43 protein-coding genes and 1 pseudogene are annotated in these 52,127 nt (G+C 60.8%); 34 read left to right on the top strand and 10 right to left on the bottom strand.

Translation table 11 applies throughout. The annotated features are described in order from the left end of the window. Positions 1–478 precede the first annotated feature (478 nt). From PG888_RS15260 to PG888_RS15270, 3 genes are all read left to right on the top strand, one after another. Positions 479–790, top strand: a complete 312-nt coding sequence (locus PG888_RS15260; RefSeq protein WP_201933783.1) for a putative quinol monooxygenase — start codon at positions 479–481, stop codon at positions 788–790. Positions 791–927: 137 nt separating this feature from the next. Then, positions 928–1,356, top strand: a complete 429-nt coding sequence (locus PG888_RS15265; protein ID WP_201933786.1) for an N-acetyltransferase — start codon at positions 928–930, stop codon at positions 1,354–1,356. 112 nt (positions 1,357–1,468) lie between these two features. Continuing rightward, entirely contained in the window at positions 1,469–1,717 is a 249-nt protein-coding gene (locus PG888_RS15270) for a DUF3297 family protein (protein WP_005338226.1), read from the top strand. A 127-nt stretch (positions 1,718–1,844) separates the two neighbouring features. On the opposite strand, the gene PG888_RS15275 is transcribed toward PG888_RS15270, so the two are convergent. Continuing rightward, positions 1,845–3,122, bottom strand: coding sequence for an NAD(P)/FAD-dependent oxidoreductase (locus PG888_RS15275; RefSeq protein WP_201933789.1), 1,278 nt, complete (start codon positions 3,120–3,122; stop codon positions 1,845–1,847). 45 nt (positions 3,123–3,167) lie between these two features. Beyond that, positions 3,168–3,770: an HTH-type transcriptional regulator PuuR gene (gene puuR, locus PG888_RS15280; RefSeq protein WP_201933790.1), complete on the bottom strand. Its 603-nt coding sequence runs from the start codon at positions 3,768–3,770 to the stop codon at positions 3,168–3,170. A gap of 416 nt (positions 3,771–4,186) precedes the next feature. Here puuR and PG888_RS15285 point away from each other — a divergent pair, with 416 nt between their 5' ends. The 5 genes from PG888_RS15285 (at position 4,187) to PG888_RS15305 (ending at position 11,037) form a co-directional block, all read left to right on the top strand. Further along, positions 4,187–5,650: an NAD-dependent succinate-semialdehyde dehydrogenase gene (locus PG888_RS15285; protein WP_201933791.1), complete on the top strand. Its 1,464-nt coding sequence runs from the start codon at positions 4,187–4,189 to the stop codon at positions 5,648–5,650. 245 nt (positions 5,651–5,895) lie between these two features. Then, positions 5,896–7,185: a 4-aminobutyrate--2-oxoglutarate transaminase gene (gene gabT, locus PG888_RS15290; RefSeq protein WP_201933792.1), complete on the top strand. Its 1,290-nt coding sequence runs from the start codon at positions 5,896–5,898 to the stop codon at positions 7,183–7,185. Positions 7,186–7,551: 366 nt separating this feature from the next. Beyond that, complete coding sequence (locus tag PG888_RS15295) at positions 7,552–8,901, top strand: APC family permease (protein ID WP_182970647.1); 1,350 nt, start codon at positions 7,552–7,554, stop codon at positions 8,899–8,901. A 649-nt stretch (positions 8,902–9,550) separates the two neighbouring features. After that, entirely contained in the window at positions 9,551–9,691 is a 141-nt protein-coding gene (locus PG888_RS15300; RefSeq protein WP_005338239.1) for a hypothetical protein, read from the top strand. Next, positions 9,691–11,037 carry an APC family permease gene (locus PG888_RS15305; protein WP_042063535.1) on the top strand — a complete coding sequence of 449 codons (1,347 nt, stop codon included), beginning with the start codon at positions 9,691–9,693 and terminating at the stop codon, positions 11,035–11,037. Before PG888_RS15300 ends, PG888_RS15305 begins: the two co-directional genes overlap by 1 nt. 140 nt (positions 11,038–11,177) lie before the next feature. Here PG888_RS15305 and PG888_RS15310 read toward each other — a convergent pair whose 3' ends face one another. Then, positions 11,178–11,561, bottom strand: coding sequence for a hypothetical protein (locus tag PG888_RS15310; protein WP_182970646.1), 384 nt, complete (start codon positions 11,559–11,561; stop codon positions 11,178–11,180). Positions 11,562–11,820: 259 nt separating this feature from the next. Between PG888_RS15310 and PG888_RS15315 the strand changes: the two genes are divergently transcribed. Both PG888_RS15315 and PG888_RS15320 read left to right on the top strand, forming a co-directional pair. Further along, positions 11,821–12,969 carry a Na/Pi cotransporter family protein gene (locus PG888_RS15315; protein ID WP_111805550.1) on the top strand — a complete coding sequence of 383 codons (1,149 nt, stop codon included), beginning with the start codon at positions 11,821–11,823 and terminating at the stop codon, positions 12,967–12,969. A 174-nt stretch (positions 12,970–13,143) separates the two neighbouring features. Further along, positions 13,144–13,614, top strand: a complete 471-nt coding sequence (locus tag PG888_RS15320; protein ID WP_182970645.1) for an FKBP-type peptidyl-prolyl cis-trans isomerase — start codon at positions 13,144–13,146, stop codon at positions 13,612–13,614. Positions 13,615–13,894: 280 nt separating this feature from the next. On the opposite strand, the gene rdgC is transcribed toward PG888_RS15320, so the two are convergent. After that, a complete protein-coding gene (gene rdgC / locus PG888_RS15325) occupies positions 13,895–14,806 on the bottom strand; it encodes a recombination-associated protein RdgC (RefSeq protein ID WP_058054337.1) in 912 nt (303 codons plus the stop codon). Positions 14,807–14,985: 179 nt separating this feature from the next. On the opposite strand from rdgC, the gene PG888_RS15330 reads away from it, so the two are divergent. From PG888_RS15330 to PG888_RS15340, 3 genes are all read left to right on the top strand, one after another. Beyond that, positions 14,986–15,414 carry a GNAT family N-acetyltransferase gene (locus PG888_RS15330; RefSeq protein WP_042061919.1) on the top strand — a complete coding sequence of 143 codons (429 nt, stop codon included), beginning with the start codon at positions 14,986–14,988 and terminating at the stop codon, positions 15,412–15,414. A 103-nt stretch (positions 15,415–15,517) separates the two neighbouring features. Next, positions 15,518–16,744, top strand: coding sequence for an exonuclease SbcCD subunit D C-terminal domain-containing protein (locus PG888_RS15335; protein WP_182939169.1), 1,227 nt, complete (start codon positions 15,518–15,520; stop codon positions 16,742–16,744). After that, entirely contained in the window at positions 16,741–20,493 is a 3,753-nt protein-coding gene (locus PG888_RS15340) for an AAA family ATPase (protein WP_270693735.1), read from the top strand. The genes PG888_RS15335 and PG888_RS15340 overlap by 4 nt, the downstream gene beginning before the upstream one ends. Positions 20,494–20,586: 93 nt before the next feature. Here the strand turns inward: PG888_RS15340 and PG888_RS15345 are convergent, their stop codons facing one another. Both PG888_RS15345 and PG888_RS15350 read right to left on the bottom strand, forming a co-directional pair. Continuing rightward, a complete protein-coding gene (locus PG888_RS15345) occupies positions 20,587–21,351 on the bottom strand; it encodes a DODA-type extradiol aromatic ring-opening family dioxygenase (RefSeq protein WP_182939167.1) in 765 nt (254 codons plus the stop codon). 186 nt (positions 21,352–21,537) lie between these two features. Then, entirely contained in the window at positions 21,538–21,780 is a 243-nt protein-coding gene (locus PG888_RS15350) for a hypothetical protein (protein ID WP_270693733.1), read from the bottom strand. Positions 21,781–22,088: 308 nt separating this feature from the next. Between PG888_RS15350 and pykF the strand changes: the two genes are divergently transcribed. The 3 genes from pykF to PG888_RS15365 all read left to right on the top strand — a co-directional run bounded on the left by pykF (position 22,089) and on the right by PG888_RS15365 (position 28,175). Continuing rightward, entirely contained in the window at positions 22,089–23,501 is a 1,413-nt protein-coding gene (gene pykF, locus PG888_RS15355) for a pyruvate kinase PykF (protein ID WP_182939165.1), read from the top strand. 150 nt (positions 23,502–23,651) lie between these two features. Then, positions 23,652–26,981 (top strand): mechanosensitive channel MscK, encoded by a 3,330-nt coding sequence (mscK, locus tag PG888_RS15360; RefSeq protein ID WP_182970643.1) that lies wholly within the window; start codon positions 23,652–23,654, stop codon positions 26,979–26,981. Between the two features lie 261 nt (positions 26,982–27,242). Next, on the top strand, positions 27,243–28,175 hold the full coding sequence (locus PG888_RS15365) for a GGDEF domain-containing protein (protein ID WP_182939163.1): 933 nt from the start codon (positions 27,243–27,245) through the stop codon (positions 28,173–28,175). A 99-nt stretch (positions 28,176–28,274) separates the two neighbouring features. Here PG888_RS15365 and crr read toward each other — a convergent pair whose 3' ends face one another. From crr to cysK, 4 genes are all read right to left on the bottom strand, one after another. Beyond that, complete coding sequence (gene crr, locus PG888_RS15370; RefSeq protein WP_042061931.1) at positions 28,275–28,784, bottom strand: PTS glucose transporter subunit IIA; 510 nt, start codon at positions 28,782–28,784, stop codon at positions 28,275–28,277. A gap of 42 nt (positions 28,785–28,826) precedes the next feature. After that, positions 28,827–30,554 (bottom strand): phosphoenolpyruvate-protein phosphotransferase PtsI, encoded by a 1,728-nt coding sequence (gene ptsI / locus PG888_RS15375; RefSeq protein WP_182939162.1) that lies wholly within the window; start codon positions 30,552–30,554, stop codon positions 28,827–28,829. Between the two features lie 44 nt (positions 30,555–30,598). Further along, a complete protein-coding gene (locus PG888_RS15380) occupies positions 30,599–30,856 on the bottom strand; it encodes an HPr family phosphocarrier protein (protein ID WP_005338266.1) in 258 nt (85 codons plus the stop codon). Positions 30,857–31,296: 440 nt separating this feature from the next. Continuing rightward, complete coding sequence (cysK, locus tag PG888_RS15385) at positions 31,297–32,265, bottom strand: cysteine synthase A (protein WP_182970642.1); 969 nt, start codon at positions 32,263–32,265, stop codon at positions 31,297–31,299. Positions 32,266–32,424: 159 nt separating this feature from the next. On the opposite strand from cysK, the gene PG888_RS15390 reads away from it, so the two are divergent. The 18 genes and pseudogenes from PG888_RS15390 to exeN all read left to right on the top strand — a co-directional run bounded on the left by PG888_RS15390 (position 32,425) and on the right by exeN (position 51,496). Then, on the top strand, positions 32,425–33,267 hold the full coding sequence (locus PG888_RS15390) for an AAA family ATPase (RefSeq protein WP_270693728.1): 843 nt from the start codon (positions 32,425–32,427) through the stop codon (positions 33,265–33,267). A gap of 3 nt (positions 33,268–33,270) precedes the next feature. After that, entirely contained in the window at positions 33,271–34,434 is a 1,164-nt protein-coding gene (locus PG888_RS15395) for a vWA domain-containing protein (protein WP_213393616.1), read from the top strand. A 54-nt stretch (positions 34,435–34,488) separates the two neighbouring features. Beyond that, entirely contained in the window at positions 34,489–35,610 is a 1,122-nt protein-coding gene (locus PG888_RS15400) for a beta-ketoacyl-ACP synthase III (RefSeq protein WP_213393615.1), read from the top strand. A 49-nt stretch (positions 35,611–35,659) separates the two neighbouring features. Continuing rightward, positions 35,660–37,105 carry an HD domain-containing phosphohydrolase gene (locus PG888_RS15405; RefSeq protein WP_270693727.1) on the top strand — a complete coding sequence of 482 codons (1,446 nt, stop codon included), beginning with the start codon at positions 35,660–35,662 and terminating at the stop codon, positions 37,103–37,105. Positions 37,106–37,395: 290 nt separating this feature from the next. Then, positions 37,396–38,964, top strand: coding sequence for an ExeA family protein (locus PG888_RS15410; RefSeq protein ID WP_234604768.1), 1,569 nt, complete (start codon positions 37,396–37,398; stop codon positions 38,962–38,964). Further along, positions 38,964–39,656: a GspB family T2SS assembly factor variant ExeB gene (exeB, locus tag PG888_RS15415; RefSeq protein WP_201944647.1), complete on the top strand. Its 693-nt coding sequence runs from the start codon at positions 38,964–38,966 to the stop codon at positions 39,654–39,656. Before PG888_RS15410 ends, exeB begins: the two co-directional genes overlap by 1 nt. Before the next feature lie 227 nt (positions 39,657–39,883). Next, on the top strand, positions 39,884–40,717 hold the full coding sequence (gene exeC / locus PG888_RS15420; protein WP_279487300.1) for a GspC family type II secretion system variant ExeC: 834 nt from the start codon (positions 39,884–39,886) through the stop codon (positions 40,715–40,717). Between the two features lie 21 nt (positions 40,718–40,738). Next, entirely contained in the window at positions 40,739–42,778 is a 2,040-nt protein-coding gene (exeD, locus tag PG888_RS15425) for a GspD family T2SS secretin variant ExeD (protein WP_064338465.1), read from the top strand. Further along, complete coding sequence (gene exeE, locus PG888_RS15430; RefSeq protein ID WP_270693724.1) at positions 42,778–44,283, top strand: GspE family T2SS ATPase variant ExeE; 1,506 nt, start codon at positions 42,778–42,780, stop codon at positions 44,281–44,283. The genes exeD and exeE overlap by 1 nt, the downstream gene beginning before the upstream one ends. A gap of 1 nt (position 44,284) precedes the next feature. Then, complete coding sequence (exeF, locus tag PG888_RS15435; protein WP_005338296.1) at positions 44,285–45,505, top strand: GspF family T2SS innner membrane protein variant ExeF; 1,221 nt, start codon at positions 44,285–44,287, stop codon at positions 45,503–45,505. Positions 45,506–45,602: 97 nt separating this feature from the next. Further along, the gene (gene exeG, locus PG888_RS15440; RefSeq protein WP_005338297.1) at positions 45,603–46,034 is read left to right on the top strand and encodes a GspG family T2SS major pseudopilin variant ExeG; all 432 of its coding nucleotides are present in this window, start codon (positions 45,603–45,605) and stop codon (positions 46,032–46,034) included. Between the two features lie 38 nt (positions 46,035–46,072). Then, positions 46,073–46,645: a GspH family T2SS minor pseudopilin variant ExeH gene (gene exeH, locus PG888_RS15445; RefSeq protein WP_139462869.1), complete on the top strand. Its 573-nt coding sequence runs from the start codon at positions 46,073–46,075 to the stop codon at positions 46,643–46,645. A gap of 82 nt (positions 46,646–46,727) precedes the next feature. After that, positions 46,728–47,087 carry a GspI family T2SS minor pseudopilin variant ExeI gene (gene exeI / locus PG888_RS15450; protein ID WP_139462868.1) on the top strand — a complete coding sequence of 120 codons (360 nt, stop codon included), beginning with the start codon at positions 46,728–46,730 and terminating at the stop codon, positions 47,085–47,087. Next, positions 47,084–47,722: pseudogene (gene gspJ / locus PG888_RS15455) on the top strand (type II secretion system minor pseudopilin GspJ); the annotation flags it as partial. The gene exeI and the pseudogene gspJ, both read left to right, overlap by 4 nt. A gap of 112 nt (positions 47,723–47,834) precedes the next feature. After that, positions 47,835–48,836 carry a GspK family T2SS minor pseudopilin variant ExeK gene (gene exeK / locus PG888_RS15460; protein ID WP_213393613.1) on the top strand — a complete coding sequence of 334 codons (1,002 nt, stop codon included), beginning with the start codon at positions 47,835–47,837 and terminating at the stop codon, positions 48,834–48,836. Positions 48,837–48,958: 122 nt separating this feature from the next. After that, positions 48,959–50,143 carry a GspL family type II secretion system protein ExeL gene (gene exeL / locus PG888_RS15465; protein ID WP_213393612.1) on the top strand — a complete coding sequence of 395 codons (1,185 nt, stop codon included), beginning with the start codon at positions 48,959–48,961 and terminating at the stop codon, positions 50,141–50,143. Then, positions 50,140–50,631 (top strand): GspM family type II secretion system protein ExeM, encoded by a 492-nt coding sequence (exeM, locus tag PG888_RS15470; protein WP_213393611.1) that lies wholly within the window; start codon positions 50,140–50,142, stop codon positions 50,629–50,631. Before exeL ends, exeM begins: the two co-directional genes overlap by 4 nt. 97 nt (positions 50,632–50,728) lie before the next feature. Continuing rightward, the gene (gene exeN / locus PG888_RS15475; RefSeq protein WP_213393610.1) at positions 50,729–51,496 is read left to right on the top strand and encodes a GspN family type II secretion system protein ExeN; all 768 of its coding nucleotides are present in this window, start codon (positions 50,729–50,731) and stop codon (positions 51,494–51,496) included. Positions 51,497–52,127: the final 631 nt, after the last annotated feature.

A 52,127-nucleotide genomic window follows, 5' to 3' on the forward strand; every position in this document is an offset into this window, starting at 1 on the left:
ATGTTATTCACGCTGGCCAACCTGTTTCGGGCGGACCAAATGATACGTCAGTGGGAGAGATCTCACTAAAAACTGGGAATAACGCCTTAAATGGCGAAGAAACGGTCTAAATAGGCTGATTCAAGGCATTTACGGGAGAAAAAATCGGCTCAAACATGAAGAAATGAAATGACTGAGTCAGCCGAGAAGAATTTCCCCGCTTATTCGCACCTTCCCTAGTAAAGTTTGTGGGGAAAAAACATTACTCTGTCCCTCGTAGAATTGAAGACTATCCAAGAGTAATGGTGGATTTAATAAATGACATTCAAACGCTGAAAAATACAATTATAAAAGACAAGCAAACATCAACAAGACTAGAGAGAAAAGAACTTACTTTAACAAAGTTTGGCGCAGACTTTATCAGGACAGTTTGCCGAAATGAATGCTAATAAAATATTCAACATGAAATAATGGCGCCTCTCAACCTTCAAGGTGAATAATGAGCAGAGTAATATTAAAAGGATTTATTATCGTCCCCCCCAACGATTTGGCTGCGGTCAAGGATGAACTTGATAACCATATCCAGTTAACCCGATCTGAAACCGGCTGTCTGATCTTTAAGGTGAACCAAGATCCTCTCAATCCCTGCCGCTTCGATGTCTACGAAGATTTTGTTGATGAGGCGGCTTTTCAAGCGCATCAGGCCAGAGTCAAATCTTCCCGCTGGGGAGATATAACCGTCAATGTCGAGCGCTTTTATACAGTGACAGAAAGTACGGTAACCGGCATGACGGCGACACAGATTACATAAATCACAGCCTTGCCGTTTTGGCCAAGGTGGCGAACCGGGTGGCGCGCAGCACTCTTCCTCCTCTCGCTACCGCGAATGCCGATTACGCTGCGCTCATCGAGCCTACGTTACTTCCACTCTTTGTTATTAAGGCCACTATGATCCGCCCATTATTAACAGCCGATCTGGATGCCGCCGTCGAGCTCTGGTATCAGGCATCGGCGCAAGCCCACGACTTTATTCCCGCCGCTTTTTGGCTCGAGCAACGGGCGGCGATGAGGGATATTTACCTGCCCGCCAGCAAGAGCTGGGTCTATGAGGAGGATGGTCAGCTGCTGGGCTTTATCTCCTGGTATCAGGGGTCTGTCGCCGCACTGTTTATCTCCCCTGGCTATCAGTCACACGGGCTGGGTCGCCGACTGCTCGATCACCTCAAGGCACACTATGACCGGCTCGAGTTGACGGTCTACGCCGAGAATAAGCAGGCGCGGCGCTTCTATTGCCGCAACGGTTTCAAAGAGGGTGAGCAGCAGTTGTGCGCGCATAGCGGCCGCCCCGAGCTGGTGATGCATTGGCAACGGGGATAAGCGGAGCGCCCATAGCGATGGCGAGCGCTCTTTACCTGTTTTTTGGCTGCCTTGAATGCCATGGCGGCATTCTCTACAATGACCCACTTTTTATTCATTTCGGGTTATATCGATGAGCGATACCAGCACCAAACCGGCTCTGCCGGATCACCTCTCCTGCAATCCCCGCAGCCCTCACTATGTGGCTGCCTGCTTCGAGCACCCGATCGGTATTCGCCTGAACGGCAAAGAGCGCACCGATGTCGAGGAGTACTGCATCAGCGAAGGTTGGGTGAAGATCCCCTCCCCCAAGGCGCTGGATCGCCGTGGTCAGCCCATCCTGATCAAGCTCAAGGGCACCGTTGAAGCTTTCTACAGCTAAACCGCGCACTGCAGTTTGATAAACAACAAGGCCACCCTCGCGGTGGCCTCGTTGTTTCCGGCATTGCTGCTGGCATCTGCGCTCGCAGAGCGGCAAGCACCAGCACGCATCTCTCGCCGGGCGGCCCTTATACCCCCAACCGGTCGCGCAGGGTATACCAGGCGGCGCCCGCGGCGGTGAAGGGGATACGGAACAGCCGACCACCCGGGAAAGGGTAGTGCGGCAGTTTGGCAAAGGCATCGAAGCGCTCCGCCTGACCGCTCAGCACCTCGGAGAGCAGCTTGCCCGCCAGATGGGTGCAGGTGACGCCGTGGCCGCTGTAGCCCTGCATGTAGTAGATGTTGGGGCCGATGCGACCAAATTGCGGCAGCCGCGACAGGGTGAGCAGGAAGTTGCCGGTCCAGGTGTACTCCACCTTGACCCCCGCCAGTTGCGGGAAAGTTTTCAGCATCTTGGGGATGATCAGCCGCTCGATATCCGCCGGATCCCGCGCGCCATAGACCACGCCGCCGCCATAGAGCAGCCGGTGATCGCCGGAGGTGCGGTAGTAGTCGAGCAGGTAGTTGCAATCCTCCAGACAGTAGTTTTGCGGCAACAGTGAACGGGCCCGCTCCTCCCCCAGCACTTCGGTGGCGATCACTTGCGTGCCGCAGGGCATGCTCTTGCCCGCCAGCTCGGGTACCAAATTGCCGAGGTAGGCGTTGCCCGCCACCACCACAAAGCGCGCCTTCACCGCCCCCTTGGCGGTCTTGATCAGTGCCGGCTGCCCCGGGGTGATGCTGGTGACGGCGGACTGCTCGAAGATCTGCCCCCCCTGCATGCGGATCGCTTCGGCCTCCCCCAACGCCAGATTGAGGGGATGAATGTGGCCGCCGCTCTTGTCGAGCAGGGCGCCGACGTAGCGATCGCTCGCGACCACCTCGCGCACCCCCTTGGCATCGAGCAGCTCCAGCTGGTCGTTGCCCCACTTCTGCCAGCGGGCGTATTGGGATTTGAGCTCGTGCAGCTGCTTCTCGGTCTCGGCGGCAAAGACGCCCCCCTCCTGCAGATCGCACTGGATGTTGTAGCGCTTGATCCGCTCGCGGATAATCTGGCCCCCCTCAAACAACATGGAACCGAGCAGCCTGGCCTGATCCGGCGGGCAGTTCGCTTCTATGGTGTCGATGTCGCGGCTGTAGGAGTTGACGATCTGGCCGCCGTTGCGGCCGCTGGCGCCAAAGCCGACCCGGGCCGCCTCCAGCACCACCACCTTGTAGCCCTTCTCCACCAGATGCAGGGCGCTGGAGAGGCCGGTATAACCTGCCCCGATGACGCAGACGTCACACTCCAGCTGCTCGGTCAATGTCGGGTAGGGCGCGTGTTTATTGGCGCTGGCTGCGTAGTAACTGTTTACATGTTCGGTCATGATCCCTGTTTCCTTACCGGTTCGGTTGCCAAACTACTGCCTGGATTAAAAACTGGCCGGGGTGTGGGCGCTGACGATGCGACAGGTCTCCCCCGACGGATTGCTGAAGCTGTGGGGCTCGCCGGTGTCGATCACATAGCTGTCGCCCGCCTCCAGCTGATAACTCTGGCCCGCCACCGTCAGGATCACCGACCCCTCCAGCACAGTGCCGACCTCTTCCCCCTGATGGGTCACCTGACCTCCGGTGTCGGTGCCGGGGGGATAGGTCTCCAGCATAAAGCCGAGCTGGCGACGGTTGTTGCCGTTGTGCACCAGCTTGAGGGAGACCCCCTGACTGCCCAGCTCGATCAGCTGATCAGCCTTGATCACCACCTCCGGAGTGCGGCTCTCCTCCTCGGCGAAGAAGCGCGACAGCGGCAGGCCGTAGATGGTGAGCAGCTTTTGCAGGGAAGCGACCGAGGGGCTCACCTTGTCCTGCTCGATCATGCAGATGGCGCCGTGGGTCAGGCCGCTCAGCTCGGCCGCTCGCCGCTGGGAGAGCCCCAGCTGATGGCGCACCGCCGCCAATCGTTCCCCCATGGTGTGCGCCCCAGCGTCTGCCGCACCCAGCCCACGGGCCACGCTCTCCCTGCTCTGTGGCCCGCTCATGGCAAGCCCCCTCTTGCTGCGCTATCTCTGCATCCTTGCATCATCAGCCTCCCCTGCTCGCGCGTGATCGCCTCGGATCACGCGTGGCCTGTTTACCCTACTGGTTAAAATAGCCGACCAGCTTTCCCTTGCCGTTCACTATGTTACACAGCGCAACCGTTCATTATTTTGCACACCTGATTTACCGTCTCCCGGTCGCTTGCCCACTTGCAGCCAGCAAGCGAACGGGGAAAAACGCGCTACACAGCCCATTTTCTAGCATGACGCCCCCCGGCAATTCAAATATATTTAACACTTGAAAAACATTTCAGCTCAAATTATGGTCTTCCTGTGCTTATTATTTTATACGGCAGCGGCGCAGGAAGGGTCGGCTCACTCCGGCAACCAGCTGCTCTGACCCACACTCGAGGCTTCTCATGTCAGGAACAACATCTCACTCCAGCTTGATCACATCCCGCGCCTATATAGATGGACAGTGGTGCCATGCCGCCAGCGGCCGCACCTTCGAGGTCACCAACCCCGCCAGCGGCGCCGTCATTACCCAGGTGCCCGACATGGATGCCGAGGATACCCGCCGCGCCATCGCGGCGGCCCACGCGGCGCAACCCGCCTGGGCCGCGCTGACCGCCAAAGAGCGCAGCAACAAGCTCTACGCCTGGTTTGCCGCCATCACCGCCCACAGCGACGAGCTGGCCCGCATCATGACCTGCGAGCAGGGCAAGCCGCTGGCGGAAGCCAAGGGCGAGGTGGCCTACGGCGCCAGCTTTATCCAGTGGTTCGCCGAGGAGGGCAAACGCGCCTATGGCCGCACCATCCCGGGCTTTAGCGGTGATCGCCGGCTGGCCACCATCAAGCAGCCGGTCGGGGTCGTCGCCGCCATCACCCCGTGGAACTTCCCGATTGCCATGATCACCCGCAAGGCGGGCCCGGCGCTGGCCGCCGGTTGCACCATCGTCATCAAGCCCGCCGCCGAGACCCCGCTCTGCGCGCTGGCACTGGCGCTGCTTGCCGAGCAGGCAGGGATCCCCGCCGGGGTCATCAACATCGTCACCAGCCATCAGGCGAGCGCGGTGGGCAACGAGCTGTGCAACAACCCGACTGTGCGCAAGCTCTCCTTCACCGGCTCCACCCGCATCGGCAAGCTGCTGATGCGCCAGTGCGCCGACACAATGAAAAAGCTGTCGCTGGAGCTGGGTGGCAACGCCCCCTTTATCGTCTTTGACGACGCCGACCTCGATGCCGCGGTGGCCGGGGCGCTCGCCTCCAAATACCGCAACGCCGGGCAGACCTGCGTCTGCGCCAACCGCATTCTGGTGCAGGCCAGCGTCTACGACGCCTTTGCCGAGAAACTGACCGCTGCCGTCAGTGCCTTCAAGGTGGGGGATGGCATGGCAGAGGGCACCCAGATTGGCCCGCTGATCAACCCCGCCGCCGCCAGCAAGGTGGCCGAACTGGTGCAGCAATCGGTCGCCGCCGGTGCCGAGCTGCTGCTGGGGGGCGAAGCCCATCCCGCCGGCCCCCTCTTCTACCAACCCACCATTTTGGGCAAGGTGGCTAAAACCAACCCCATCCTGCAGGAGGAGATCTTCGGCCCGGTCGCGCCGCTGGTGCGCTTCGAGACCGAAGCCGAGGCCATCGCCATTGCCAACGACACCCCCTACGGGCTCGCCGCCTACTTCTATGGCCGCGACATCGCCCGGGTGTGGCGGGTGGCCGAGCAGCTGGAATACGGCATGGTCGGCATCAACGAGGGGATCATCTCAACCGAGCTGGCCCCCTTTGGTGGCATCAAGGAGTCGGGTCTGGGCCGGGAAGGGGCCGCCGAGGGGCTGGAGGAGTATCTGGAGACCAAATACCTCTGCTTTGGCGCCATTCGCTAGGGCAGCAGAGAGCCAAGGCATCCCATTCACAGATGCCTTGGCCACTCAATCCATCGCTTTGATAGATAGATGCAGCAGCTCACCCTAGGCGGCAGGGGGCTAAATGTGGCCCACTGTTCACCTCAAGAGGGCTGCTGCAGAGCAAACCACAGGCTGCCGATCTGCACCGATCGGCGGCAATGGGCGCCAGATCGCCCGCCACATGTTCAGGGAATATCGGGGCTGCGGCCCCTCAGGGAGGAAAGATGAGTCAGTCAGAATCAAACAAGGCGTGGCAAGCGCGCCGCGAAGCGGCCGTGGTCAACGGCGTCGGCACCCTGCTGCCGGTCTTTATCGACCGGGCGCAAAATGCCGAGCTGTGGGATGTGGAGGGCAACCGCTATATCGACTTTGCCTCCGGCATCGCCGTGCTCAACACCGGCCACAACCACCCCAAAGTGTTGGCGGCAGTGCGTGAACAGCTGGAAAAATTCAGCCACACCTGCTTCCAGGTCACCCCCTATCCCGGCTATATCGAGCTGGCAGAAAAGCTCAACGCCCTGGTGCCCGGCCCGACGCCGAAGCGCACCCTGTTTCTCTCCACTGGCGCCGAGGCGGTCGAGAACGCCATCAAGATTGCCCGTGCCCACACCGGCCGTAGCGGCACCATCGCCTTCAAGGGGGGCTTTCACGGCCGCACCATGATGGGGATGGCGCTCACCGGCAAAGTGGTGCCCTACAAGACCGGCTTTGGCCCCTTCCCGGGGGAGGTCTACCACATCCCCTTCCCCGCCGACTATCTCGGGGTGAGTGAAGAGGATGCCCTGCACGCCCTCGACCTCTGCTTCAGCGCCGATATCGAGCCGAGTCGCGTGGCCGCCATCATCATCGAACCGGTGCAGGGTGAAGGGGGCTTCTATCCCGCCTCCCCGAGCTTTATGCAAAAACTGCGCAGCGTCTGCGACCAGCACGGCATTCTGCTGATTTGCGACGAGATCCAGAGCGGTTTCTGCCGCACCGGCAAGACCTTCGCCACCGAGTATTCGGGGGTTGAACCCGACATCATGACCCTGGCCAAGAGTCTGGCGGGGGGCTTCCCCCTCTCCGCCGTGGTGGGCAAGGCGGAGATCATGAACTCGGCCAAGCCGGGCGGCCTGGGTGGCACCTATGCGGGATCCCCCATCGCCTGCGCCGCGGCACTGGCGGTATTGCAGGTGATCGATGAGGAAAAACTCAACCAGAAAGCGCTGGATCAGGGCGAGCAGATCAAGGCAGGGCTGGAACGCATAGCCGAGCGTTTTGACTGCATAGGTCAAATTCGCGGCCCCGGTGCCATGGTGGCCATGGAGCTGGTGAAACAGCGCGATGCCAGCCAGCCCGATCCCGACCTCACCAAACGACTGGTGGCCGAGGCGGGCAAGCGCGGTCTGGTCCTGCTCTCATGCGGGGTGCGCGCAAATGTCATCCGTTTTCTCGCCCCCCTGACTGCCCCTGCGGCAGTGATTGACGAGGGGCTGCAACTCCTTGAAAAATCACTGGAGGCCGTGCTGGCCTGACCAGCAGGAAAGTGACCGCTCACCTGTGCAAATAAATGCAATTTTGCCCCCTTTTTTTCTTGTCAAGGGGGCCCTGCAAATGCACAATGCGCCGCCACTGAAAGAACCGATGTAAAACAATGGCATCGGTTCTTTTTTAACCAGTGAACAAACCCATAAACGAGGCCGGATCACCCCCGGAAAAGATAGCGAGATTGGCAGCAATCTCCCGACACCACATTCTGTGAGGAACAACATGGGGCATCTCAATGCTTTCCAACCGGCCATGGCCGGTGTGCGCCGCCCTGGCGCCCTTGATTCCCGGGCCTCTCTCCCGGTTTCGTTGATGGACCGTGCCACTCTGGCACTGCATGAGGAACATGCATAATGGCGGCCCAACAGGTTGGTCTGAAAAAGACCCTCAAGCTGTGGCAAGTCGTGGTTATGGGACTGGCGTACCTCACCCCCATGGCGGTGTTCGACACCTTCGGCATCGTCACCGAGATCACCGAAGGCCATGTGCCGACCGCCTACCTGTTTGCCCTGATCGGCATGCTGTTCACTGCCCTGAGCTACGGCCATCTGGTGCGCAAGTTCCCGTCAGCCGGCTCCGCCTATACCTATGCCCAAAAGGTGTTTCACCCCTATGTCGGCTTTATGGTGGGCTGGACCTCCCTGCTCGACTACATGTTCATGCCGATGATCAACATGCTGCTGGCCAAGATCTATCTGGGCGCCCTGTTCCCTGAGGTAGAGCCCTGGACCTATATCTTCGGTCTGGCGGTGGTGATGACCGCCCTCAACCTGCGCGGCATCAAGCTGGTGGCCAACTTCAACAGCCTGATTGTGGTGATGCAGTTCAGCATCATCGCCATCTTCATCGGACTGATCGCCTGGGGCGTTCACAACGGTGAGGGGCTGGGCACCGTGGCGAGCAGCCGTCCCTTCTTCTCCGGGCAGATCCAGGTGTCGCCGCTGCTGATGGGGGCCTCCATCCTCTGTCTGTCGTTCCTCGGCTTTGACGCCATCAGTACCCTGTCGGAAGAGACCCCGGACGCGGATCGGGTGATCCCCCGCGCCATCGTGCTGACGGCGCTGATCGGCGGCGTGCTGTTTGTCACCACCTCCTACTTCCTGCAGCTCTACTTCCCGGACATCTCTCGCTTCCAGCATCCGGATGCGGTACTGCCGGAGATCGCCCTCTATGTCGGCGGCAAGCTGTTCCAGGCGGTGGTACTGGTCTGCACTACTGTGGCAGTGCTGGCCTCGGGGCTCGCCTCCCACGCCGGTGTATCGCGCCTGCTCTACGTGATGGGTCGTGATCGCGCCCTGCCCGCCCGCTTCTTCGGTTACATCCATCCGAAGTGGCAGACTCCGGCGTTCAACGTGTTGCTGGTCGGCCTGCTGGCCCTCTCTGCGGTGTCGCTGGATCTGGAGATGGCGCTGGCGCTGATCAACTTCGGCGCTCTGGTGGCCTTCACCTTCGTCAATCTGGCGGTGATTGCCCACTTCTATGTGAAGCTCGGTCGCAACAAGTGTCTCAAGGATCACCTGATGTATCTGCTGCTGCCGCTCTGTGGCGCCGCCTGCATCGGGGTACTGTGGCTCAACCTCGAGCCCTCCTCCTTCGAGCTGGGGCTGATCTGGGCGGCGCTGGGGGCCATCTACCTGTTCCTGCGCCTCACCGTATTCCGCATCCCGCTGCATACTGCCGACAAGGTGGAGATCGCCCAGTAATCGCTGGCACCCTCCTCCGATAAACAACCAAGGAGCCTGCGGGCTCCTTGTTGTTTCTGCGGTGCGCGGGTTTCCCGAAGTGCAGTTTTTGCGAGAAGTGTGACTGATTTCAAATAACTACCCACCCGCATAGTTCGCCATGCCACGGCCGTGGCCAAACTGCGCCATGAGCATAGTCATTAAAGTGAATGGATATGCAGGCAATATTTCCCTCCACGTCCCCCTCTATCTCACCCGTCAGCCGATAACATGGCATGACCCGCTCACGGGCAGGCCATGGCAAATATGATCAGGATCAATGTTGAGGCTTTATGCACCCTGCAGCGCAGATTTGCCGTTTTTTCATACGCAACGGAAGGGGACGTTTACCCCCCCGAAAAAGGGGGGGAGGCCCGGGACGAGCCGCAGGGGGCGAGTGACCACTTACCTGCCACCCGGTTATGCAAAAAAAATGCGGTTTTTCGGCCATTATTGCTTGTCAAGGGGGCTGACCGAATGCACAATACGCCGCCAATAAAGGACCGATGTTCACTGCGACATCGGTTTTTCTATTTTGAAGTGCAGTACAAACCCACCACAAGAGGCCGGAACGTTTCCGGAAGTGATATTCGAGATTGCCAAACAATCTCCCGACGTTGAGAGGATAACAATGGGGCGTTTTAATGCTTTCCTGCCGGTACAGCCCGGTATGCGCCTCCCCGGCGCCCTTGATGTACAGGCTTGCGAATCCATCGTATCCCTGCGCTCGTTGCAAGCACGTGCTGCGGCACTGATTGAGGAGAAAGCGTAATGGCATCGCAAAACGCCAAGCTGCTCAAGACCCTTACCCTGACACAAGTGATTGTGATGGGTCTGGCCTATCTGACCCCCATGGCTGTCTTCGACACCTTCGCCATCGTCGGTGACATCACCGAAGGCCGGGTCGCCACCGCCTATCTGCTGGCTCTGGGTGGCATCCTGCTCACCGCCTTCAGCTACGGTCATCTGGTACGCAAGTTCCCCTCTGCGGGCTCCGCCTATACCTATGCCCAGAAGGTGTTCAACCCCTACGTCGGTTTCATGGTCGGCTGGTCATCCCTGCTCGACTACATGTTCATGCCGATGATCAACATCCTCCTGGCCAAGATCTACCTGACCGCCATGTTCCCGGGCGTCGAGCCCTGGGTGTTCATCTTCGGTCTGGTGACCGTGATGACCTTCCTGAACCTGCGCGGCATCAATCTGGTGGCCAACTTCAACGGTCTGATCGTGGTGATCCAGCTCGCCATCATCACCCTCTTTATCGGCCTGATGGCGTGGGGCATCTACCACGGTGAAGGCGCGGGCACCCTGATGAGCAGCCGTCCGTTCCACTTCGACTCTGCCCAGATGGTGCCGCTCTTTACCGGTGCGACCATCCTCTGCTTCTCGTTCCTCGGCTTTGACGGTCTGAGCTCCCTCTCCGAAGAGACTCCAAACGCCGGCAAGGTGATCCCCAAGGCGATCGTGCTGACGGCCCTCATCGGTGGCGTCATCTTCGTGGTGGTCTCTTACTGCCTGCAGCTCTACTTCCCGAGCCTCTCCCGCTTCCAGCATCCGGATGCGGTACTGCCGGAGATCGCGCTCTACGTTGGCGGCACCTTCTTCCAGTCCGTGGTACTGGTCTGCACCACCGTTGCAGTGCTGGCCTCCGGCATGGCGGCTCACGCCGGTGTCTCGCGCATCCTCTACGTGATGGGACGTGACCGGATGATCCCGGAGCGGGTGTTTGGCTACATCCACCCGAAATACCGCACCCCGGCCATCAACGTGCTGATGGTGGGCGGTCTGGCCCTCTCCGCCGTGTCGTTTGATCTGGATACCGCGCTGGCGCTGGTCAACTTCGGGGCGCTGGTGGCGTTCAGCTTCGTCAACCTGTCGGTGATCGGTCAGTTCTGGGTGCGCGAGAAGCGCAACAAGACCCTCAAGGATCACCTCATCTACCTGTTGATGCCGCTGCTCGGCGCCGCCACCATCGGTGCCCTGTGGATCAACCTGGAGCAGAGCTCGCTGGAGCTGGGCCTGATCTGGGCTGGCCTCGGCGTGACCTATCTGTTCCTGCGTCTGGCGGTGTTCCGTATCCCGTTCCGTCAGTACGAGGAAGCGGCTGACGCCTGATCCTCTGCGGATAACGGATACACAGAAGGGGAGCCATGGCTCCCCTTCTGCTATTTCACCGGCGCTATATCGCCGATTGTCGATGACCCGCTGGCGGCCCTTGCCGCCGCCCCCCGGCAGCAAGCCGGAAGGCTGACTCATCAACCGTTATTGATCACCGCGGTCGCAGCCGCCTTAAGCGGATCATTGGCCACCGCTTTGACATCCTTGTGGGCTTTTTTCAGCTGATCTTCAGCCTTGTCGGCCTTGCGCTGGGTCGCGTTGACATCATCGCGGACGCCCTGCACGCTGTCGCTCGCCTTGTCGCGCAGATCGGCGGTGCCATTTTTCAGCTCGTCCTTCGCCTTCTCTTTCTGCTGACGCATCAGCATCTCGGTATCACAACGACCCTTGACCCCGACGGAGGCACCCATCGCCTCGTTCTTCAGCGCCTTGTCCAGATTGCACTCCGGCTGCAGCACTGACTTGGCCTGCACACCGACTGACAACAACCCGAGGGAAAGAGAGATAACCCATGCTCGCATCACGCTTATTACTCCACGACTCAAAAGAAACGCCGCAGCATAGCGTCCCGCCCGAGGATCACAAGCCTTATTGTGTCGATAGTCACCTGGCCGCCAGATTATCGGCCTGATCCGTCACCTCTTGTCGAACCGGCCCCGAAAAACCGCAGTCATCAAACCATCACAAAAGTGTCACTTTGTCATATTTCTGTCATTTACCACTGATTAAATGCGCGGGTCATCAACTACCCAAGACGGAACGACCGTCCCAAGAGGCTTTATGCAACACCATCACTCCTTGTCACAGCCGCCCGCGACCCGCGCCCTGTTCAACTGGATGAGTGTCATCGTACTGGTCTACCTGATCCTGGTCGCCGTGGCCGCCATCTCCCACGGCTTCAAAGATTTCTCCGGCGGCGCCGAGGGTGCAGCCCGGATCTTCGCCTTTGCCAACAACCCCTTTGTCGCCCTGCTGCTCGGCATTCTCGCTACCGCGCTGGTGCAATCCTCCAGCACCGTCACCTCGGTGATCGTCGGTCTGGTGGCGGGCGGCCTGCCCATCGGCATGGCCATCCCCATGGTAATGGGGGCCAACCTCGGCACCACCATCACCAACACCATCGTCTCCATGGGTCATATCCGTGACAGATCCGAGTTCCGCCGCGCCTTCGCCGCCGCCACCGTGCACGACTTCTTCAACCTGCTGGCGGTGTTTATCTTCCTGCCGCTGGAGCTGATGTTCGGCCTGCTGCAACACAGCGCCGAGTGGCTGGCCAACCTGCTGGTGGGCTCCGCCGACATGTCGATGAAGGGCATGGATTTCATGAAGCCGCTGACCGCACCGGCCCAGCAGCTGATCGATAGCGCCGTCGCCTTCCTGCCGGGCAAGGGTGCCGCCATCGCCACCATCGTCATCGGTATCCTGCTGATCCTCGCCTGCGTCACCTGGCTCGGCAAAGTGCTGCAACAGGTACTGGTCGGCCGCGCCAAAGAGCTGCTGCACAAGGCGCTGGGCCGTGGCCCGCTGACCGGCATCACCTCGGGTGCATTGGTGACCATCATGGTGCAGTCCTCCTCCACCACCACCAGCCTGATGATCCCGCTGGCCGGTGGCGGCGTGTTCAGCACTCGTCAGCTCTACCCCTTCACCCTGGGGGCAAATATCGGCACCACCATCACCGCCCTGCTCGCTGCCACCGCCATCAGCGGAGCCGGTGCCCAGCTGGCCATGACCATTGCGCTGGTCCACGTGCTGTTCAACGTCTTCGCCGTGGTGCTCATCTATGGCATCCCCTTGCTGCGTGACCTGCCGGTGCGCGCCGCAGAGGGGCTGGCCCGGGTAGGCAGCGAGAACAAGCTGCTGGCACTGGGTTATGTGGCGGGTCTCTTCTTCGCCCTGCCCGCCCTGATGATGGTGGCCGCCAAGTAAGCGCCGCCGCCATGACAAGGGGCGAGTCACCGACTCGCCCCTTTTTGCGTCTACGTCGCCGGGCTTTGCCTGCCCGCTCACATCCTCCCGCCCTGTGGCTCGCCATCAGGAGCGGTGCGCGATAAGATGGCGCCCTCATTGCACTTTTTACATTTCATGGAACAGGAAAAACCGATGAAATTCATACTGATCGCGCTGCTCATTGCCGGTGTGGCCTACTACTTCTACTCCAGCAGCAACAGCAAAAAACAGGCTGTTGAGAACGTGCGGATTGGCGCCGAGTTCCTCGCCAGCAACAAGGAGAAGCCGCTGGTGACCACTACCGCCTCCGGCCTGCAGTACGAAGTGCTGACCCCGGGCACCGGCACCGTTCATCCCACCGCCACCAGCAAGGTGAAGGTGCACTACGAGGGCAAGCTGCTGGACGGTACCGTCTTTGACAGCTCGGTCGCTCGTGGCGAGCCCATCGAGTTTGGTCTCAATCAGGTGATCGCTGGCTGGACCGAAGGGGTACAGCTGATGGTGGAAGGTGAGAAGACCCGTTTCTACATCCCCGCCAACCTCGCCTACGGCGACCGCGCCGCGGGCAAAATCCCGCCGGGATCGGTGCTGATCTTCGACGTAGAGTTGTTGGGTATCCAGTAACCGCGCAGAACGCCCCTGTGGCAATATCCCACTAAGCCTTCGTGCTGATTTTTGATGTGGAGCTGCCGGGCATTCAGTAACAGCGCGTGGCTCATTTCAAAACAGCCTGACTAAACCTGAAAGGGCCGACAAATCACTTGTCGGCCCTCTCTTTTTGCAGCCTTCCTTGCCCCCATCCCTTTCTGCATAACGGCCACCCGCCCATCTGTTGCCCACAAAAAAACCGCCCGAAGGCGGTTTTTACGATGGGATGGCAGAGGCCAAACAGGCGCAAGTCCGGTTAGATGGACTGCTCCTCGCCACCCAGGGCGGCAAACAGCGCCGGGATAAACTGGGCCAGCTCGGAGGTGACCAGCGCGAAGTCGGCATCCAGACGGGCGGCCGGATCTTCGCTGGTGACGTCGTCGTTCTGTTCGCGCAGCTCTTCGCTGAATTTCAGGCGCTTGATGGAGAGATCATCCCCCAGCACGAAGCTGACAGTCTCGCCCCAGTTGAGGGCCAGCTTGGTCACCAGCTTGTCGTTGGCCAAGTGGTTTTTGATCTCGTCGGTCATCAGATCCTGCTGTTTGCAGCGGATGATGCCGCCGTGCTCCATGGCACTGCGCAGCTCGGCTTCGTCTTCCAGAGTGAAGGAAGCGGGCAGATTGCCCTCGTTCAACCACTCGGTCATGGTGATCTCGGGCGGGTTCTTGAGGGCCACCGGCACCACCGGCAGGGAGCCGATGGATTTGCGCAACAGCGCCAGCAGATCGTCCGCCTTCTTGGCAGAACCTGCGTCCACCACCATTAAATTGTCGGCCGGATTGATCCAGGCGAAGGTCTGGCTGGTACGACTAAAGGCACGGGGCAGCAGGGTGTGGAGGATCTCCTCTTTCAGCGCTTCCTTCTCTTTCTTCTTGAGGGCGCGTCCCTGTTCGAACTCGATCGCTTCTACCTTCTCGGCCAGCATCTCCTTGACCACGCTACCGGGCAGCATCTTCTCCTCTTTGCGGGCGCAAATGAGGATGTGGCCGGAGGCAGAGTGGGTCAGGGTTGAGCCGAATTTGCCAAGGGGCTTGACCCACCCGAAACGGGAGATGTCCTGACTGCCGCAAGGGGTGAAGGCACAGGCTTCCAGCTGGGTTTCCAGCTGATCCACGGTCAGGTCAAAGGGGCGGGTAAAGCGATAAATCTGCAGGTTTTTAAACCACATGGCGTCCTCGGTCTCTAGATTGTCCGGCGGGCATTGTACTAGAGAGGCGCTTTGTGATCAGCCAATCATTCTCGCTAAATAAAGGGCGATCGACCTCACAGGGTCTCATTTATAACACCTGAGCCCTTGCCAAGTTCCCCTAGACTGCGAGAGTGCCAGTTGTTAACAAGGATGAAATTATGTTACGGCCAAGTCGCCCGGAAGACATGGAAGAGGTCGTTGAAATCTGGCTGCTGGCCTCCCTGCAGGCCCACGATTTCGTCGATGCCTCCTGCTGGTGGCAGGCCCAGGAGGATCTGCGTACCCGCTATCTCGATCGCGCCGCCATCTGGGTGTTCGAGGAGCGCGGCGATCTGCTCGGTTTTATGGCGCTGGTAGATAACTATCTCGCCGCCCTGTTCGTGCGCCCCGACCGTCAGGGCCGCGGCGTCGGCCACGCCCTGCTGCAGGAGGCGAAGCGTCAGGGGGCGTCGCTCCACGCCCGGGTCTTTGTCGAGAATGATCAGGCGGTGCGTTTCTATCGCCGCCACGGTTTTGTCATCGAGGCCGAGGAGTCCGATCCCCTCACCGGCCACCCCCAATACCGGATGTGCTGCGAACCGGCCTGAATCGATGCCAGCCCCCTGTTTTACTTGAAAAAAGCACGGGGCATCCTCATCTTGTCTTCATCGGGTGCCGCGGGCACCATCCCTGCAACCGGGCTGCTTTCCAATGAAAATCCTCCATACCGCCGACTGGCACCTTGGCCATCAACTTCATGGCCATGACCGCCGTTTTGAACACGATGCCTTCCTCGACTGGCTGAGCGACACCCTCAAGGCGCGCGAGATCGACGCCCTGCTGGTGGCGGGCGATCTGTTTGATACCGCCAATCCTCCCGCCAGCGCCTGGCAACAGCTCTACCGTTTTCTGGCGCGGCTGCGCGCCGAGATGCCCCACCTCAACATGGTGCTGATCGGCGGCAACCACGACTCCCCTTCCAAGCTGGATGCCCCCCACGAACTGCTGCGGGCCTTCGATCTGCATCTGGTGGGCAGCATCAGCCGCGACAGTGAAGGCAAGCTCGAAACCGACCGCCTGCTGGTACCGCTGCAAGACCGGGAGGGCAACATTGCCGCCTGGTGCGCCGCCGTGCCGTTCCTGCGCAGCAGCGACTTGCGGGTGGAGCCGTTGGCAGAGGGGCAGGACAGGCTGATCGAAGGGGTACGCCAAGTCTACGCAGAAGTGTTGGCCGAGGGGCGCGACCGCTGCGGGGCGGATCTGCCGCTAATCGCCATGGGCCACGCCTATCTGGCGGCAGGCCAGCTCTCGGAGCTTTCTGAGCGGCGGGTGCTCGGCGGCAACCAGCACGCCCTGCCTGTCGACCTGTTTGCCGCGGCTGATTACACGGCGCTCGGTCACCTCCATCTGGCCCAAAGCCCGGCCGAGGGGGTGCACTACAGCGGCTCGCCACTACCGCTCTCGCTTGCCGAAGCCAACTACAACCATCAGGTGCTGGAAGTGACCTTTGCAGAAGGCAAACTGGCCGGGCTGGAGCGGATCCCGGTGCCGCGCGCGGTGGAGATGATCCGCCTGCCCCAGAGCACCCTCGACGACGCGCTGAACGCCATCGCATCGCTCGAGCTGCCAGCTTGTCCACAAGAGGCACAACCCTTCCTCGAAGTGCGGCTGCTGCTGCCCAAGCCCGAGGCCCGCATCCGCGAGCGTATTCTGGCGGCCATCGCAGACAAACCGGTGCGTCTGGCCCGCATCAACACCCAGTATCAGGGCTCGGGGGAAGGGCTGGCCGATGGTCGCGAGCGGCGCAGGCTCGATGAGCTCTCCCCCACCGAGGTGTTTCGCCTCTGCTATCAGCGCCAGTTTGAAGGGGAGCCCGAGGCTGGGCTGGTTGCCTCGTTTGAAGAGATCCTGGAGCAGGTGAAGGAGTCAAACCAATGAAAATCTTGTCTCTGTCAGGTGAGAATCTAGCCAGTCTGACCGGCCCCTTCACCATCGACTTTACCAGGGGGGCGCTCGGCGCCGCCGGTCTGTTTGCCATCACCGGCAACACCGGCGCGGGCAAGAGCACATTGCTCGACGCCATTTGTCTGGCCCTCTACGACGAGATGCCGCGCTTTATCGCCAATCGCAAGAACGTGGCCGAAGTGGGCCGCATGGATGATGAGGAGAAACTCAAGGCCAACGACGTGCGTGGCATTCTCAGCCGCGGCCACGCCAGCGGTTTTGCCGAGGTGCAGTTTCGTGGCTGCGATGGCCGCATTTGGCTGGCCCGCTGGGCGGTGCGCAGGGCGCGCAACCGCTCGGAGGGGCGCTTTCAGGCGCAGGAGCGCACCCTGACCGATGTGGAGTCAGGGCAGGTTTTCTCCGGCAGCAAGCGGGAGCTGCAGGATCGCATCGACGAGCTGGTGGGTCTCTCCTGGGAGCAGTTCCGCCGCGCGGTGATCCTGCCACAGGGGGAATTTGCCGCCTTTCTCAAATCGGATGCCAACGAGCGCTCCGCCCTGCTCGAACGGATGACCGGCACCGAGCTCTACTCCGCCATCTCCATTCAGACCTATGAACGGGCGCGGGAAGAGCAGCAGAAGCTGGCCACCATCGCCCAGCGCCTCGGCGACGTGGCGCTGATGGACGAAGCGACCCGCGAACAGTGGGTAAGCCAGCAGGTGAGCCTCTCCACCACCCTCAAGCACGAGCAGCAACAACAGCAGCTGATGCAGGACCTGCGCGATCTCAACAGCCGCATTGCCGCCCAACTGCAGGGCTGCGCCGAGGGACAGGCGGCGCTCGATGCCGCCCTGCAGGCCCACGGCGCCGCGGCCCCCGAGCGCGAGGAGTTTGCCCGTGCCGAACAGGCCCAGGTGGCCCGCGCCGATCACGACGAGCTGGCCCGCCTCACTCTGGAAGTGCAGCAGCAGGAGAAGGTGATCGCCGAGCTGGGGCCGGAGCTGGCCAAGCTCGAGGAGCAGACCCAACAGAGCGCGCTGACCGAGCAGCAGCTGCTGGCGGAGAAGATCGCCGCCGAGCGGGAATGGGGTGCCCTGCAACCCGAACTCAAGCGGGCGCAGGAGCTCGATACCCGCATCCGGGAAAAAGTGCAGCAGTTGCAGAAGATCCAGCAGGAGGGGGCGCAAGAGCGAGAAGTGCAACTCACGCTGGAGCAGGGCTGGCGCGAGCAGAGCCGACAGGTGGAGCTGCTCAAGCAGCAGCACCAGCAGTGGGGCCTTTGGCTCGAAGAGCACAAGGAGCTGGCACCGGTTGCCCGCCAGTGGCAGCCCCTGCTCACCGCCATGCAGGATTGGGCCGAGGATGCCGACAAGCTGCAACAGCTGCTCACCCTGCGGGATCACAAGCTGCGCGCCCTGCAACAGTTGCAGCGCCAGCTGGAGCAAGGTCAGCAGGAGCGCGACTACTGGCAGCGCGAGCAGGAGCGGCTGCAACAGCAACAGAACGAGCTGCAGGAGCAACAGTGGGAGAGCCGCCTCGCCAAGGCGCAGGAGCAGTGGCAGCAGCAGACTGAACAACTGGGTCAGCTGCGCCAGCTGCTGGAGCTTGCCGATTATGGCCGTAACCACGGCGAACAGCATGGCCGCTTGCAGCAGGAGATTGCCCAGCTGGAGCAGGCGCTGGGCAAGCTCGCCACCCTAAGCGAAGAGCTGGCACCGGCCCGCGAGCGGCTCGCCCTGCAGCGGGATGAGGCGCGCCACGCGCTGGAGCAATCCCGCGCCATCGCCAGCTTCGAGCAGTATCGCCATATTCTGAGCGATGGCTCCCCCTGCCCGCTGTGCGGTTCCGAGGAGCATCCCTACAGCCAGAGCCAACCGCAGGTGGCGGGCATTCTGGGTCAGCTGGCGGAGCGGGCCAGAAGCCTCGAACTCGAATGGGAGCGGCTCAACCATCAATACATTCAGTGCGAGAGCGAGCGTCAGGAGCTGGCACGCCAGCTGGCGGTTCGCCAGCAGCACCTACCGGAACTGGAAGCCCGCGCCGAACAGTTGACCCAGCGCTGGCAACAGCTGGGGGGCGATACCCTGCTCGGCCATCCGCTGCCACTACGCCAGAGCCCGATTGAGTGGAACGAGCTGATGAGCACCCTGCTCGGCCGTGGCCAGGCGCTGGAGCAGGGGTTGGCCCAGAGCCAGCAGCAGCTGCGTCAGGCCCAGCTCGGTCAGCAACAGTTGCAAGGGGTGCGTCAGCAACTGAGCCAGCTGGCGGCCCAGCACCAGCAGTTTGACCAGCAATGGCAGGAGGCCGACCGCCAGCGCATCGCGCTGGAAGGGGAAGTGAAGGGGATGGGCGAGCAGGAGGCAACCCTGCGCCAGCGCCTCGAGCAGGGTGCCCAGCGCCTCGACGAACAGATGGGCGGCCAACCGTGGCGCCAGTGGCTCGGCAGTCAGCAGTGGCACGAGTGGCAGCGAGCATGCGAAGCCTGGTTGCACGGCCAGAGCGAGTGGGAGCGGCTGGCCAGCGAGATCGCCAGCCTGACCCCGGCCCTGAGCGCACAAGAGGCGCGCCTGCAGACCCAGCGCGAGCTGCTGCACAAGCTGGAGCGGGGCTACAAGGAACACGAACAGCAGCGGCAGGGGCTGCTTACCAGCCGCAGCGGCTGTCTCGGCGGCGAGGAGATCCCGCAGGTCGAGAGCCGCTGGCAACAGCGGCTGCAACAGCTCGCCAGCGAACTGGAGTTGATGCAAAGCGGCGCTCGTGCTCTGCGCGAGCGGCAGACCGAGCTCAAGACCCGCCTCACCCATGTGGAGCAGGAAAAGCAGACCAGCAGCCGCCGCAAGCGGGAAGTGCTGGGGCGCTGGGCAGCCCACGCCAGCAACCTCGGCATCAATGAGTATGACCTGCGCCGCCTGCTCGCCATCACCCCCGATGAGCTCAAGGCTCGCCGCACAGCCCTGCAAGGGCTGGAAGATGCCCTTGGCGAGGCGCGTACCCGTCTTGCCGAGCGGCAACGGGCGCTGGCGCTGGAGGAGAGCAAGCGGGATCGCTATCGGGAGCACCACCCCGAGCTGGCCGCCCTGCCGGATGCAGCGCTGAGCGAGCAGCTGGCAGCGCTTGATGCCCGCTGCCGTGCCCTTGAAGAGCAGCTGTTCGAGTGCAAGAGCAAGCTGGCACAGGCCGAAGCCGCCGCCCTCAAGGCGGGCAGCCTGCAACAGGAGCTGGCCGCCCAGCAGGCGGTGGCCGACCACTGGCAGCAGCTGTGCGATCTGATTGGGCAGGCCAACGGTGCCAAGTTCCGCACCTTCGCCCAGAGCCTCACCCTCGAGCGTCTGCTGCTGGAGGCCAACGCCCAGCTCGCCGAGCTGTCGCCGCGCTACCGGCTGGAGCGGGTGCCCGGCACCGATCTGGCGTTGCAGGTGGTGGATCTCGACATGGGGGACGAAGTGCGCTCGGTGGACTCCCTCTCCGGCGGCGAGAGCTTCCTGGTGTCGCTGGCACTGGCGCTGGCCCTCTCCAGCCTCTCGTCACGGCAGACCCAGGTCGAGTCGCTGTTTATCGACGAGGGGTTCGGCACGCTCGATCCGGACAGTCTGGATCTGGCGCTCGCCAGCCTCGACTCCCTGCAGGCCGCCGGTCGCCAGATCGGGGTCATCTCCCATGTCCAAACCCTGGTGGAGCGGATTGGCGTGCAGATCAGGGTCGAAGCCCTCGGCGGCGGCGAGAGCCGGGTAGTGATTCCCTGAGAGCCTTCGGCTCAATCACCAGAACCATCGGCTCAACCCCCACGCGGTAAATAACAAGACCCCGCCAATTGGCGGGGTCTTGTTGAGAGGCTATCAGCCGAAGCGGTAGGCGCCCATATAGAGGCTGCCGCCATCCCAACTGTCGTGCAGCCGGGTCGGAGCCACACCATCGGCCGCCCCCAGCGCCACAAAGAGCGGGCGCAGGTGGTCGTCGTGGGGATGGGACTCCACCGCTCCGGGAGCCTGCTGGCGATAGTCGAGCAGCGCCAGCCGATCCTCCTCGGCCATTTTCTGCTCCAGCCAGTCGACAAACTGGCTCGCCCACTCCGGCACTGGCGAGCCTTCCGGTGCCAGCGCCCGCAGGTTGTGGGTGATGGCGCCGGAGGCGAGGATGCCAATCCCCTGACTGCGCAGCGCCCCCAATACCTCTCCCAGTTGCCACAACTGGGCCGGGGTGAAGCTGGCGGGAATGGAGATCTGCACCAGCGGGATCTCGCTCTCAGGGTCAATCAGGGAGAGCGGCGACCAGACCCCGTGATCCAGCTCGCGCCGCACCGGGGTGGCGGTCAGTCCGGCCAGCGCCAGCTGGTCGCTCACCCCTTGCTGCAACCACTCGGGGCTGCTGGCAGGCCAGCGCATCCGGTAAAGGGGTTCGGGAAAGCCGTAAAAGTCGTACATCAGGGCCGGTTTGGGCTCGACGTTGATCTGCAGCTCGCGGCTGAACCAGTGGGCGGAGATGACCACCAGCCCCTTGAGCTTACCCAGACGCAGGGTTCGCAGAAAACGGGTGGCGGGTTGCTCACGCAGCACCAGATCCGGTGCGCCGTGAGAGATAAACCAGACGGGGGCGAGGGACATAAAGCGAACTCCAACAAGGTATCAGGGGCGATACCGGAGGGGATATCGCTGTTGGAATCGATTATCACCCCACGATTTCAGGTGAACAATCCAGCAAGATAGATAAGCACTATCAACCAATGGTTGATAATTTCACTCCTTCTCTCCTTCCTTCACACCTTCACGACCGGAAAACGGTAATAGATATCAAGGCTGCGGCGCATCCGGCAGCGGTCGGGGAGCCCGAAGCGCCATCCGGGTCGCAGCATGGTGATCCTGCCACTCTCGCCACGCCAACCCCTCGGCGGCCGCCTCCCCTTTCACCGGATGGAAGAAGATCGCCAGCAGACAGGCATTGTCAGGCCAGTCGCGGGCTGGCAGTGCCTGAACCAGCAGCAGAGTGGTGCCCAGCAAGAGCAGAGTCCATCCGGTTTCATAGCTGTTTTTCATCCCGACCTCCTTCACCCGTGCGCCAATGAACTAACATTTTTGCGCAAGCCGGTGACATGACTGTGACAGCGGGCGGGTGGTCATTTTACAACATCTGAACCTCAACCCGGCCAAACAACCACAGATGGCAACATTTGTATCCCTTCAGCCCTAACCTGTGGCCATATGCTCTAAAATGTGACTCACAGGAAAACGTTATCCCTGAAAAGAAAACGTTATCTGGTCAAAACGTTGTTTCTGGATCATAAAAAGATTCCAAAAACTGGTGTATATTGCTCGGCGGAAATTCCTTAACCATGAAGATTGACATGAAAAAGACCAAAATTGTCTGCACCATCGGTCCGAAGACCGAATCCAAAGAAATGCTGGCTAAAATGCTGGACGCTGGCATGAACGTCATGCGCCTGAACTTCTCCCACGGTGACTACGCCGAGCACGGCAGCCGCATCAGCAACCTGCGCGCTGTGATGGCCGAGACCGGCAAGCACGCAGCTATCCTGCTGGACACCAAGGGTCCGGAAATCCGTACCATGAAGCTGGAAGGCGGCAACGACGTCGCGCTGGTCGCTGGCCAGACTTTCACCTTCACCACCGACCAGACCGTGGTTGGCAACAAAGACAAAGTGGCTGTGACCTATGCAGGTTTCGCCAACGATCTGCGCGTCGGCAACCGCATCCTGGTTGATGACGGCCTGATCGGTCTGGACGTTATCGAAATCACCGAGCGCGAAGTTGTCTGTAAAGTGCTGAACAACGGTGACCTGGGCGAGAACAAAGGCGTTAACCTGCCGGGCGTCTCCATCAAGCTGCCGGCCCTGGCCGAGAAAGACAAGCGCGACCTGATCTTCGGTTGCGAGCAAGGCGTTGATTTCGTTGCTGCTTCTTTCATCCGTAAGAAAGAAGACGTTCTGGAAATCCGTGAGCACCTGAAAGCCCACGGTGGCGAGAACATCCAGATCATCTCCAAAATCGAAAACCAGGAAGGTCTGGACAACTTCGACGAGATCCTGGCTGTTTCCGACGGCATCATGGTTGCTCGTGGCGACATGGGTGTAGAGATCCCGGTTGAAGAAGTTATCTTCGCCCAGAAGATGATCATCGCCAAGTGCAACAAAGCCCGCAAAGTGGTTATCACTGCCACCCAGATGCTGGACTCCATGATCAAGAACCCGCGTCCGACCCGCGCTGAAGCTGGCGACGTGGCCAACGCCATCCTGGACGGTACCGACGCAGTGATGCTGTCCGGTGAATCCGCCAAGGGTAAGTACCCGCTGGAAGCCGTGACCATCATGGCCACCATCTGCGAGCGTACCGATGCCGTGATGCCGTCCAACCTGTCTGCTGCCAACGACAGCAACAAGCTGCGCATCACCGAAGCCGTATGTAAAGGCGCCGTAGAGACCTCCGAGAAGCTGGACGCCCCGCTGATCGTGGTTGCTACCGAAGGCGGCAAATCTGCCAAGGCTATTCGCAAGTACTTCCCGAAAGCCTGGATCCTGGCTATCACCACCAACAAGAAAACTGCTGCCCAGCTGGTGCTGACCAAGGGTGTGGTTGCTCACGTGGTTGACAGCATCGCCTCTACCGACGATTTCTATCGCATCGGTAAAGAAGCCGCACTGGAAATCGGCATGGGCCTGAAAGGTGACGTGGTTGTGATGGTCTCCGGTGCTCTGGTACCGAGCGGCACTACCAACACCGCTTCTGTTCACGTTCTTTAATCAGAGCTGAACAACATGAAAACGGCGCCTGCGGGCGCCGTTTTTTTTATCCCTCCCCCCTGCTTACCTGACAAGCCCGGTGTTAGAATCCACGCGAATTTAATCTATGCGGGAAATCTCCCGAATATCGCGTAATAACCCGGAAGTTATATGCCCTCAATACGTTTTAAAAGAGTCTCGGCCACCCTGTTGCCGCTGCTCTGTTTAATCGCCAGCCTCTGCGTCCCGCAAGCCATGGCGCAAGATGCCCCCTCTCGCAATTCCGTTCAGCGAGCGCTGGATGGTCTGGGTAAATCAGAGACCCTGACCGTCAGTCAGCAAGCGGATCAGAAGTTGCTGACCGAGACCCTTGCCCTGCTCGACAGCATCGACAAGGAAGAGGCGAAGGCCAAGACCCAGGCACAGCGGATCCGCAACCTGCCCACCGAACTCAAAGAGATCAGCGCCAAGCTCGATGCCCTGACCAAGGGCAAGAGTGTCGAGCAGATCAAGAGCGAATACGCCAGCATGAGTCTGGCGGAGCTCGACAGCCGTCAGCCGGAAGTGCTGGCCAACATGCAGGAGGCCCAGGAGGCCCTCGGCACCATCGGCAGCCAGCTCACCAGCCTGCAGACCCTGCCGGAGCGGGCGCAGGCCAGAATGAGCCATGCCTATCAGCGCAGTCAGGAGATCCGCAGCCGTCTCAACGCCGGTGAAAGCGTCTCCAGCGCCGAAAAGATGAAGCTCAATGCCGAGCTGGCGCTGATCGATCTGCAACTGGCCCAGTTGCAAAAGGATCTGGATAACCGCACCAGCATGCAGGATCTGGCGGTCAAGCAGCGCGACTATCAGAGTGCACGCCTCGCCATCGAAGAGCAGAAACTGCAGTTGCTGCAGGAGCAGAGCAGCGCCAAGCGTCTCGGCGACACCGAGAAGACCGCCGAGCAGACCGGTGAGCTGGTGGCGACCGAAGACAGCCCGCTGGTGCAAAAAGAGCAGGAACTCAACCACCAGCTCAGCCAGCAGCTCATCACCGCCACCACCAGTCTCAACTCGCTGGTACAAAAAAACCTGCAAGCCAAGAGCTGGCTGGAGCGCGGTACCCAGACCGAGCGCAACCTGAACGAACAGGTGCAGATGCTCAAGGGCAACCTGCTGCTGTCGCGCATCCTCTATCAGCTCTACCAGCAGCTGGAAGCGGCCCCCTCTATCGCCGTCAAGAATCTGGAAGAGCAGATCGCCGACCTCCACCTGGCCCAGTTCGAACTGAGCCAGCAACGTGACCTGCTGTTCCAGAAGAACCTCTATCTGGACAACCTGATCGCAGGCAGCAAGGAGCCGGTCAGCGAAGAGGACAAGGCCAACCTTGCCAAGCTGCTCGACACCCGCATCAATCTGCTCGATCAGCTCAACCGCCAGCTCGACAGCCAGCTCACCAACGCCATCAGCCTGCAGCTGACCCAGCAGCAGCTGGCGCGGATCTACAAGTCCATCGAATTTACCCTGCAACAACATATCTTCTGGGTAAGCAGCAACAAGCCCATCGACAGCAAGTGGTTTATCAGCTGGCCCGCCCAGGCCTACAAACAGGCCTCCGACTGGGTACTGAAACCGGACTGGAAACGCTGGCGCGAAGAGTTGCTGGGGATCTCCCTGCTCGCCTTCCCGCTGTTGCTGATAGGCGGCCTGCTGGTCTGGAAGCGCCCGACACTGGTTGAACGACAGAAGAAGATTGCCAAGGACCTTGGCCGTTTCCGTCAGGACAACCAATGGCACACCCCTGTCGCGCTCTTCTACACCGTGCTGCATCGCCTGCCGGGCAGCCTGTTCATCCTGGCTGGCGGCTTGCTGCTCACCTATTGCGGTCTGCTCAGCCCCAAGCTGATGTTCCAGATCACCCTGAACCTCGCCCTCGGTTACCTGGTGTTCAGCGTCTATCTGGCGGTCATGCGTCCGGGTGGCATCGCCGAAACCCACTTCCGCATTCCGAAAGCGGAGCTGCAAGCCAAACGATCCAGCATGCGCTACCTCTGGTTGCCACTGCTGCCGCTTATCATGCTCGCGACCAAGGCGGTGGTTGAACCCTCCACTCTGGGCAATGATGTGATCGGTCAAGCCATGACCCTGCTCCTGTTGGGACTGGCCGCCTATCTGGTGTTCCCCATCTCCCGTGCCCGCATCAAGGGCGAGGTGAGCATACAGAAGTCGCTGATCGCCATCGCCCTGGCGCTGGCACCGGTGGCGCTGATCGTGCTGGCGATGCTCGGTTACTACTACACCGCGCTGAAGCTGACCGGTCGCCTGATCGAATCCTTCTACCTCATCATCATCTGGAGCCTGGTCTACCGCACCGCTCTGCGTGGTCTGGAGCTGGCAGCCCGTCGTCTGGCCTACCGCCGCGCGGTAGCCAAGCGCGAGCACAAGTCTTCGGAAGATGCGGAAGGTGGCGAGTCCGTCGAAGAGCAACCCATGGATCTGGAGGATGTCAGCCAGCAATCCCTGCGTCTGACCCGTACCGTGCTGCTGCTGATCTTCGGTGTCGCCTTCTACTGGCTCTGGTCCGATCTGGTGGCGGTATTCTCCTACCTCGACAGCATGGTGCTGTGGCACCGCAGTGAAGGGACCGGCGCCAACGCCGTACTGTTCCCTATCAGCCTGAGTGACGTGCTGATCGGCTTCCTGCTGCTCGGCGGCGCCTGGTCACTGGCGCGCAACCTGCCCGGTTTGCTGGAAGTGCTGATACTCTCCAAGCTCAATCTGGCCCAAGGCACTGCCTACGCCATCACCACCATGCTCAACTACGTGCTGATCGGCTTCGGCTCCCTGACCGCCCTCTCCATGATGGGTGTGCAGTGGGACAAGCTGCAGTGGGTAGCGGGTGGTCTGTCGGTCGGTATCGGTTTCGGTATGAAGGAGATCCTCTCCAACTTCGTCTCCGGCATCATCATCCTGTTCGAGCGTCCGGTGCGGATCGGTGACACCGTCACCATCGGCTCCTTCTCCGGTACCGTCTCCAAAATCCGTATCCGCGCCACCACCCTGACCGACTTCGACCGCAAAGAGGTGATCATCCCCAACCAGCAGCTGATGACCGAGCGGCTGATCAACTGGTCGCTGAGTGACACCGTCACCCGGGTGATCGTGCGGGTGGGCGTAGCGTACGGCTCGGATCTGGAGCTGACCCGCACCCTGCTCAAACAGGCGGCCGATGAAAACAGCCGCGTGCTGAAAGACCCGGCCCCCATCGTCTACTTCCTCACCTTCGGTGCCAGCACCCTGGATCATGAGCTGCGCTTCTTCGTGAGCGAACTCGGTGATCGCAACCCGGCGGTGGACGAGTTGAACCGTAAGATCGACCAGCTGTTCCGCGAGAACGGCATCGAGATCGCCTTCAACCAGATGGATGTCTACATCAAGAACATGCAAGGTGAAGAGCAGAAGGTGGAGTCCAACTCCGCCGCTCTGCAGCCGCCCGCGGAAGATGGCAAACAGCCAGCCTGATAGCGAACGGCAATGATCTGATGGCAACAGCCGCTCACCCAGGTGAGCGGCTTTTTTATACCCTCAGGTCAACGAGGCGGTTGGCGGGTAACGGGTCTGCGGAAACAGATGGCCAAAATGGCTCGCATGAAGACCTTTATCTTCGAGTACACAGGATTGTTCATGACATCGCGTCAGCCGACACCATAAAGCGGTTTACCACCACACGGCTCTCACCTATGGTAAAGCATGCAAAAGATGCATCGAGGAGTCGCTTTTCCCATGAATGACCGAGAACTGCAACAGATCCTGTTTCGCTCCTTCGATGTGATCCCGCTGCCTATTCTGGTGTCAGAATCCATTGCCCGTCACGATGGCCGCTCGCCCGACATGATCCTGCAGCGGCGCCACCGCTTCCTGAACAAGGCCTTCCTTGAGCAGCTCGGCTACGACCTTGCCGAGCTGCCGGACATGGCCTCCTGGTTTCGACTCGCCTACCCGGATGAAGGGTATCGCCGCACTATCATCGACTCCTGGCACTCGCAGGTGGAACAGAGCTTGTCGCAAGGGCTGGAGGTCGCCGAGATGCCTGCGCTGATCCACTGCAAGGGCGGCCAGTCGCGCTGGTTTATCGTCACCGCCCAGCTGGGGGCCGATGCCATCCCGGATGGCCATATCGTCACCTTCCGCGATATCCATGACCTGCAGTGCATGGTGGAAGAGGTGAGCCGCCTCTCCTGCACCGATCCGCTCACCGAACTGACCAACCGGCGCGGTGCCCAGCAGCAGTTGCAGGCCCTCTGGTTGCAGGGTGAGCCCCTCTCGGTGGTGCTGGGGGATATCGACCATTTCAAGCAGGTCAACGACCGCTACGGCCATCCTGCGGGCGATGCCGCGCTCTGCGCCGTCGCCCACGCCATGGCGAGTCAGCTGTTGCCGGGTGAGAGTCTGGCTCGCTGGGGCGGGGAGGAGTTCCTGCTGATCCTGCCGGGTTGCGACATTGAACAGGCGGCACGGCGCGCCGAACAGCTGCGCCAGCATGTCAGTACCACCCACGTACCGTGGCAAGGGGATCAGCTCTCCCTCACCATCAGCCTGGGATGTGCCAGCATGAAGGGGCAAGAGGGCATCGACTACCTGCTGATGATGGCCGATCGGGCCCTCTATCAGGCCAAGGAACAGGGCCGTAACCGGGTTGTCATCTCGACACAATAGCCTGGTGACCAGAAGGGGAAGCCGACACGCGACCATAAAAAAACCGAAGCACCAGGCTTCGGTTTTTTACTGCAGCAACTGGCGTGAGCCAGCCGGGCATTACTTCTTGATACGGATAACCGGGGTCTCGCCCACAGTCACGGCACCCGTCATTTTGATCAGCTCTTTGATCTCGTCCATGTTGGAGATGACAACCGGAGTCAGGGTAGACTTGGCTTTCGCTTCCAGAACGGCCAGATCGAACTCGATGATGGTGTCGCCGCGCTTGACCTGTTGGCCTTCCTGAGCGATACGGGTGAAGCCTTCGCCTTTCAGTTCAACGGTGTCGATACCGAAGTGAACGAACAGCTCGATACCGGAGTCGGATTCCAGAGAGAACGCGTGGTTGGTCTCGAAAATCTTGCCGATGGTACCATCGCACGGCGCAACCATCTTGTTGCCAGCCGGCTTGATAGCGATACCGTCACCAACGATCTTCTCGGCGAAGACAACGTCAGGCACATCTTCGATCGGCACGATTTCGCCAGACAGCGGAGCAAAGATTTCGATGCCGCCGGTGTCAGAGCTATCGTCGGAAACCAGTTTCTTCAGTTTGTCGAACAGACCCATATAAAGCTCCTAGAGATGATTTGTCGCTGTTTGCAGCCGATCTTAGCAGACTGCCTTCTGCTTAATAAAGTTATCTACGCATGCTTCGATTTCAGCGGCGGTGGCAAAGCTCAGTGCTTGATCAGCCATGGCCTTCACATCTTCGAAGTTGGTGTTGCGGATAAGCTTCTTGATACGCGGTACAGAGATGGCGCTCATTGAGAACTCATCCAGACCCATACCCAGCAGCAGCAGGGTGGCGCGCTCGTCACCAGCCAGTTCACCACACATACCGGTCCACTTGCCTTCGGCGTGGGACGCATCGATAACCATCTTGATCAGCGTCAGGACGGAGGGTGACAGCGGGTTGTACATGGCGGAGATCATCTCGTTACCACGATCGACAGCCAGGGTGTACTGGGTCAGGTCGTTGGTACCGATACTGAAGAAATCCACTTCCTTGGCCAGATGATGAGCCATCACGGCAGCGGCCGGGGTCTCGATCATGATACCCACTTCGATGGATTCATCAAAGGCTTTGCCTTCGGCACGCAGTTCGGCCTTCAGCGTCTCTACGGTAGCTTTCAGGCTACGGAACTCTTCGACGGAGATGATCATCGGGAACATGATGCGCAGTTTGCCAAAGGCAGAGGCACGCAGAATGGCCCGCAGCTGAGCGTGCATGATGTCTTCGCGGTCGAAGAAAATACGCACGGCACGCCAGCCCAGGAAGGGGTTCATCTCTTTCGGGAAATTCATGTACGGCAGCTCTTTGTCGCCGCCAATGTCCATGGTACGCACGATGATCGGTTGATCCGGCATCGCTTCGGCCACTTCTTTGTAGGCTTTGAACTGCTCGTCTTCGGTCGGCAGCGCGTCACGGTCCATGAACAGGAACTCGGTACGGTACAGACCCACGCCTTCGGCGCCATTGCGGATGGCACCTTCGGTATCCTTGACGGTACCGATGTTGGCGCACACTTCAACCTGATGACCATCCAGCGTGATGGCAGGCAGGTCTTTCAGCTTGGCCAGCTCATCTTTCTCGGCCTGGAACTGAGCCTGGAACTTCTTGGCTTCGCTCAGCTGTTCAGCGGTCGGATTGATGATGATCTGGTTGTTGATCGCATCCAGCACCAGCATGTCACCGTTCTTGACGCGCTCGGTGATGTCGTTGGTGCCCACGATGGCCGGCAGCTCCAGAGAGCGGGCCATGATGGAGGTGTGAGAGGTACGGCCACCGATGTCGGTAACGAAACCCAGCACATATTTCAGGTTGATCTGAGCGGTTTCAGACGGGGTCAGGTCTTTGGCGACCAGAATGACCTCTTCGTCGATGGTGCTCAGGTTGACAACGGCGATGCCCAGTACGTTCTTGACCAGACGGGTACCGATGTCACGGAAGTCGGTTGCGCGTTCGCGCAGATAAGGGTCATCCAGTTCGGCCATCATCTTGGCGTACTGTTCGATCACCTCATAGATGGCTTTGTCAGCGGAAGCCTTGTTCTCTTTGATGAAGGATCTGATATCCCCTTCCAGCTCCTCATCTTCGAGCAGCATGATGTGGCCTTCGAAGATGGCCTCTTTTTCCTCACCGAAGGTACGACCGGCCATCTCTTTGATGGCTTCCAGCTGAGCAGCTGACTTGGTACGAGCTTCGAGGAAACGGTTGATCTCGGCATCAATCTGCTCGGCGGGAATCTTGCCCTGATTGATAACGATTTCATCTTCTTTAAGAAGAAGCGCCTTGCCGAATGCGATACCGGGGGACGCAAGAATGCCAGATATCATAATCCTTCCTATTAAAACGACTGTGGGGGAGGAATAAAGCTGGATTACTCCAGCTCGTCCATCAGGGCAACCAGCTTCTCAACAGCTTGTTGAGCATCCGGGCCGTCAGCCTGGATAGTCACGTTGGTACCCTTGGTCAGGCCCAGGGTCTGCAGCTTGAACAGGCTCTTGGCGCTGGCGGACTTGCCACCGGAGACCACAGTGATCTCGCTTTGGAATTCTTTGGCTTCTTTCACGAACTGAGCTGCCGGACGGGTGTGCAGGCCGTTTTCAGCAGTAATAACAACAGACTTCTCGTACATGGTTTCACCCCATATTATTGATATTTTTTGGTGGATTGGTCGTTTTTGAAGCGCCCTGACCCACCGTGTCAGTATGGATATGTTGTAAAGTAACGAAAGCAGACCCGCAATGGTTTAATCCAGGTCAAGTTTCTGTGCAGTAATCGGCGCGCTGGTTGGCAATTTTCAGTTATTGGGCTACAAGCCGCATCAGGACTGGCCTGAAATTATTTTATAACGAAAAATAACACTTTGTTACTTTGTGATACCCAGCCAGCAAACACCGCGTGACGCCGCACAGGATATGAGATTTACCGCGGAATGTCTGCTTTTTTTCTCACTCCGGAACTTGTTATTTTACCCCAAAAAATAAGGATCAAGTGACACTAACAGGGGTTGAGTCTAGCCCATAAAGAAGCGGCGCTCCTGAGAGCGCCGCTGTTTTGAAAGATTCCGATCAGTTACTGCTGCAGTTCCTGCTCGCTGAACACCCCGGCAAACAGGGCGCTGGAGAGGTAACGCTCCGCCGCGCTCGGCAGGATGACCACAATGGTTTTACCCGCAAATTCCGGCAGCTCGGCCAGACGGCTGGCAGCCACCACCGCAGCACCGGAGCTGATACCGGCCAGGATCCCCTCCTCCTCCATCAGGCGGCGGGCCATCTCGATGGCTTCGTCGCTGGTCACCTTCTCCACCCGATCGATGAGGGAGAGGTCGAGGTTACCCGGGATAAAACCGGCGCCGATCCCCTGGATCTTGTGGGGGCCCGGTTTGATCTCTTCCCCAGCCAGCTTCTGGCTGATGACCGGCGACTCGGCCGGTTCGACCGCGACAGAGACCACCGCCTTGCCCTGGGTCTGCTTCAGGTAGCGGGAGACACCGGTAATGGTGCCGCCGGTGCCGACGCCAGCCACGAACACATCAACCTGACCATCGGTGGCATCCCAGATCTCGGGGCCTGTGGTCTTTTCGTGGATCTCCGGGTTGGCCGGGTTTTCAAACTGTTGCAGCAACACATACTTGCCCGGCTCGGACTCGAGGATCTCGTTGGCCTTGGCAATGGCCCCTTTCATGCCGAGCGGCCCTTCGGTCAGCACCAGATTGGCACCGAGTGCCTTGAGCAGCTTGCGGCGCTCCAGACTCATGGTGGCCGGCATTGTCAGGGTGATGGGATAGCCGCGAGCGGCCGCGACAAAGGCCAGAGCAATACCCGTGTTGCCGCTGGTGGGCTCGATGATCTCCTTACCCTTGGTCAGGATGCCGCGCTTCTCGGCATCCCAGATCAGGTTGGCACCGATCCGGCACTTGACGCTGAAGCTGGGGTTACGGCTCTCGATCTTGGCCAGCACGCGGCCTTTGGTAACACGGTTGAGACGAACCAGCGGGGTGTGACCGATAGTCTGGCTGTTGTCCTCAAAAATTTTGCTCATGGTGCTATCCCTGTGTTTGTTACGACGATGAAACAAGATTACCCTGTGGTTTCTGAATGAGAAGTGACTATTCGTTATAACCATATGGTATTACAACATATAGAACTTATTCTCTCTGGCCCCTGACTCCGGGAGCCAATCGTCAAAGGAACCGACGTTATGGGATTTTCAGGAAGCAGCCAGTATCTCGCCTCCGATGCATTGAAGATGGCGGTCAATGCCGCCATCACCCTCGAAAAACCGCTGCTGATCAAAGGGGAGCCGGGCACCGGCAAGACGGTGCTGGCGGAAGCGGTCGCCGACCATCTCGGCACAGACCTCATTGCCTGGCATATCAAGTCCACCACCAAAGCCCAGCAGGGGCTCTACGAATATGATGCGGTGGCCAGGCTGCGGGACTCCCAGCTCGGCGACCCCAGAGTGGCCGATATCAGTCACTACATTCGTAAAGGCAAGTTGTGGCAGGCCTTCAGCGCCGAGCTGCGACCTGTGCTGCTGATCGACGAGATAGACAAAGCCGACATCGAATTCCCCAACGATCTGCTGCTGGAGCTGGATCGGATGGAGTTCGACGTCTACGAGACCGGCGAGCGAGTCAAGGCGCGCCAGCGGCCGGTGGTCATCATCACCTCCAACAACGAAAAAGAGCTGCCGGATGCCTTCCTGCGCCGCTGTTTCTTCCACTACATCCGCTTCCCCGACAAGGCCGAGATGCAGGCCATCGTCAAACTCCACTACCCCGACCTCCAGGAGAGCCTGCTTGGCGAGGCGATGGATCTCTTCTTCGAGCTGCGCGAGGTAGAGGGGCTGCGCAAGAAGCCCTCTACCTCGGAGCTGCTGGACTGGATCCGCCTTCTCTTGGCCGACGATATCGCCCCCGAGGCAATGCGTGCCCGCGAGCTAGGCAAGCTGGTTCCCGCGCTATATGGCGCCCTGCTCAAGACCGAGCAGGACCTGCATCTCTTCGAGAAGCTCGCCTTTCTGGCCCGGCGCGGCAACTGACCCATGCTGATCGACTTTTTTACCCACCTGCGCCGCCACAAGCTCCCCTGCAGCCTGCGTGAGCTGCTGGACTTGCACGCCGCACTGGCTGCCCGGCTGGTCGCTGTCGATATGGACGAGTTCTACCAACTCTCCCGCTGCCTGCTGGTAAAAGACGAGGCACACTACGATCGCTTCGATCGCGCCTTCGCCGAATACTACGAAGGGCTGGAAGCCATTCCTCTGCTGCCGGAGAGCCTGCCGGATGAGTGGCTGCGCAAGGAGTTCGAACGGCTGTTGAGCCCAGAGGAGAAGACGCTGCTCAAATCCCTTGGCGGACTCGATACGCTGCTGGAGACCCTCAACCAGCGGTTAAGCGAGCAGAAAGAGCGCCACGCCGGCGGCAACAAGTGGGTGGGAACCGGTGGCAGCAGCCCGTTTGGCCACGGAGGTTTTCACCCCGAGGGGGTGCGCATGGGTGGAGAGGAGCAGCACGGCAAGGCGGCCAAGGTGTGGGAGGCCCGTCACTATCGCCACTTCAGCGACGACTCACCGCTCGGCCAGCGTGCCATTCAGCTGGCGCTGCGCAAACTCCGACGCTGGGTGCGCAAAGGCAATCCCGACGAGCTGGATCTCGACGACACCATAAAAAGTTCGGCCCGCCAGGGCTGGCTCGATGTGAAGCTGCGACCCGAGCGCCACAACGGGGTCAAGCTATTGGTTTTCTTCGATGTGGGAGGCTCCATGGATGCCCATGTGGCCGAGGTGCAGCGCCTCTTCTCCGCCTTGCGCCACGAGTTCAAGCATCTGGAGTACTTCTATTTTCACAACTGCCTCTACGACTTCGTCTGGAAGGACAACAACCGCCGCTTTGAGGAGCGGTTCGATATTCTGCGGCTGCTGCGCACCTACGGCAGCGACTACCGGGTGATCCTGGTGGGGGATGCCACCATGGGCCCTTACGAGATCACCTGGCCCGGCGGCAGCGTCGAGCAGTGGAACGAGGAGTCGGGTCAGGTGTGGCTCACCCGATTGCAGCAGCACTTTCCCAAACTGGTGTGGATCAATCCCACCCCGCGCCGGGAGTGGCTCTGGCATTCCTCCATCAAACTGATGAATGACGTGGTTGGCGGACGGATGCATCCGCTGACCCTGGCGGGTCTCGCTGCGGCGATCGACCAGCTGTAACCCTCTCTACCCTATAAACCGACAAGCCGGGAACGCACCCGGCGAGGAGCAAAGATGACCTCTATCGTGATCAGTGGCTCAGGCCTCTATACCCCACCCTTTGCCGTCAGCAATGAAGAGCTGGTGGCCGCCTTCAACCAGTATGTGGATCTCTACAACGAGGAGAACGCCTCCGCCATCGACGCCGGCCAGCTCTCCGCCAAGCAGCACTCCAGCTGCGAGTTCATCGAGAAGGCCTCCGGCATCAAGAGCCGTTATCTGGTGAGCCGCGAAGGGGTGCTCAACCCCGATATCATGCAACCGCTGATGGCGGAGCGGCCCGACGAGATGCCCTCCATCATGGTGGAGATGGCGGTGGCCGCCGCCGAGCAAGCGCTGATCGCCGCTGGCCGCGAACCGGGCGAGATCGATCTGGTCATCGTCGCCGCCTCCAACATGCCGCGCCCCTACCCGGCGCTGGCCATCGAGCTGCAGCACTATCTGGGGGCAGGCGGCATGGCCTTTGACATGAACGTGGCCTGCTCGTCCGCCACCTTCGGCATCAAGACAGCCGCCGACATGCTGGCGGCAGGCACCGCCAACGTGGCGCTGGTGGTCAATCCGGAGATCTGCTCGGGGCACCTCAATTTTCGCGATCGTGATAGTCACTTTATCTTCGGCGATGCCTGCACCGCGGTGCTGCTGGAGCGGGAGGCCGATTGCAAGGTGGCCAATCCGTGGCAACTGGTGGCCAGCAAGCTGGTGACCCAGTACTCCAACAACATCCGCAACAACTTCGGCTTTTTAAACCGGCTGAACCCGCGTACCCGCTACGGCGACGACAAGCTGTTTCGCCAGCAGGGGCGCAAGGTGTTCAAGGAGGTGTTGCCGCTGGTGTGCGACCAGATAGCCAACCAGCTCGATGAGCAGGGCTGGCACGCCGAGAGCCTGAACCGGCTCTGGCTCCATCAGGCCAACCTCACCATGAACCAGTTCATCGGTCGCAAGCTGCTGGGCCACGATGCCAGCCAGCAGGAGGCGCCGGTCATTCTTGATAGCTATGGTAATACCAGCTCGGCGGGTTCCATCATCGCGTTTCATCTGTACAATCGCGACCTTCCTGCGGGGGCCCGCGGCGTACTTTGCTCATTTGGTGCTGGCTACTCCATCGGTAGCTTGCTGCTGCGACGCCTGTAATGGCGGGCCTCCCGCCGACATAACAATAACCAGCAACATGGGTGGGAATATGCAGAGGATCACGGGGCGCTGCGCCCTGCACTACGGGGTAACCCTGTCACTATTTTGTCTCTATGGCTGGCAGGTTTGCCCGTTTCTCGAGAGTCTCACCCTGCCCCAGTTGCTGGGGCCAACGCTGGTGACGTTCGCCATCATGTTCGCCGTGCGCAACTGGCTGCTCTCAAGGCGGCCCCTGCCGCGCAACGAGCTAAACGGGTTCGGCCTGGAGGTCGGTTTCTACCTGCTGGGGGCGCTGCTGCTCTCGTGCTACAACGCTCTGACCCACGACTTTCCGCTGGAGAGCCACCTCAAGGTGCTGCTGGGGATGACCACCCTCGGCTTTCTGGTGGCCGCCGATCTGACCCTGGAGCGGGGCTGGCATCGGGCCAGAGCGCGGCAAGCCGAGCAGAGCCTGGCGCTGAGCCACCCGCTGGCCATGCCGCTGCCACGCAAATTCACTCTCTTTACCCTGGCGACCCTCACCCTGCTGGGGAGCGTCTTCTTCTTGCTGTTCAACAAGGATCTGGAGTGGCTGGCGACGGTGGAACGCAGCCTGCCGAGGGCCGATGCCCAGCACTACATCCTGTGGGCGATCGCCTTCGTGATGACGGTGACCTTCTGCTATCTCGCCCTCATCATCCACGGTTATGGCCGCAATCTCGGCCTCTCCCTGCGCCAGCAGACCCGCACCATGGCCAGAGTGCAGTGCGGTGACTTCGACGCCCGGGTGCCTGTCACCCGGGATGACGAGTTCGGCCTGATTGCCGCCAGCACCAATCAGATGATCGGCGAGCTGAAATCCCGCAGCGACGAGCTCAACCTGACCCGTGACGTGGCCATCCTCGGCCTCGCCTCGCTGGCGGAGACCCGGGACAACGAGACCGGCGCCCATATCATCCGCACCCAGCACTACGTGAAGGCACTGGCGCAATATCTCAGTCGCAACGACCGGGATCGCTACCCGCTCGATGACGCCACCATCGACCTGCTGTTCAAGTCGGCGCCCCTGCACGATGTCGGCAAGGTGGGCATTCCCGACGCCATCCTGCTCAAACCGGGCAAGCTGACCGACGAGGAGTTCGCCATCATGAAGCGCCACCCGCAGATCGGCGCCGAGGCGCTGGCCAGTGCCGAGGCGCAGCTGGGCTCCAACTCCTTCCTGCGGCTGGCACGGGAGATCTCCCTCACCCACCACGAAAAGTGGGATGGCAGCGGCTATCCGGCAGGGCTGGCGGCGGAGGATATTCCTCTCTCCGGGCGCTTGATGGCGGTGGCGGATGTCTACGATGCCCTCATCTCGAAGCGGGTCTACAAACCCGCCTTCAGCCATGAGGAGGCGAAAGAGATCATCGTGAAGGGGAGCGGCAGCCATTTTGATCCCGGCATCGTCGCGGCTTTTCTCGCCTGCGAGACGCAGTTCAGGGAGATTGCCGCGCAGTTTCAGGATCACCACTGAGCAGGCGCATCCCGGCCCTGTGCCGTGATCGCTGGCAGGGCACACGTGTCATAAAATGCGCGCAAGCGGCATGTGCCACGTCGGGCCGATATTGATATTTCCCTTTATTTACAGATGTTTTTTGTCATTTTGTGATCCGGGTTCGTACCGATGACGCAACCGGGATCACAAGATGGCAGGAAAAGGCCGCAATTTGCCCTCCTGCGCCAATGATGGCTTCCAATGAAAGCGAGGTTTGCTATCATCCGGAGACATTTTTCATCTGTCGCCGGCTACAAAAGAATACCCTCATGTACACACAGTTCTTCGGCCTCTCGGAACACCCGTTTTCCATCTCGCCCAATCCCAAATACCTCTATATGAGCGAGCGCCACGGCGAAGCCCTTGCTCATCTCAACTATGGATTGCAGGATGGCGGCGGCTTTGTGCTGCTGACCGGCGAAGTGGGCACCGGCAAGACCACCGTCTCCCGCTGCCTGCTGCAACAGCTGCCCGCCGAGACCGAGATCGCCTACATCCTCAACCCCTCCCTGACCGAACGGGATCTGCTGGCCGCCATCTGCGACGAGTTTCAACTCCCCTATCCCGAAGATGCCGGGATCAAGCGGCTGTTCGACCTTATTCGCGATCACCTGCTAGCCAACCTGGCGGCAGGCAAGCGCAGCGTGGTACTGGTGGATGAGGCGCAGCACCTGCTGCCCGGCGTACTGGAGCAGTTGCGTCTGCTCACCAACCTCGAAACCGATGAACGAAAACTGCTGCAAGTGGTGCTGATCGGTCAGCCCGAGCTGCAACAGATGCTGCGCCAACCCCTGCTGCGTCAGCTGGCCCAGCGCATTACCGCCCGCTATCACCTGCTGCCGCTCTCCCACAGCGACGTGGATGCCTACGTCCGCTTCCGGTTGCAGGTCGCAGGCTGCGTGCAACCCATCTTTACCCCGCGCGCCATCAAGACGCTCCATCGCCTGAGCGGCGGCATCCCCCGTTTCATCAACCTCATCTGCGACCGCGCCCTGATTGCCGCCTTCGCCCGTGGCAGCTACAAGGTTGTCCACGGCGATATCAGCCAGGCCGCCTTCGAGGTCAATGGGGTTCGTGACGAGGGGAGCTGGGCCTCCGGTCTGATGGTGACGCTGGCGGGCGCCCTGCTGGTGGCCGCAGGCTGGTGGGGCTGGCAATTTTTCGGCGTGTTCCCCACCCGTCCGGTAGTCAAGGTCGAGGTGCCGGTCACCATCGACGAGACTGCCGAGCAGCAGGAGCAGCTGACCGAGGCGATCAATCAGGCCATCGACCCCGACAGCGCCATGCAGAATCTCTATCGGGTCTGGGGTTATGAACCGGAACCGTTCGAAGCAACCTGCGATAACGCGCCCCGTGCCGGTCTGCGCTGTCAGGAGGGAGAGGCAAGCCTTGACGAGCTGCGCGCCCTGCAGTACCCAGCCATGATCACGCTCACTGACCAGACTGGCGGCCTCTACTACGCGACTCTGGTCAATCTGGGGCCGAACAAGGCCAGCCTGATGATCGGTGACCAAAGCTGGCAGGTGGATCGCCAGTGGCTCAGCGACAACTGGGGCGGCAGCTACACCCTGCTCTGGCGCATGCCGAAAGGGGGCGTCAGCCTGATCGCCAGCAATGCCGGTCAGACCCAGATCCAGTGGCTCGACAACGCCCTCAGCCGTGCGCTGCAACAACCCGAGCGCAAGGTGCGCCGTTTCGATGGCGAGCTCAAGAACAAGCTGCAGCAGTTCCAGCGGGATCAGGGGCTCACCCCTGATGGCATCGCGGGCAGCAACACCCTGCTGCGTCTCAACGCCCTCTCCGGTGAACCCATGCCCAGACTGGAGGAGGCCTCCTGATGTCTACCCTGCTCAAGGCGCTGCGCCGTGCGCAGCAACCGCAACTCTCCGCCCATATTCCAGCCATGGGCTTGCCCATGCCCCGGGAAGAGGAGCGCAGCCCACGCCGCATCGGCTGGCTGCTGGCCCCCCTGGCCCTGTTGCTGGGGGCGGGCGCCAACTATGGCTGGCATCTGCTCCACCTGCGCCCTATCGAGGAGAAAGTGGAGGTGAAAGAGGTGATCACTCCGCCCTTCGTGCGGGTCGAACCCAAGGCAATGGTGACCCGTCCACTGCCCCCGCCCCTGCCGGAGCCGGTGGCCCAACCCAGAGCAGTGGCCAAAAACGAAGGGACCAGTCAGGGGAATACCCCCGCGCTGAGTCTGGCCGAGCAGCTGATGAAAGCCCTCAATGAAACCCCATTGCAGGAGACGCCACACGCCGCCAGCCAGAACGTGCAACCAGCCCAATTGATGGCGCTGGGCTCGGCGCCCCAATCGGTACGCCAGCAGGTGCCGCAATTGAGCTACGGCTCTCATGTGTTCTCCTCCAACCCCGCCAAGCGGGCTGTGGTGCTCAATGGCCGGGAATACCGGGAGGGGAGCGAAATCGCCCCGGGGGTCGTGCTCGCTACCATCGACCAGCAATACATAGTGCTGCAGGTCGCCGGACAGAGCGTTACCCTCAAGGCGCTGCAGGATTGGCGAGGATGAGTACGCACCGTACCCTGATGTTTGCTGGCAAGCAGGATGCACCTCACCTGAGTGACACTTTTGTGAGCATTCAAAGGTTTACGGTGTGATGAAATATCCATTTTTACGGTTTGGCGCGCCCGGACCCGTTGTGTCGCAGCCACTGGCCGTACACAATACGCAGCCGCCCCAGAGCCTGGAATTTGTTGATTAATATGACGCTACGATTCAGGGATGACATCTTGACCATGCTGCTGGCCCAGTGCCGGCGGCTTCCCATGACCAGAGTCACCCAGGTGGCCTTTCTGGCGCTGCTGATCATGCTGGCCCAGCAGAGCGCCGCCCTCACCTGGCGTCTGCTCACCCTGGCAAGCCCGCAAACCAGCCAACCGTGGCAACCCTCCGCCGTGGCGGTCAACGGCCAGAACAACCCGCGCCTTGAACTGGGCGAGGTGAGCCGACTGGCGCTGTTTGGCAAGGCGATCCCCAAGGCGCAAGCCAAAGCCGCCGTGGCCGCCAATGCGCCGCGTACCCAGCTCAATGCCCAGCTCAACGGGGTGTTGGCCAGCTCGGATCCCGCCAAATCGATCGCCATCATCGCCATGTCCGGCATCCAGAACTCCTACGGGGTCGGTGACATGATTGACGGCACCCAGGCGCGGATCCGGCAGGTCTATCCAGATCGGGTGATCATCGAGCGGGATGGCCGCGACGAGACCCTGATGCTGGATGGCGAGGAGTATGGCAAGCCGCTGCCGCAGACCAACTCCGCCCCCCTTGGCTCCCTGCGCAGCGAGCTGATGGCCGATCCGGGCAAGATCACCGATTACCTCAATATTTCACCGGTTCAGGTGGATGGCCGCATGACCGGCTATCGCCTCAACCCGGGCAGCAATCCTGAGTTTTTCAACCAGAGCGGGCTGCAGGCCAATGACCTGGCCATCAGCATCAACGGGCTGGATTTACGGGACAACATGCAAGCCATGCAGGCGATGCAGCAGATGGCTGGCGCAACGGAAATGACAGTGACCGTCGAGCGACAGGGCGAACAGTTCGACATCTATGTGCGCTTGTCAGAATAATGATTTGGAGTCGTACCAATAATGACCACTAAAGGGAAAAGCTGGCGTCTGGCCACTATCGCAGCGGCACTGATGATGGCGGGCTCAGCCTGGGCCACTGAATACTCTGCCAGTTTCAAGAACGCCGACATTGAAGAGTTCATCAATACGGTGGGCAAGAACCTCAATAAAACCATCATCATAGAGCCCTCGGTGCGCGGCAAGATCAACGTGCGCAGCTACGACCTGCTCAATGAGGAGCAGTACTACCAGTTCTTCCTGAGCGTGCTCGACGTCTACGGCTTTGCCGTGGTGCCGATGGACAACGGGGTGCTCAAGGTGCTGCGCTCGCGGGATGCCAAGACCTCCGCCATTCCGGTGGTGGATGGCAGCAACCCGGGCATGGGCGACGAGATGGTGACTAGAGTCGTGCCGGTGCGCAACGTCTCGGTCCGTGAACTGGCGCCGCTGCTGCGCCAGCTCAACGACAACGCCGGTGGTGGTAACGTGGTGCACTACGAGCCCTCCAACGTGCTGCTGATCACCGGCCGCGCCGCCGTGGTCAATCGTCTGGTAGAGGTGGTGAACCGGGTCGACCGCGCAGGCGATCAGGATGTGGACATCATCAAGCTCAAGTTTGCCTCGGCGGGGGAAATGGTGCGGCTGGTAACCAACCTCAACAAGGATGGCAACCCGCAGGGCGGCACCGCCTCCCTGCTGCTCTCCCCCAAGGTGGTGGCCGACGAGCGCACCAACTCTGTGGTAGTGAGTGGTGAGCCGAAAGCGCGCGCCCGCATCATCCAGATGGTGCGCCAGCTCGACCGCGACCTGCAGAGCCAGGGCAACACCCGGGTCTTCTACCTCAAATATGGCAAGGCCAAAGACATGGTCGAGGTGCTCAAGGGGGTCAGCTCCAGCATCGAGGCCGACAAGAAGGGCGGCGGCGCAACCACAGGTGGCGCCAGTATCGGCGGTGGCAAGCTGGCCATCTCAGCCGACGAGACCACCAATGCGCTGGTCATCACCGCCCAGCCGGACGTTATGTCCGAACTGGAGCAGGTGGTGGCCAAGCTCGATATCCGCCGCGCCCAGGTGCTGGTGGAGGCGATCATCGTCGAGATGCAGGATGGCGACGGCCTCACCCTTGGCGTCCAGTGGGGCAATGCCAACGGTGGTGGCACCCAGTTCACCAACTCCGGTCTGCCCCTCGGCAGCGCCATTGCGGCGGGCAAGGATTACCAGAATGGCAAGACCGACACCGCTGCCGGTCTGCTGAAAGAGTTCAACGGCATGGCCGCCGGTTTCTATCACGGCGACTGGGCCATGCTGGCCACGGCGCTGGCCTCCAATACCAAGAACGATATTCTCTCCACCCCGAGTATCGTCACCATGGATAACAAGGAGGCCTCCTTCAACGTCGGTCAGGAGGTCCCGGTCCAGAGCGGTTCGCAAAGCTCCACCACCAGCGATCAGGTGTTCAACACCATCGAGCGCAAGACGGTGGGCACCAAGCTGGTGGTGACCCCGCAGATCAACGAAGGGGATTCGGTGCTGCTCAATATCGAGCAGGAGGTCTCCAGTGTCGCCCAGACCCAGGCGACCGGTACTGCCAACCTTGGCCCCACTTTCGATACCCGTACCGTCAAGAACGCGGTGCTGGTCAAAAGCGGCGAAACCGTGGTGCTGGGCGGTTTGATGGACGAACAGACCAAGGAGCAGGTCTCCAAGGTGCCCTTGCTTGGCGATATCCCGGTGCTGGGCTATCTGTTCCGCTCCACCTCCAACACCACCTCCAAGCGCAACCTGATGGTCTTTATCCGGCCAACCATCTTGCGTGATGCGGACGTCTATACCGGTGTCTCCAGCAACAAGTACTCCCTGTTCCGCGCCGAGCAGCTCAATGCCGCTTCGCAGGAGGGGTATCTCACCTCCCCCGCCCGTCAGGTATTGCCTGCCTACGGCCAGGATGTGATGGTGTCGCCAGAGCTGCAAAAAGAGATCCAGAAGCAGATCAACGAGATGCGGAGCAGACAGCAAAGCACTGTCGAGACCACCACCCCGTTTGTGCAGAGTAAGCCCTGATGAGTGCCTACCATCTGGATGGAAGTGTCGGGCCTGCGCCACTGCCCGAGCTCCCCTTTGTCTTTGCCCGCAATTTCGGGGTGATCCTGATTGAGCGGGAGGGCGCCCCCGTGCTGCAGTGCCGCCCTGGCGTCACCCCGCAAGCCCTGCTGGAAGTGCGGCGGGTCGCGGGTTGCAGCTTCGCGGTGGAGCAACTCGACAACGAGGCCTTCGAAGAGCTGCTGATGGCCCACTACCAGCGCGACTCCTCCGAGGCGCGCCAGCTGATGGAAGATCTCGGCAACGAGATGGACTTCTTCGCCCTGGCCGAAGAGCTGCCGCAAAGCGAAGATCTGCTGGACGCCGATGACGACGCCCCCATCATTCGCCTCATCAACGCCATGCTGAGCGAGGCGATCAAGGAAGAGGCTTCCGATATCCATATCGAGACCTTCGAGCGGGCACTGGTGATCCGTTTTCGTATCGATGGGGTACTGCGGGAGATCCTGCGCCCCCATCGCAAGCTGGCCTCGCTATTGGTCTCGCGGATCAAGGTGATGTCGCGGATGGATATCGCCGAGAAGCGGGTGCCGCAGGATGGCCGTATCTCGTTGCGTATCGGCGGCCGCGCCGTCGACGTGCGGGTCTCCACCATGCCGTCCAGCTACGGCGAGCGGGTGGTATTGCGTCTCTTGGACAAGAACAACGTGCGCCTCGAGCTCAAGCAGCTGGGGATGACCGCGGCCAACCGCACCATCATCAGCGAGCTCATTCGCAAGCCCCACGGCATTATTCTGGTCACCGGCCCGACCGGTTCCGGTAAATCCACCACCCTCTATGCGGCGCTGTCTGAAATCAACTCGCGGGATCGCAACATCCTGACAGTGGAAGACCCCATCGAATATGACCTCGAAGGGGTGGGCCAGACCCAGGTCAACACCAAGGTGGACATGACCTTCGCCCGCGGCCTGCGCGCCATTCTGCGCCAGGATCCGGACGTAGTGATGGTGGGGGAAATCCGAGACCTCGAAACCGCCCAGATTGCGGTGCAGGCGTCGCTGACCGGCCACCTGGTGATGTCGACCCTGCACACCAACACTGCCATCGGCGCCATCACCCGGATGCGTGACATGGGGATCGAGCCCTTCCTGCTCTCCTCGTCGCTCTTGGCGGTGCTGGCCCAGCGACTGGTGCGCACCCTCTGCCCCGATTGCCGCGCCCCGCGCCCCATTACCGAGCAGGAGCGCCTCGCCATGGGCATCGAGCTAGCCCCCGACCAGCAGGTGTGGCGTCCGGTCGGATGCGAGCGGTGCAACCACACCGGCTACCGTGGCCGGACCGGCATCCACGAGCTGGTGGTGATCGACGAAGCGGTGCGAGAAGCCATTCACAGCGCCAGCGGCGAGCTCGCCATCGAGCGGCTGATCCGCGGCCACACCCCCAGCATCCGCCGTGACGGCATCGACAAGGTCCTCAAGGGGCAAACCAGCCTCGAAGAGGTGCTGCGCGTGACCCGGGAAGATTGAGATGGCGGCATTTGAATACAAGGCCCTCGACAACAAGGGACGCAGCAAGAGCGGCGTAATGGAGGGCGACTCGGCCCGTCAGGTGCGCCAGCTGCTGCGCGAACAGGGGCTCACTCCCCTCGAGGTGAACGAGACCACCGAGAAGGCGAAACGGGAAGCGACCCGCTTCGCCCTGTTTCGTCGTGGTGCCAGCACCGCTGAGCTTGCCCTGATCACTCGCCAGCTGGCGACTCTGGTGGGCGCCGGTCTCACCATCGAAGAGGCGCTCAAAGCGGTAGCCGAGCAGTGCGAAAAGGCCCACTTGCGCTCTCTGGTGGCCACTGTGCGCAGCAAGGTGGTGGAAGGCTATTCGCTGGCCGACTCGCTGGGGGCTTTTCCCCATGTGTTCGACCAGCTGTTTCGCTCCATGGTGGCGGCCGGTGAAAAATCGGGCCATCTGGAGAAGGTGCTCAACCGCCTCGCCGACTACACCGAGCAGCGCCAGCATATGCGCACCAAGCTGTTGCAGGCGATGATCTACCCCATCGTGCTTACCTGCGTGGCTATCGGGGTTATCTCGATCCTGCTTACCGCCGTGGTGCCCAAGGTGGTGGCCCAGTTTGAACACATGGGCCAGCAGTTGCCGGGCACCACCCGCTTTCTCATCGGCACCAGCGAACTGATGCAGGCCTACGGCCTCTGGTTCCTGCTGCTGATCTTCCTTGGCAGCTTTGTCTGGCGCTGGTGGCTCACCGATGAAAAGCGCCGCCGACGCTGGCATCAGGTGCTGCTCGGCCTGCCGGTGATTGGCCGGGTCAGTCGCGGTCTCAACACCGCCCGCTTCGCCCGCACGTTAAGCATCCTCAACGCCAGTGCGGTGCCGCTGCTGGAGGGGATGAAGATCTCCGGCGAAGTGCTCTCCAACGACTTTGCCAGAATGCGCATTCTCGAGGCCGCCGAACGGGTGCGCGAGGGGACCAGTCTGCGCAAGTCGCTGACTGAGACCAAGATTTTCCCGCCCATGATGCTGCATATGATCGCCTCCGGCGAGCAGAGCGGTGAGCTCGACAGCATGCTGGAGCGGGCGGCAGACAACCAGGATCGGGAGTTTGAATCCCAGGTCAATATCGCCCTCGGGGTGTTCGAACCCATGCTGGTGGTCTCCATGGCCGGGGTGGTGCTGTTTATCGTGATGTCGATCCTGCAGCCGATCCTCGAGCTCAACAATATGGTGAATATGTAAGTTTCCGGTGTTCGGTGGCGCCGCTGGCGGCCCGTCGAACCCACCCAGTGATCACTCTCTGATGGGCCATCCCATCTCATTCGTTACGGAGCAACTCATGAACAAACGTCGTCAATCCGGTTTTACCTTGCTGGAAGTCATGGTGGTCATCGTGATCCTCGGCATTCTGGCCAGTCTGGTGGTGCCCAACCTGATGGGCAACAAGGAGAAGGCTGACCAGCAGAAAGCGGTCTCCGATATCGTGGCGCTGGAAAACGCCCTCGACATGTACAAGCTGGACAACAACCGCTACCCGACCACCGAACAGGGTCTGGACGCGCTGGTGACCAAGCCTTCCATCGATCCGGCGCCGCGCAGCTACCGCGATGGCGGCTACATCAAGCGCCTGCCGCAAGATCCCTGGGGCAACCCGTACCAGCTGCTGAGCCCGGGCCAGTTCGGCAAGATCGACATCTTCTCCATGGGTCTGGATGGTGAAGCCGGTACCGATGACGACATCGGCAACTGGAACCTGAAGGATTTCCAATAAGTGATATGTCGCCACCGCACTCCTTGTGAGCTGACTGCATGAAGCGATCTCTCTCCTTTCATCGCCAATCCGGCTTTACTCTGCTGGAAGTGTTGCTGGTCGCCATGCTGATGGGACTAGTGGCCACCGCCGTCACTCTCAGCATGGGAGGCGCCAGAGGAGATCGGGAGCTGGACAAGCAGGCGCGTCGCCTGATGGCGACGCTGCAGCTGGCGCAGGAGTATGCGGTGATGGATGGTCGGCTGGTAGGCATTCGCATCGAGGATAACGGCTGGCAGTTTATGCAGCGTCAGGCCAAAGATCGCAAGTGGCTGGCCCTGACTGGCGACAAGCAGCTGGGGCCGGTGCAACTGGCCGAGAACATGACGCTGGCGCTGGAGCTGGAAGGCTTTGGCTGGCAGCCCGATCCCGACGAGAAAACCGAACAGAAGCGCGACGAGAAGGAGCGCACGCCGCAGTTGCTCATCTTCCCAGGCGGCGAGCTGAGCCCGTTCGTGCTCACCTTCACCCAGCAGGATGACGATGCCCGCTACACCCGCATCGTCAAGGGGGACGAGTTCGGCCGCCTCACCCTGCTCACCGGCGATGAAGATGAAGAGGTGAGCCAATGAACGCCCGCGGTATGACGTTGTTTGAGAGAGGAGTCATGGTGGCGCTACTTCTGTGTCAACAACACGTTCAACGGGTGGCACGATGAAAGCGCGCGGCATGACCTTGCTCGAAGTGATGGTGGCGCTGGCGGTCTTTGCCATCGCCGGACTTGCGGTAATGAAAACCGCCAGCGAACACCTCTCTGCCCTCAACTATCTGGAGCAGAAGACCCTGGCCACCTGGGTGGTGGAGAACCAGCTGGTGCAACAGAAGCTCGAGAACAAGTGGCCCGGCGACAGCTGGGTGGAAGGGGATGAGCAGATGGCGGGCAGCACTTGGTACTGGCGCTATCGCGGCGCCGCCACCGCCGACAACAACTTCCGGGCGCTTGATATGGAAGTGCGCACCGAGGCCAAGGCCGAGAACCCGGTCGCCATGATGCGGACCTATATCAGCCGATGACCCAGAGCAACACCCGCCCTTCCCGCCACCGTGGCTTTACCCTGCTTGAGATGCTGGTGGCGATCGCCATCTTCGCCAGCCTCAGCATGGGTGCCTATCAGGTGCTGCAGGGGGTGCTCACCAGCGACGAGGTGGCCAAGCGCAAGGAGGCCCGCCTCAACGAATTGCAGCTCGCCTTCACCCTGCTGGAGCGAGACGTCACCCAGATGGTGCCGCGCAGCGGTCGCATCGAGGGTGAGAACAACAAGGTGCTGCTGGCGGCCTCCCGTTTCGGCCAGCAGAGCGATGACTGGGGCATGGCCTTTATGCGCAGCGGCTGGCTCAACCCGGACGGCATGCTGCCCCGCTCCCATCTGCAGCGGGTCGGCTGGCGCCTCAAGGATCAGAAGCTGGAGCGCCTGAGCTACCTCTATCCGGATCCGGTGATCGGCACCGAGCCGCGCATCCAGCCGGTGCTGGCAGGGGTCACGGCGTTTCGCCTCTACTTCTTCGACAAGGGCAACTGGAAGGAGGAGTGGACCCAGCGCAGTGTGCTGCCCCACGGGCTGGCGGTAGAGCTGGATCTGGACGATTACGGCACCATTCGCCGTCAGTTCCTGATTGGTGCTGGTGGCCAGCGCGCCGAAGAGAACAGCCAGAGCAGCAACCCCGATCAAGGGGGCGGCAGCGACAGCAATAACGGGAACAACGGCGGCAACGGCAATACCAATGGCGGTAATGGTGACAGCCAGAACGGCGGGGGCGCCAATGCGGGCTAATCTCGCCGCTCCCGGTCGCCAGCGCGGTATGGCGCTGCTGGTGGTGCTGCTGATCCTCTCGGTGATGGTGATCATCGCCAGCAACATGAGCGGCCGCCTGCAGCTTGAGCTGCGCCGCACCGCCAACATCACCACCGGCAAACAGGCGTGGTGGTATGCCCTCTCGGCGGAAGCGCTGGTGAGCAAGGTGCTGACACAGGATTTCAAGGACAACCCCGAGGTAGTCAACCTCAGCCAGAACTGGGCACGCAAAAATACGGTGTTTCCGGTAGACGATGGCCAGCTGAAGGGCGAGGTGACCGACCTGCAATCCTGCTTCAACCTCAACAGTCTGAGCGTGGCCTCCAAGGCGGGGAGCGGCGAGGAGCTGGAACAGCAACCCTATCCGGTGCAGGTGTTTCGCGAACTGCTCAAGCAGCTGGCGATGGATGATTACGAGGCGGCCCAGCTCACCGATGCCATCCGGGACTGGACCGACAAGGATACGGTGCTGGTCTCCAGCCTTGGCGCAGAGGACGCCTATTACGAGGGGCTCAAGCCACCCTACCTCACCGCCAACCAGTGGATGCTGGGCAAGGATGAGCTGCGGGCGGTGCGCGGGGTGACAGCCAGGGTCTATGCCAAGCTGGCCCCCTACGTCTGCGCCCTGCCCAACGACAAGTTGAAGATCAATATCAATACCCTGGCGCCCGAGCGCCCCGAGCTGCTGGTTGCCCTCTATCTGGGCAAGATAGGGCAGGATGATGCCAAACGGGTATTGAACGAACGACCGCAGAAAGGGTGGAAAGAGAGCAAGCTGATGACGGACTTGCTCGCCCCGCCCGATACGGTCAAAGGACTGAAAGAGGCGCTGGTGGTGAAAAGCGACTTCTTCGAAGCCCGTATGGTAGCGGAAGTGGGCGATAACCGGGCCTGGCTCGAAACCCTGTTCCAGCGGGGCAAGGACAATAAACTGGTCATGCTGCGCCGCCTCAGTAGCGGCGCCGAATAAACAGCGCACCGGCGGGCCCTCGCCCGCGGGTACGAGAGATGTTGGCTGCAGCCTGCGGGCTGCGCACCGGTTGCCAAGGCGTACAACGCCCTGCGCAAACCGGTATCGCAGGAGAGAGATGCGTGAGCGAAAGTCTGGTCATCCGACTGGGGACCAATAAACAACAACCCGTGGCCTGGCTGGTCTGGTCCGGTCAGGAGCAGGAGATCATCGCCTCCGGCACCCTGCCCTCGGCCGATGCCTTGGGCGAGCTGCAGGAGCGGGCCGGTGGCCGCCCCGTGGTCACGCTGGTGCCGGGCAGCGATCTGATCTTCCGGCGCGTCACCCTGCCGGGTCGCTACAACCGCCAGTCGGCGGCGGCCCTCCCCTACCTGCTGGAGGAGCAGATCGCCTCCGATGTGGATGAGCTCCATCTGGTGGTGCTGGCTCATGAAGGTCAACAAGTCGACCTGATGGCGGTGGATCGGCAGAAGATGGGCGAGTGGCTCGGCTGGCTCGATGCCGCTGGCCTCAAGAGCCTGCAACTGCTGCCCGATGTGCTGGCGCTGCCACAGGCCGCAGATGGCTGGTCTGCCCTGCAACTCGGCAACGAGTGGCTGGTACGCCAGGGCCCCTGTCAGGGGATCGTCGCCGACGAACCGCTGCTGGCCATGTTGCTGGCAACCGAAGCCGAGCCGGTCACCATCCACAGCCACACTCCGGTGCCCGCCATTGCAGCCGCCAACTGGCAGGCCGCGGAGCCCGAACTGCCCATGCTGCTGCTGGCCAAGGGGGCACTCACCTGCCGCGCCAACCTGCTGACCGGCCCCTACCGGCCGCAGACCGAATATGCCCGCTACTGGTTGCAGTGGCGCAAGGTGGCCATCACCGCGGGTCTGTTGCTACTGGTGGCCCTCGGCCAGCGCGGGGTGCAGCTCTATCAGCTCACCGAGCAGGACAAGACGCTGAAAGCGGAGATCCGTGCCGTCTATACCCGCATCTTCCCGGGGGAGAGCCGCATCGTGAACGTGCGCAGCCAGATGACCCAGCACCTGCAACTGATGGGACAAACCCCGCAAAACGGCGTGCTGCTGATGCTCACCGAGCTGGCCCCCACCTTTGCCGAAGTGCCCGGCCTCAAGCCACAGGTGATGCGCTTTGATGCCAGCCGCCGCGAGCTGCGGCTGCAGGTGACCGCCCCCGGCTTTGCCGAGATCGAGCGGTTCCGTGAGCTGGCCGGCAAGCAATTCGAGGTACAGCAAGGCGAGGTGCGCAGCACCGAGGGCAAGGTAGAGGGCGCACTGGTGCTCAAGGGTAAATCATCATGATGGAAAAATTGCAGGGCTGGTGGCACGGCATCACCGCACGGGAACAGCGGCTGGTGGTCGCGGGTGGCGCCCTGTTGCTGGTCGGTCTCTTCTACTGGAGCGTCTGGCAACCGATCAATAATCGCATTGCCGAGCGGGAGCGGCAGGTGCAGAACCAGCAGCAGACCCTCGCCTGGCTCAAGGAGAAGGGGGAAGAGGTGCTGGCCATGCAGGGTGGCGCGGGTCGCCAGATCGACACCAGCGGCACCCTGGAAGGGGTGGTCAACCGCACCGCCTTCAATCACAAGATCAAGATTGCCCGGCTGCAACCCCAGGCGCAGGAGCTGCAAGTGTGGATCGACACGGTCCAGTTCGATGACTTGCTGCTCTGGCTCTCCACCCTGGTGGAGCAGCACGGCATTCAGGTGCAAATCATCGAGATCGCCCGCGAGGATCTGGCCCCGGGTCTGGTCAAGGTCAGACGTTTGCAGTTGAGTCGCCCCCAATGAAACATCCCATTGTCACACCCCGCCGGTTGCTGCTCTCTCACCGCCATGTAGCCGGTGCGCCGGGCCGGGTTTCTCTCTTGCAGTTGAGTCGTTTCCTATGAAAAAGCGCATCCTGATTGCCAGCCTGTTTCTGGCCGCCTATCTGGTCTTCCTGCTCGCCACCCTGCCTGCGGCGCTGGTGGCGCGCTATCTGCCGCTGCCTGCCAACGTCGCCAACCTGCTGAAACTGGAAGGGGTGAGCGGCACCCTCTGGAGCGGCCAGATCGCCCGGCTGCAATATGCCAGCGAATCGGTGAACCAGCTGCGCTGGGATCTCAACGGCTGGTCGCTGCTGCGCTTCGCCCCCGAAGTGGCCATTCGCTTTGGCGATCGCAACGGCCTCAATGGTCAGGGCGTTGTCGGCTGGAATGGCGCAGCCTTCGGCCGGGATCTGACTCTCAACGCCCCGGCACCCTGGTTGATGACGCGTATTCCGATGCCGCTCCCCTTCCCGGTCACCCTTACCGGTCAACTGCAACTGAAAGTGGATCAGTTTGCCCAAGGCAACCCCTGGTGTGACAACCTCTACGGCAACCTCGACTGGTACAACGCCAGTGCCGATACCCCGGCAGGCAAGCTGGAGCTGGCCGACCCCGAGGTGAAACTCACCTGCCTCGACTCCAAACTGGTGGCCGAACTCAAGCAGAGCTCGGATGCCGTCCAGACCAGCGGTCGCCTCGAACTGCAACCCAATGGCCAGTACCTGTTCCAGGGTAATCTGAAGCCGGGGGCGGCACTGCCGGAACAGATGCAGCAGGGGCTCCCCTTCCTCGGTCAACCAGACAGTCAAGGGCGTTTCCCGCTGCGCTATCAAGGCCGGATCTAATTCACCGTCCCACCGACCCCGGCGCTGCTCCGGGGTCGGCGCTTTCTTTCCTATCCCCTATCCATTGCAATCCTGTCCATTTCTCTCCTATTCGTTGCTATCTTGTCCGTGCCCTACCCCGATATTGCTCGCCATGGCCCGCGTCGCTTGGCCATGGCACCTTTGTCGCGCCACTTCCCTTATCACCATGACGATGCAATACCTCCCTCTTGTTCAACAGCCATTCAGGTCAATGAGAGCTCACAGACTAAAAAACCAGCACAATCATTTAGACGACCAAAACATCAATCAGGTTCTATTCAGCTTAAAATACCTGGTGATGCCTGTTATTGATTTTTTATCTCACAGGAAAATAAAAACACATTACAAAAACCATAACAACTTGAAAAATAACAATAAAATTATGACATGGATCTTGTAAAACCCCATTTCTCACTCATTCCCCCGAAATCAACCATCAAGAAATGTGAACCACAACAAAACAGATGGTCAATCAGAGACGATCGATGCAACTCTCGAAATACCAGATGAAACCTATAAGTAGTTACAATGAGGCTCAGAGATCCCCTCATTTTTAGAGACTCAAATAATTCCAAGTGTGCGGGTATATAAGCGGTGTTGCTTCAGGTAG

The sequence above is a fragment of the Aeromonas sp. QDB23 genome, assembly GCF_027707745.1.
GTDB classification, from domain to species: Bacteria; Pseudomonadota; Gammaproteobacteria; order Enterobacterales; family Aeromonadaceae; genus Aeromonas; species Aeromonas allosaccharophila.

Coding starts and splice junctions, on each gene's coding strand:
- PG888_RS15260 (WP_201933783.1), top strand. CDS start 479: ATGAGCAGAGTAATATTAAAAGGATTTATTATCGTCCCCCCCAACGAT.
- PG888_RS15265 (WP_201933786.1), top strand. CDS start 928: ATGATCCGCCCATTATTAACAGCCGATCTGGATGCCGCCGTCGAGCTC.
- PG888_RS15270 (WP_005338226.1), top strand. CDS start 1,469: ATGAGCGATACCAGCACCAAACCGGCTCTGCCGGATCACCTCTCCTGC.
- PG888_RS15275 (WP_201933789.1), bottom strand. CDS start 3,122: ATGACCGAACATGTAAACAGTTACTACGCAGCCAGCGCCAATAAACAC.
- puuR (WP_201933790.1), bottom strand. CDS start 3,770: ATGAGCGGGCCACAGAGCAGGGAGAGCGTGGCCCGTGGGCTGGGTGCG.
- PG888_RS15285 (WP_201933791.1), top strand. CDS start 4,187: ATGTCAGGAACAACATCTCACTCCAGCTTGATCACATCCCGCGCCTAT.
- gabT (WP_201933792.1), top strand. CDS start 5,896: ATGAGTCAGTCAGAATCAAACAAGGCGTGGCAAGCGCGCCGCGAAGCG.
- PG888_RS15295 (WP_182970647.1), top strand. CDS start 7,552: ATGGCGGCCCAACAGGTTGGTCTGAAAAAGACCCTCAAGCTGTGGCAA.
- PG888_RS15300 (WP_005338239.1), top strand. CDS start 9,551: ATGGGGCGTTTTAATGCTTTCCTGCCGGTACAGCCCGGTATGCGCCTC.
- PG888_RS15305 (WP_042063535.1), top strand. CDS start 9,691: ATGGCATCGCAAAACGCCAAGCTGCTCAAGACCCTTACCCTGACACAA.
- PG888_RS15310 (WP_182970646.1), bottom strand. CDS start 11,561: ATGCGAGCATGGGTTATCTCTCTTTCCCTCGGGTTGTTGTCAGTCGGT.
- PG888_RS15315 (WP_111805550.1), top strand. CDS start 11,821: ATGCAACACCATCACTCCTTGTCACAGCCGCCCGCGACCCGCGCCCTG.
- PG888_RS15320 (WP_182970645.1), top strand. CDS start 13,144: ATGAAATTCATACTGATCGCGCTGCTCATTGCCGGTGTGGCCTACTAC.
- rdgC (WP_058054337.1), bottom strand. CDS start 14,806: ATGTGGTTTAAAAACCTGCAGATTTATCGCTTTACCCGCCCCTTTGAC.
- PG888_RS15330 (WP_042061919.1), top strand. CDS start 14,986: ATGTTACGGCCAAGTCGCCCGGAAGACATGGAAGAGGTCGTTGAAATC.
- PG888_RS15335 (WP_182939169.1), top strand. CDS start 15,518: ATGAAAATCCTCCATACCGCCGACTGGCACCTTGGCCATCAACTTCAT.
- PG888_RS15340 (WP_270693735.1), top strand. CDS start 16,741: ATGAAAATCTTGTCTCTGTCAGGTGAGAATCTAGCCAGTCTGACCGGC.
- PG888_RS15345 (WP_182939167.1), bottom strand. CDS start 21,351: ATGTCCCTCGCCCCCGTCTGGTTTATCTCTCACGGCGCACCGGATCTG.
- PG888_RS15350 (WP_270693733.1), bottom strand. CDS start 21,780: ATGAAAAACAGCTATGAAACCGGATGGACTCTGCTCTTGCTGGGCACC.
- pykF (WP_182939165.1), top strand. CDS start 22,089: ATGAAAAAGACCAAAATTGTCTGCACCATCGGTCCGAAGACCGAATCC.
- mscK (WP_182970643.1), top strand. CDS start 23,652: ATGCCCTCAATACGTTTTAAAAGAGTCTCGGCCACCCTGTTGCCGCTG.
- PG888_RS15365 (WP_182939163.1), top strand. CDS start 27,243: ATGAATGACCGAGAACTGCAACAGATCCTGTTTCGCTCCTTCGATGTG.
- crr (WP_042061931.1), bottom strand. CDS start 28,784: ATGGGTCTGTTCGACAAACTGAAGAAACTGGTTTCCGACGATAGCTCT.
- ptsI (WP_182939162.1), bottom strand. CDS start 30,554: ATGATATCTGGCATTCTTGCGTCCCCCGGTATCGCATTCGGCAAGGCG.
- PG888_RS15380 (WP_005338266.1), bottom strand. CDS start 30,856: ATGTACGAGAAGTCTGTTGTTATTACTGCTGAAAACGGCCTGCACACC.
- cysK (WP_182970642.1), bottom strand. CDS start 32,265: ATGAGCAAAATTTTTGAGGACAACAGCCAGACTATCGGTCACACCCCG.
- PG888_RS15390 (WP_270693728.1), top strand. CDS start 32,425: ATGGGATTTTCAGGAAGCAGCCAGTATCTCGCCTCCGATGCATTGAAG.
- PG888_RS15395 (WP_213393616.1), top strand. CDS start 33,271: ATGCTGATCGACTTTTTTACCCACCTGCGCCGCCACAAGCTCCCCTGC.
- PG888_RS15400 (WP_213393615.1), top strand. CDS start 34,489: ATGACCTCTATCGTGATCAGTGGCTCAGGCCTCTATACCCCACCCTTT.
- PG888_RS15405 (WP_270693727.1), top strand. CDS start 35,660: ATGCAGAGGATCACGGGGCGCTGCGCCCTGCACTACGGGGTAACCCTG.
- PG888_RS15410 (WP_234604768.1), top strand. CDS start 37,396: ATGTACACACAGTTCTTCGGCCTCTCGGAACACCCGTTTTCCATCTCG.
- exeB (WP_201944647.1), top strand. CDS start 38,964: ATGTCTACCCTGCTCAAGGCGCTGCGCCGTGCGCAGCAACCGCAACTC.
- exeC (WP_279487300.1), top strand. CDS start 39,884: ATGCTGCTGGCCCAGTGCCGGCGGCTTCCCATGACCAGAGTCACCCAG.
- exeD (WP_064338465.1), top strand. CDS start 40,739: ATGACCACTAAAGGGAAAAGCTGGCGTCTGGCCACTATCGCAGCGGCA.
- exeE (WP_270693724.1), top strand. CDS start 42,778: ATGAGTGCCTACCATCTGGATGGAAGTGTCGGGCCTGCGCCACTGCCC.
- exeF (WP_005338296.1), top strand. CDS start 44,285: ATGGCGGCATTTGAATACAAGGCCCTCGACAACAAGGGACGCAGCAAG.
- exeG (WP_005338297.1), top strand. CDS start 45,603: ATGAACAAACGTCGTCAATCCGGTTTTACCTTGCTGGAAGTCATGGTG.
- exeH (WP_139462869.1), top strand. CDS start 46,073: ATGAAGCGATCTCTCTCCTTTCATCGCCAATCCGGCTTTACTCTGCTG.
- exeI (WP_139462868.1), top strand. CDS start 46,728: ATGAAAGCGCGCGGCATGACCTTGCTCGAAGTGATGGTGGCGCTGGCG.
- exeK (WP_213393613.1), top strand. CDS start 47,835: ATGCGGGCTAATCTCGCCGCTCCCGGTCGCCAGCGCGGTATGGCGCTG.
- exeM (WP_213393611.1), top strand. CDS start 50,140: ATGATGGAAAAATTGCAGGGCTGGTGGCACGGCATCACCGCACGGGAA.
- exeN (WP_213393610.1), top strand. CDS start 50,729: ATGAAAAAGCGCATCCTGATTGCCAGCCTGTTTCTGGCCGCCTATCTG.